Source organism: Pantoea ananatis PA13, assembly GCF_000233595.1.
Taxonomy (GTDB): domain Bacteria; phylum Pseudomonadota; class Gammaproteobacteria; order Enterobacterales; family Enterobacteriaceae; genus Pantoea; species Pantoea ananatis.
Window position 1 is genome coordinate 3,671,949 of record NC_017554.1, and the last position, 57,671, is coordinate 3,729,619.

A 57,671-nucleotide genomic window follows, 5' to 3' on the forward strand; every position below is an offset into this window, starting at 1 on the left:
ACTTCGGCGCGACAACGCTCGACGAGATGGTGGGCTTTGGCTTTCTGACCGACGCCGAACGCGCCGAACTGAATGAATGCCAGGCCTTTCTCTGGCGGATTCGGTTTGCGCTGCATCTGTTGCTGCCGCGTTATGACAACCGGCTACTGTTCGATCGCCAGCTTAGCGTTGCCCAGCGCCTTCAGTATCAGGGCGAAGGCAACGAGCCGGTTGAACGCATGATGAAGGATTTTTATCGCGTCACGCGTCGTATCGGCGAACTGAACCAGATGCTGCTGCAGTTGTTCGATGAAGCCATTCTGGCCCTCTCTACCAATGAAAAACCCTGCGCTATTGATGATGACTTTCAGCTACGGGGTAACCTGATCGATCTGCGCGATGAAACGCTGTTTGATCGGGAGCCTCAGGCGATAATGCGCATGTTTTACGTCATGGTACGCAATGACAATATCAAAGGGATCTATTCGACCACGCTGCGCCGCCTGCGCCACACACGTCGCCACCTTAAGCAGCCGCTCTGTCAGTTGCCTGAAGCACGCCGTCTGTTTATGTCGATCCTGCGTCATCCCGGTGCGGTCAGTCGTGCATTAGTCCCGATGCATCGCCATAGCGTACTCTGGGCCTATACGCCACTCTGGGGTCAGATCGTTGGGCAGATGCAGTTTGACCTGTTCCACGCCTATACCGTGGATGAGCACACCATTCGGGTTCTTCAGAAGCTGGAAAGTTTTGCCAACGAAGCGACGCGTCCACAACATCCTTTATGCGTTGAACTCTGGCCGCGCCTGCCTCAGCAAGAGTTACTGCTGATGGCGGCGCTGCTGCATGACATAGCGAAAGGACGTAACGGCGATCACTCTGTTCTTGGCGCGCAGGATGCGCTGGAGTTCGCCGAGATGCACGGCCTTAACTCGCGTGAAACGCAGCTTGTCGCATGGCTGGTACGGCATCATCTGTTAATGTCCGTGACCGCGCAGCGTCGTGATATTCAGGACCCCACGGTGATTCAGCAGTTCGCCGAGGTCATGCAGAACGAAAACCGACTGCGTTATCTGGTGTGCCTGACGGTGGCTGATATCTGCGCCACCAATGAGAGCCTGTGGAACAGCTGGAAGCAAAGTCTGCTGCGAGAGTTGTTCTTCGCCACCGAAAAACAGCTGCGTCGCGGCATGGAAAACAGTCCGGATCTGCGGGAACGCGTACGTCATCACCGCCTGCAGGCGCTGGCGCTGCTGCGTATGGACAACATCAATGAAGAGCGGTTACATCACATCTGGAATCGCTGTCGCGCCGACTATTTTCTGCGCCATACGCCCAACCAGATTGCCTGGCATGCCCGCCACTTACTGGGACACGATCTTAATCAACCGCTGGTGCTGGTCAGCCCGCAGGCAACGCGCGGCGGGACCGAAATTTTTATCTGGAGTCCCGATCGCCCGCACCTGTTCGCCGCCGTGGCAGGAGAGCTGGATCGTCGCAACCTCAGCGTGCATGATGCGCAAATTTTTACCAGCCGCGATGGCATGGCGATGGATACCTTTATTGTACTGGAGCCGGATGGCAGTCCCCTGTCGCCCGATCGTCATGCGATGATCATTCAGGCGCTGGAGCAGGCGATAACCCAGAGAGAGTGGGTGCCACCGCGCACCCGCCGTCAGGCCGCCAGGCTTAAGCACTTTAGCGTGGATACCGAAGTGAATTTCCTGCCAACTCACACCGATCGCCGCAGTTATCTGGAGCTGGTAGCCCTGGATCAGCCCGGTTTACTGGCGCGCGTGGGGGAAGTGTTTGCCGATCTCGGCGTCTCTCTGCATGGTGCGCGCATCAGCACCATTGGCGAGCGCGTGGAAGATTTGTTTATTTTAGCCAATAGCGAACGCAAGGCACTGGATGAGGAAATGCGTCAGACGTTGCAACAACGGTTGACAGAAGCCCTTAATCCAAACGATAAAGTGTGACCCGCTTCAATTTGTGAACATCAACTTTTTACCCGTGCCGGTCACTGGCTGGCACCACAAATGACAGATCAGGAAAAAATATGCAACAGTTACAGAGTGTTATTGAATCTGCCTTCGAACGTCGCGCTGACATCACCCCGACCAGTGTGGATACTGAAACCCGCGAGGCGATTAATCAGGTTATCGCCAAACTGGACAGTGGTGAACTGCGCGTTTCTGAAAAAATCGACGGCGAATGGGTAACGCATCAGTGGCTGAAAAAAGCCGTTCTGCTCTCTTTCCGCATTAATGACAATCAGGTGATGGAAGGGGCTGAAACCCGTTTTTACGACAAAGTGCCAATGAAGTTTGCCGACTGGGACGATGCGCGCTTCAAAGAAGCCGGCTTCCGCGTGGTGCCGCCCGCTGCCGTTCGCAAAGGGGCTTTTATTGCGCGCAACACGGTTCTGATGCCTTCCTACGTGAACATCGGCGCCTTTGTGGACGAAGGCACAATGGTTGATACCTGGGCAACCGTCGGTTCCTGTGCACAGATTGGTAAAAACGTACATTTATCCGGTGGTGTAGGAATCGGTGGCGTGCTCGAGCCGCTGCAGGCCAACCCCACCATCATTGAAGATAACTGCTTTATTGGCGCACGTTCTGAAATCGTTGAAGGCGTGATCGTTGAAGAAGGCTCCGTGATTTCAATGGGTGTTTATATCGGTCAGAGCACCAAAATTTATGACCGCGAAACCGGCGAAATCCACTACGGTCGCGTGCCTGCCGGCTCGGTCGTGGTATCCGGTAACCTGCCGTCTAAAGATGGCCGCTACAGCCTTTACTGCGCAGTCATTGTGAAAAAAGTTGATGCGAAAACGCTGGCGAAAACCGGCATCAATGAACTGCTGCGTACGATCGACTAATCTGTCGGACGGGCTGTACAGCAGCCCGTCATCTTTTGTTTACAGCTGTTACGGGTAATGTTGTTTTTCTACACGAACCAACAGGTGCGTTTACTTTTCATCCAGGTCATAATTCGCGCCAGTTAAATCCTGTTGCGCACTGATTCATGTTATTTATGTCTATAGTCATTAAGTCATGAACAATTCTGCGCGCCTATCATTTGGTGGAAAATAATTATGTATGACAATATTAAGAGCTTAGGCATTAGTAACCCTGACGATATCGATCGCTACAGCCTGCGTCAGGAAGCGAATAACGATATTTTGAAAATTTATTTCCGCAAAGATAAAGGTGAATTTTTCGCCAAAAGCGTGAAATTTAAATATCCTCGCCAGCGCAAGACCGTCGTTGCTGATAACGCGTCACAAGGCTATCGCGAAGTGCAGGAAATCAGCCCGAACCTGCGTTATGTGATCGATGAACTGGACCAGATCTGCCAGCGCGATCAGGTGGAAGTCGATCTGAAACGTAAAATCCTTGATGATCTGCGTCATCTTGAAGGCGTCGTTTCCCATAAAATCGCCGAAATTGAATCCGATCTGGAAAAACTGACCCGCAGCGGCCGTTAATTATTTCAGATTTACATCAGGCCAGCCGCATTAAGTGTGATTCACTTGACGCGTCTGGCCTTTTTTATTGGCAATCTGCGCGGCTATCGCCTGAGTAACACCACATCACGTAGCACCTCTGCTGAGCCGGTACGCCATTCAGGACGATCAATCCAGGATTGGTAACGTTCTGACTTAAGTGTGACGTCAGCCAACAGCAGTAAGGGGATTAACCGCTCGCTTTGGCGTTCGCGGGTTTTCCACGGCCAGCGGCGTGATGGATCGCTAAAGGGCGCCATATAATCCAGCGCCGCCAGTAGCGAGCCACCCTGCTTGTTTTGATAGTGCCAGAGATCGTCCAGCCCACGCTGAGAAGCTAACGCCGCGATAGCGGTTAGCGCCTGCAAATTAAAGACGCTGTAATGAAAGGAGCGGGTTCGCGCCAGCTCAAGTGGCTGAGTCCCCTCTTTCTGTATTTGCCCATCAATTTTTCGTTTGGCCAGCGCCGACATATCAGCGATCACCGTGTTTTTGCCCAGGTAAGCGGCAATACCGGCAACCTGTACGCTGTACCAGCTGCCATGATTATTTGGGGCATCCCGCTCCTGTTGCGCCAGCTGGCTGGTCTGCAGCCAGCTAAGATAGTCACTGAACCAGCGATGTAACGCCGCCTCGTCGCTGTCGCGCCAGCCGGGTGACTGGCGCAACAGCACCAGCGCATCAACAATGCGGGTCGCAAAATAGCGCCCATCCAGTACGCCATCATGACGGCCAGGCGTCCTGCCTGGAATCCCCTGGGCATAATTCAGGTTTGGATTCATACGGCTGGCAGGATCGATAAACCAGTGGCGGATCATCGATTGTGCTTTGCTGGCATAGCGTGCATCGCCAGAAAAGAACCAGGCCAGCGAGAGTGTCTGTACATCTGCGCTAAAGCGCGCCAGCCGCACGCCGTCGGTTTGGTTATTTTTCGTGTCGGGATTAATCTCACCATCCCGACGAATCCAGGGCAACCCCGTTTTCTGCTTTCCGTCCGGCCACCAGTAGGCGCTCAGGCTCAGATAGTCATGCCGCGATCCGCTGGGCGGCATCAGCCCCTTATCCATCACGCTGGGATCGGGCTGGCTGAGCGCCTTTTCTGCCTGATGTTGCAGCTGACGCCAGGCCTGTTCCGTCAGTGTGCTCGCCTGATGATTCTGCAAAGCCTGCCGGGTATTCATCAGGGCATCAGTAGAGAGAAAAATCAGGCTGTCAGGCCGTGCCTGGCAGGTAAACGTAACGATTAGCAGGCAAAGTATGGCGGGCAATATACGCATCGGGCGTCCTCATGGTTTCATAAGCAGCGTCATCAGCCCTGCTCATCCAGCTGTAACGCAATATACAGCAGTAATCGATCGTCAAAATGACCAAGGTTCAGTCCGGTTAACTCAGCGATCCGATTCAGTCGATACTCCAGCGTATTACGATGAATAAACAGCGCGCGTGATGTTGCGCCGGGCTGGACGTTATTGCTGAACCAGGCGCTTAAGGTCCGGCGCAGTAAACCGTTGCTGTCCATGCTTTTCAGTTTTTCCAGCGGACGTGCCAGCTCGTTCGCCTGCCAGCCACCGCGTAAACTGTCCAGTAATACCGGCAGCATCAGATCCTGATAAAAATAGCTGCGGACGTCTGGCATGCGCTGCTTTCCAACGGCCATGGTGGTGCGCGCAGTGCGGTAAGAGCGGGCGATGCTGCCCGGACCGGTAAAGAAGTTGCCCAGCGCAATACGCATGCGCAGATGACCGCTTTCGTTCATTCGCTGCATCAGTTGCTCAACCCGCTTGCGATGATCGTGACGGTCGTAACGTCCGTGTGTGTTTAATGCCGGTTTCAGTACGACCATTTCGGTTAGCGACACAATGGCTATCAGGTTATCCCGAACGGGGGTGGTGAGTAAGGTTTGCAGCTGCTGTAATTCAGACATGGCGCTGTCCACGCCTAACTGCCCGCTGTCGACTTCGATCACCGCCACCACGCGGGGCTGATTAAGATCGATCCCCAGGCGCTGTGCCCACTCTGTCAGCTGTGGCGTCAGCGCATCACTTCTTATCAGGTTGAGCACCAGCTCTTCACGCAGTCGGCTGTCCTGAGCCAGCATATGTAATAGTCGGGCCTGCTCCAGCATCATCTCTGCCGCCATACAGACTAATTCGCCATAGTGACGCAGTGCGCCCGGCTCGCCTGTCAGGCCAATGACGCCCACGATCGCCCCGTCAATACGTAGCGGAAGGTTGATGCCTGGCCGCACGCCGTGCAGATGTTTTGCCACAGCATCGTCGATATCCACGATGCGCCCCTGAGACAACACCAACAGCGCGCCCTCATGCAACTCCCCGATGCGCTCCCTGTCACCACTGCCAATGATTCGCCCACGCGCATCCATCACGTTGACATTGCCATCAATGATTTTCATGGTGCGCGCAACAATTTCCTGCGCCAGCCGCGCGTCGAGATGACAGGTAGCCATCCTTATCTCCTGAGTCATATGAGAGGAAGGACAGAATAGCCGTGTGACACGCGGAGAACATTATGCATTCGCCCATAGCCGCGCCGGCTTTGGCAGAAATGCGGCAGGCATCACATTTGTGATCTGTGCCATAAAAAAGGCGGACCGAAGTCCGCCTGATAAGCATCAAGCAGTGATTACTGCATCAGCAGGTAGAGCGATGTGTCGCCACGTTGCACATTCAGCGCCAGTACCGGTGGTTTGGTATCGAGGATCTTGCGTAGTTCCCCTAAGTTGGTTACTGGCTGCTGGTTGACGCCAAGAATCAGGTCGCCTTTTTTCAGACCCACTCTTGCCGCCGCACTGCCCGCTTTCACGCTATCGACCCGCACGCCTTTCTCTTTGCCTGCGTTATTACTCAGATCTGCACCTTCAATGCCGGTGTAAATCGTAGCGGACTGCACTTTGTCCTGGGTGCTCTGCTGCAGCTGCACGGAGACATCCAGCGGTTTGCCATCACGCAGCAGGCCAAGCTTCAGCGTCGTGCCTACCGGTAAAGAGCCGACTTCAGCGCGCAGCGAGGCAAAGCTGGTGAGCGGCTTGCCGTTCATAGAAACGATCACGTCACCCGCTTTAATACCGCCTTTCGCTGCTGCGGAATTGGGCACGACCTGACTAACAAAGGCGCCGCGCTGCGCATCGACCTTCATCGCTTTAGCCAGTTCAGAGTTGAGCTCTGTTCCCATGATACCCAGCTCACCGCGTTTCACCTGACCATACTCCACCATCTGTGCGGTCAGGTTTTTCACCATGTTGCTGGGGATGGCAAAACCAATACCAATGTTGCCGCCGTCTGGGGCCAGAATCGCGGTGTTAATACCAATCAGCTCACCGTTGAGGTTCACCAGCGCGCCACCCGAGTTACCGCGGTTAATCGCGGCATCGGTCTGGATAAAGTTTTCGTAGTTTTCAACGTTGAGGCCGCTGCGTCCCAACGCCGACACGATGCCCGAGGTTACGGTTTCGCCCAGACCATAGGGATTACCGATTGCTACGGTATAATCGCCAACGCGCAAATTATCGGAGTCAGCCATTTTAATGGCGGTCAGATTTTTCGCGCCTTCCAGCTGAATCAGCGCTATATCCGAGCTGGGATCTTTGCCGATGACTTTGGCGTCGTAGCTACGACCATCGCTCAGTTTGACCTGAATTTTCGTCGCATCGTTGACCACATGGTTGTTGGTTACCACATAGCCTTTTTCTGCGTTAATGATCACGCCAGAACCCAGCGCTCTGAATTTTTGCTGCTGCGTATCCGGGCCTGCAGGCGCACCGCCGCCGCTCCCGCCCGCGCCCTGGCACAGCGGCGAGCCCATGAACGGAGAACCGTCCTGACAGAAAGGCGAATTATCGCCAAAAAATTGCTGGAACTGCTGCGGCATACGCGGCGTTTTGACCGTTGTACTGCCTTCCACGCTGATGCTCACAACGGAAGGCATCACCTTCTCCAGCATGGGGGCAAGGCTTGGCAACGGCTGGCTTGGGGAAGATGAAACGGAAGAGGATGTCTCCGCAGCGAAAGCACTCACAGGGGTCAGTGCCATGCCAAGACTAAGCGCCAGAGCGCTTAACATTAACGAGGTTTTTTTCATTTTGGTATCTCACAATGATGGATATACTGACCATTGCTGTGGTCGAATGTTGAGATAAATGTTTTAGCGCGAAGTTCCTCGAAAAGTTTTAGGCAAAGGTAAAAATTTATTCGCGCTCTTTACAATTCTCTGCTTATTCCACCGCCATCAAACGACGGTACTCATCCCAGGCATAGAGATCGGTCATGCCGCTAATGTAATCCTGAATCAGACGAAAGCGATAATAACGTTCCCATAACAAACGCTCATATTTGTGTTCAACAACCAGCGTGCGCATTTTATACAGATAGGCTTTTCTGTGCTTTCCGGAAAGTTTATGGAAAAGACGTGTCTCAATCGGATGGTTGCGCAAAAAATCTTCATTTATCAGTGTAGTAAAGTCTTCATAATTCAACATCATTAACGGTTGGTATATTTCAAGCAACCCCTTTATGACGCGATAACCCTGCAGCTCCAGCTGTTCAACTTCGGAATGATTAAACACCTGCTGCCGTGCTACAGTTTTAAATATTTGTAATAAACGCCCCTCTTCGCCGCCATCTTCTAATAATGCATGGTTGAAGTTTCCGTCAAAAATAGCGGGCAGATTGTCGATAAAACGTTTAACGGCATAGGTGACCAGAACGTTCTGAACATTAACCCGGAGGGACATGAAAAATTGATCGCTTCGGCTGCGGCGTTTTTTACTTCCTGCTTCGCGCCAGGCCTCACCTACGGTACGGCTGAACGCATCATTGTTATTTATTGGCCCCCAGGCTTTGCTGAGGAATTCATACAAACTGTCGACATTGAAAATGGCTTTTTCGACGGCGTCATCCAGATCGGCAATACAATATGAAATGTCATCAGCCGCTTCCATGATATAGGTCAGCGGGAAGCGATGATGCTCCGTCAGATGCGTCGCGGCACGGAGATCGCTGATATATTCCCGCTCAGACAAATAAAAGCCCGGCTTTTTCATTAATACGCTAAATTCGGCCGGTTTCTCACCCTGCCACCATGCCGGCGCGGTATATTTAAGAATACAGGCCACCTGAGAGTAGCTCAGGTTGAGCTGCAGCAAGGTGTGCACCATACGGATCGCCTGGGCATTGCCTTCAAAATGGCATAAATCCTGACGAATCATAGCGTTCATTTGATCAAAGGACTGTCGCTGCTCTTCGCTTTCGACGCCAGCCACCAGCGGATCGACCAGTTCGGCAGCCAGATTATCTTCAAACCAGTCGTTAATGGCAGCTTCGCCAAAATGCCCGAACGGAGGATTCCCGACGTCATGCAACAGACACGCCATTTCGACCAGACTTTCAAAGGCCCCTTCCATGTCGTCCAGTCCATATTTTGCCAGCCCACCCTGCATTTTTAAGGTTTGCAGAATCTCTTTGCTGATATATCGACCGGTTTGCTGCACTTCAAGCGAATGCGTCAGGCGTGAACGGACGGCGGCATTGCGCTCAAGCGGAAAGACCTGGGTTTTTTGTTGCAGTCGGCGAATGGCCGCCGAATTAATGATGCGTCCACGATCGCTTTCAAAATGGCGGGTAATAAAATATTCACCTTGCGGATCTTTACGGTTGCTATAAGGGCGAGTGAAGCTGATCTTCTTCCTGAAATTGATCGCCGCCATACCTGTCCCCTTATTTTTTCGTGAAATGATCCCGTCAGTGCCATGATAGACTATGCCCGATTTTTACATTCATTACATTAGCGAGACGCAAAATGAAAGCAGGCATCATTGGCGCAATGGAGCAGGAAGTGACCCTGCTGCGTGACAAAATTGAAAATCGTCAGACTCTGTCTCTGGCGGGCTGTGAAATTTACACTGGCACACTCAATGGTGTTGACGTTGCCTTGCTGAAATCAGGCATTGGTAAAACCTCGGCAGCTCTTGGCACCACGCTGTTGCTGCAGCTGTGTAAACCCGATCTCGTTATTAATACCGGTTCCGCAGGCGGTTTAGCCCCGACGTTAGCCGTAGGTGACATCGTGGTGTCGGAAGAAGTGCGCTATCACGATGCCGATGTGACCGCGTTTGGCTATGAGCCGGGCCAGATGGCAGGTTGTCCGGCTGCCTTTACGGCTGACAGCACCCTGATTTCCGAGGCGGAAGCCTGCATTAAGCAGCTCAACCTGAACGCGGTTCGCGGCCTGGTGGTGAGCGGCGATGCGTTTATCAACGGGGCTGAGCCCCTGGCGCGCATCCGGGCGACTTTCCCACAGGCTATTGCGGTTGAAATGGAAGCGACCGCCATTGGCCATGTCTGTCATCAGTTCCAGGTGCCTTTTGTGGTCGTCAGAGCGATTTCCGACGTGGCCGATAAGGAATCACACCTGAGTTTTGACGAGTTTCTGAGCGTCGCGGCCAGCCAGTCGTCACTGATGGTTGAAAATTTGCTGGCCCGTCTGGCTCGTGGCTAAACGGCTGTTGTTGTGCTGGCTGCTGCTGTTGAGCAGCAGCCTGTATGCTGCCCCACCCCGCGTCATCACCCTTGCTCCCCATCTGACTGAGCTCGCCTTTGCCGCAGGTATTACCCCGATTGCGGTCAGCGCCTGGTCCAGCTATCCGCCTGAAGCAAAAAACATTGAACAGGTCGCTAACTGGCAGGGCATCAATCTTGAACGTATTTTGCAGCTTAAACCCGACGTAGTGTTGGCGTGGCGCGGCGGCAATCCGCAGCGTCAGGTAGACCAGCTGCAGCAGTTGGGTATTAAGGTTGAATGGGTCAATGCCGCAACGCTGGATGGCATGATTGATGCACTGGCAGGATTAGCAAAGTGGAGTCCAGCTCCGCAACGTGCCGCACAAGCCGCCGAGGAGCTGCGCCAGCAGGAAGCGGCTTTGCGGGAGCGCTACCACACACAACATCCCGTTCCCGTCTTTCTGCAGTTTGGCTTTTCGCCTATGTTTACCGCGGCTAAGGCGACGCTGCAAAACGATATCATCAGGCTGTGTGGCGGGCAGAATATCTTTGCCGACAGTGCGGTGAACTGGCCCCAGGTGAGCCGGGAACAGGTGCTGATGCGCCATCCGCAGGTCATCGTCACAACAGGTGATGCACAGCAGGCGAGTCACACGGCGCAGTTCTGGCGACCGCAGCTTAACGTCAGCGTGATTGCCATTAACGACGACTGGCTCAGCCGTCCGGGACCGCGCATCCTGTTAGCCGCCGACCAACTGTGTAAAGGCCTGCACCCGGTTAAATAATGCTGTCGGTTCTGCATGCGTTACACCGTCAACTAAAGAAATCACCCTGACTGCCGTTAATTTTAAGTATGAGACACGTGCCACGTATGCCCGATGTCCGTTTTAGCGCTTAGCGCATTCGACTACACCAGGAATTTAAATATGACCAAAGCACCGCTTCTGGCCATAGGGCTTCTGATCGCGCAGCAGGCCTACGCGGGATCGACGACCGGCTCGATTAACGTCAGACTCGTCATCTATTCACGTTGTGAAGTTAACCGTTCAATGGGGCAGTCTGTGCCGCAGGTTGAGTGCGGTCGTCAGATAAACGCACAGCCGCGCGTGACACAAACGGTGTTAAAGCGACAGGGAAGCAGCGGGACGAACGATCGTCTGGTGACGGTTGAATGGTAGCCGAGGCCGCCCGCTGAGGCGGCCCGATAATCAGATACTGAATGACGACCCGCAGCCGCAGGTGGTTTTGGCGTTAGGGTTGGTGACGATAAAGCGCGATCCTTCCAGCCCTTCCGTGTAATCCACAGAACCGCCCACCAGATACTGCAGGCTCATGGGATCAACCACCAGCGAGACGCCCTGCTTTTCAATGGTCATGTCGCCGTCGTTCATTTGATCGTCGAATGTAAAACCATACTGAAAGCCGCTGCAACCACCACCAGTGATATACACACGCAGCTTCAGTGCCGGGTTCTCTTCGTCAGCAATCAGATTCTTAACTTTTTTGGCTGCTGCGTCGGTAAACTGCAACGGCAGTGCTACTACTTCATCACTCATGAGTTACTCCGTAAACGTCCGGGTCAGAAAACGACCTCAATATTGCTATTATCTGCCAGCGACCCGGCGCAATCAAGCTTTCAGCTTCGCACTCTGTGCCGGATTCACTTTGATGATTATAGCGGCCTTTCGTCAGCAGCCCCTCTTCCGTAGAATAGCCCGATATTTTATGAACTGCTGGAGCCGAAAATGAGTAAGTCTGAAGAACTGTTCGCCGAAGCACAACGCCTGATCCCCGGCGGTGTGAACTCGCCGGTACGGGCGTTTACCGGTGTGGGTGGCGTTCCGCTGTTCATTGAGCATGCTGACGGTGCATATCTTTATGACGCCGACGGTAAAAAGTACATCGACTATGTTGGGTCATGGGGCCCCATGGTGCTGGGACATAACAATGATGGCATTCGTCAGGCCGTGATTGAGGCTGCCCAGCGCGGCCTGAGCTTCGGGGCACCAACCGAGATGGAAGTCACCATGGCGCAGCTGGTGTGTAAACTGGTTCCCAGCATGGAAATGGTGCGGATGGTGAACTCCGGCACCGAAGCCACCATGAGCGCGATTCGTCTGGCGCGCGGTTTTACCGGTCGCGACAAAATCATCAAGTTTGAAGGGTGCTACCACGGTCATGCCGACCATCTGCTGGTGAAAGCCGGTTCCGGTGCGCTGACGCTGGGGCAGCCTAACTCACCGGGCGTGCCCGCCGATTTTGCCAAGCATACGCTGACCTGTACATATAACGATCTGGATTCGGTGCGCGCTGCGTTTGAACAGTATCCGCAGGCTATCGCCGCTATTATTGTCGAGCCCGTGGCCGGAAACATGAACTGTATTCCGCCCCAACCCGAATTCTTACCCGGCCTGCGCGCGCTCTGTGATGAGTTTGGCGCACTGCTGATTATCGATGAAGTGATGACGGGTTTTCGCGTTGCCCTGGGCGGTGCGCAAGAGTACTACAACGTTAAACCGGATCTCACCTGCCTCGGCAAAATCATCGGTGGCGGTATGCCGGTGGGTGCTTTTGGCGGCCGTCGCGAAGTCATGGAGGTACTGGCACCGACCGGACCGGTTTATCAGGCGGGTACGCTGTCCGGTAACCCTGTCGCTATGGCTGCCGGCTATGCCTGCTTAACCCAGATTGCCCAGCCGGGCATGCATGACAAACTCAATCGTCTGACCTCACAGTTAGCGCAGGGACTGCTCGACGCGGCAAAACAGGAAAATATTCCGGTGGTGGTGAATCAGGTTGGCGGCATGTTTGGCCTGTTCTTTACCGATGCCGACAGCGTCACCTGCTATAAAGATGTGACGCAGTGCGATGTTGAACGCTTCAAGCGCTTTTTCCACCTGATGCTTGAAGAAGGCGTTTACTTTGCGCCGTCCGCCTTTGAAGCCGGCTTTATGTCGCTGGCGCACAGCGCAGAGGACATTCAGCATACTGTCGATGCCGCCCGTCGCTGCTTCGCTAAGCTGTAAAAAATGCAGACCGGCAAACGCCGGTCTTTTTTTTAACGAGCGCGCCGCAATAACCAAATAAAATAGGGTGCCCCTAAAAATGTGGCCATCAATCCCGCCGGAATTTGGTTTGGGAACGCCACCATTCGCCCACACCAGTCAGCTATCATCATTAAACCTGCGCCAAGCACACCCGACAGTAACAGCTGCGGCAACGCGCGACGGAACCCCAGCATGCGCGCCATGTGTGGTGCCATCAGCCCCACGAAGCTCAATGGCCCAATCGTCAGCGTGGCACTGGCCGTTAAGGCCGCGGCCAGCAGCAGCAGCGCCAGCCGCGAGGCGGTGAGCGCCATGCCGGCCGAGCGCGCCGTGGCGCTTCCCAAAGGCAGCAGCGTGAGCCAGCGGCTGGCCAGCGGCGCTAACGACACCAGCACGACTGCACAGCCTGCACTTTGCAGCGCCTGGGTGGCACTGACGTTATAGGTTGAGCCGGAGATCCAGGTCAGTAAACCCGACATCCGGGGATCGCCACTGGCCATCAACAACATCAGAATGGTGACAAAAGCGCTGTTTAACGCCATCCCGGCCAACAGCATGCGTTCGGGTGAAAACCCGCCACGGCTGGCAACCAGCATAATGATCGCCAGGGTTACCGCTGCGCCCAGCGCACCGGCAGGCAACAGAAACGCCAACGCATTACCGGGTACCAGGAATAACATCACGACCACACCACAGGCCGCCCCGGAACTGATGCCCAAGACTTCCGGGCTGGCCATCGGGTTACCGGTCAGTCGCTGAATCAGGCTACCGGCTACGCCCAGCATTAAGCCTACCGCCAGGGCCGCCAGCACACGCGGTGCGCGCCACGGAAGCAGCGCATTGAGCATGTCACCCTGGGTCCAGATCCAGCCTTGCGCGTCCCGTCCAAACGCCAGACAGAGCCAGGCCAGCATGCCTAACACCACCAGACCGGTCAGGCTCCAGCGCAGAAAATGATGACGTTCAACCGGCACGCTGTCGCCCTGATCCAGTGCGGGGGGAACGGACCCCGTCCGCAGGCGCGGGAGCAGCCAGAGCAGAATCGGCACGCCCAGTAACGCCGTCACCGTGCCGGTGGAAACCTCGCGCCAGTGCGTCGTAAGCCACAGGACGCAGGCATCCGCCAGCCACAGCAGCAATGCGCCAATCAGCGGAGCCAGCAGCATGCGGCTCAGCAAGCGGCGTCCACCGAGCAGCCTTGCCAGCAGCGGCGCAAACAGGCCGATAAAACCAATGATGCCGGCGACGCTCACCAGCTGTGCGCTCAGCAGTATTGCCAGCGCCAGAATCGCTAGCCGGGTGACGGACAGGGCCAGACCGAGGTTTTTTGCCACGCCATCGTCCAACCCCATGAGCGTCAGCGGCCGCAGAAGCGCCAGTGACAGTATCAGCGCCAGCACCAGGCGCGGCCAGAGCTGGGTAACGCTGTCCCAGCTCATCTGGTTCAGTGCGCCCGTGCTCCACAAAAACATATTTTGCAACTGGTCGTGATTGAAGATGGCGAAGATCTGATTAACCGCCCCGCTGTAGAGACTCAGGACCAGCCCTGCCAGAATCAGGGTAACGGGCGATAAGCGTTTACTCCAGGCCACGCTAAAGACCAGCGCCCCCACCAGCAACGCACCACCTGAGGCGGCAAGCTGCTGGGTGAGTGCTCCGCCCGGCAGGTGCCACAATGTGGCGACGGTGATCCCCAACTGTGCGCCGGATGAAACCCCTAGCGTTCCCGGTTCCGCCAGCGGGTTTCGCAGTACCTGTTGAAACAGCAAGCCCGCTAATCCCAGACCGGCACCCACCAACAGCGCCAGCGCCCAGCGCGGCAGCAAACTGTAGTGAAACACCATCTGCTGGACATTAGCGGTATCCGGTGACCACAAGGCCTGAGTCCACTGCCCCGGAGGCAGGGCCTGCTGAAGGTTTATCGCGGTGAGCGCCAGCGCGAGCAGAAACAGGACGCTCAGCACAGTGACAGGAAAATAACGATGCCGCATCAGACCTTCTCCAGCGCATGTTCCAGCACGCGTATAAAATGCAGGGCCGACAATGTTGCCCCGTAGTACCAGACCGCCGGTACGCGTTGAAAATGACCGCTTTGGACAAAAGGCATTGCCTGCCACAGCGGGCTGCGCGACAGCTGCTGCATAACGGCCGCATTGTCGTGGTCGAAGCAGATGGCTTCGACATCGTGAAACGCCGCCAGCCTTTCCAGGCCAATCACTGAACTTCCCCAGAAATTGGTTTCTCCCTGCCAGGCATTCTTCAGGCCAAGCCGTTCCATGACTTCAAGGAATAAGCTGTTCTTACCGAAGGTGATGGCATGGCGGCTGTCAAGCAGTGACATCAGCAAGATAGCGCGTCCGGCATAGGGAGCCAGACGCTGACGGGCTGCGGCGATTTCCGCATCCACGTATTGCAGATGCGCTTCAGCCTGAGCTTCCCGCCCCAGCCTGGCCCCGAGCGCGCGCAGCGAGACACGCGCGCGCGACAAGGGTTTACCGTCGCCGCCGTGCAGGTCAAACCCCATAATGGGCGCAATACGCTGGAGTTTCTCTTTAGGCGGTCCATAGCCGTTTGAACAGAGAATCAGGGAGGGATGCATCTGGGTCATCAGTTCAAGGTTAGGCTCGGTACGCAGCCCAACATCCACCACGCCGGCAGGCAAGGCTGGCTGCCCGACCCAGATATTATAATTATGCACATCGGCGACCCCAAAGGGCTTAACGCCTAACGCCAGCAGCAGTTCGGTGGGTAACCACTCCAGCGCGATGATGCGAGCGGGATCGGGCTGCGCCGCCTGGAGTGAAAAGGGGCTCATAAGTGGCGATAACGCCATCGCCATCATCAGGCGACGGCGGAATAAATCGGGCATTATCCTGTCCTTAACACACAAAGCTCACCGGCGCGCCGCCGCCAGGATGGGGAAAGATCCCCATTGGAATACCATAGATATCCTGCAAAACGTCCGCCTGCATGATGTGCTCCGGGCCGCCTTGCGCGATAAGCCCGCCGCCACGTAATGCCACCAGATGGTCGCAGTAACGGGCCGCCATGTTGATGTCATGCAATACGGTAATGACGGTTAAGCCATGCTCCCGGCTCAGCGTCTGAATCAGGGCCAGCACGTCCACCTGGTGGGCAATGTCCAGTGCGGAAGTGGGTTCATCCAGCAGCAGACAGCGGCTGTTTTGCGCCACCATCATCGCCAGCCAGGCCCGTTGCCGTTCCCCACCCGATAAGCTGTCTACCAGACGAGAGGCAAAAGGCGTTAATCCGACGAGCGAAATCGCCTGCTCAACGCGTGCCCGGTCCTCCTGACTGAAACGTCCCAGCGCCCCATGCCAGGGGTAACGCCCGATGGCCACCAGCTCACGCACCGTCATGCCTTCGGCAGCCGGTAACTGCTGCGGTAAATAGGCGACCTCACGGGCAAACACTTTGCTTTTTAAGCTCTCTACAGGCCGACCATTAAGGAGCACCCGGCCTTCGCTGGCCGCGTGATGCCGTCCCAACATTTTTAACAGCGTGGATTTGCCTGAACCGTTATGACCTATCAGTGCGGTCACTTTGCCTGGTGTAAAAGAGAGAGACAGCGGCTGGAGAAGCGTGCGACCGGGTACACGAAAGCTGGCATTCTCCAGTTGGAAGGTCGTTTGTTGATGCTGCGGAAGCTGCATGGTAATCCCTGTAAACGGGCGCCGGAGCGCCCTCATCTATCAGAACCGGAACGTGGCGGTACCTGTAATCTGCCGTTCTGCGCCCCAATAGCACGCATACTCACGGTAACAACTGGCAACGTAGTCGCGGTTAAACAGGTTGTTAACGTTAACGCCTACCGTTGAGCCAGGCAAACCAAAACGTCCTAAATCATATTTCAGTGCAGCATCGACAGTGGTATAACCCGCCACGCTAAAGTTCTGGTTGACATCAGGACCTGTGCTATACAGCCCCTGACTTTCGCCCACGTAACGGACGCCCGCTCCGACCGTGACGCCTGACAGCGCGGTTTCGTGGAAGGTATAGTCACTCCACAGTGACGCCATGTGTTTGGGCACCTGTACCGGGGTTTTGCCCTGGAGCTGGGTATCTTCCGTATACTCGGCATCGGTATAGGTATAAGAGGCCGTCAGGTTTACGTTGGCGTTTAGCGCCGCTTTGGCTTCCAGTTCCACACCGCGAGAACGGATTTCGCCGCTCTGGATGCTGGCAAACGGATGCAATGGGTTGGGATCTGCCGTCAGATTTTTGGTCTTAGTCAGTTCATATACCGCGGCTGTCATGACGATTGGCCGATCTTTCGGTACATATTTCACACCGGCTTCATACTGCTTAGCCCGAGAAGGATCGAACGCGTTCCCCTCATACGTCGAGCCCGCATTAGGAAGGAAGGCTTCGCTGTAGCTGAAGTAAGGTGCGATACCGTTATCGAATACGTAGTTCAGACCGCCGCGCCAGGTAAAGGCCTGATCGTTTTGACGATCGAGATTACCGTTATAGCGGTTGTATACTGACGTCATGGCGTAATCATATCGGCCACCTAACGTCAGAACCCAGCGATCCCACTCCATCTGATCCTGCGCATACAAACCTGTCTGGCGCTGTTTATTTAAGTGCTTGTAGGGTTCAGCATAGGGCGAAGTCGTATCATTGCCATATTGCGGGTTAAACGGATTTAACGCTGTTGCCGTACCGAACTGTGCGTCAATATCATTACGGGTACGCTGGAAATCAACGCCAAGCAATAAGGTATGAGCGAGTTCACCGGTGGCAAATTTAGCCTGTACCTGATTGTCCACAGCAAACTGGTTCAGCTTCTCTTTGGAAAGTGCTGAATTGCGCGTAATCAGCTGCGTGTCCGGATTATAACCAAAGCCGTAAATACTGCGGTAATCCGTGGTTAACTCGGCATAGCGCAGATTCTGACGCACCGTCCAGGTATCATCAAAACGGTGCTCGAAGCTGTAGCCCAGCATTTTGGTGTTGCGTGAGATGCGGTTGCTCTTCTCGCCCTCATCAAAGTTGGTCGGCAGTTTGTACTGGCTGCCATCAGGCCGGGTGATCGGCACAACGGTCCCTTCACGCGGCAGCCAGCCGTAGTAGCCGGTGTCCGGCTCGTTCTGGAAATAGGTCAGCAGATCTAAACGGGTATTTTCATCCGGACGCCAGCTGAATGAAGGGGCGATAGTGTAACGCTTTTGTTTATTATTCGCCTGTTGGGCATCCTGGCTGCTGGCCTGGCCTGTCAGGCGATAGCTGTATACGCCCGCATCGTCTATGGCACCGCCAAAGTCAAAACCGGTGGAGTAAAGATTATGGTTGCCCATCTGGAACTGGACTTCGCGCAGCGTTTCCTGAGTGGGACGCTTGCTGACTAAAGCGACAACACCGCCGGGATTGCTTTTACCGTACAGCACGGAAACCGGACCGCGCAGCAGTTCAGCCCGCTCCAGAAAATAGGGATCGATAGCGAATTCAGAGTAGTTGTCACCCTGCAGCTTCAGCCCATCAAGATACTGATTGGTGTTGGTTTCGCTAAAGCCGCGAATCGACAGCGCGTCAATGACCGAAGAGCTGCCGCGGTTGCCGGTGAGTACGCCAGGCGTATAGTTAAATGCCTGCTTGACGCTGCTGACGTTGCGCATCTCCATCTCTTCACGCGTGACCACGGAAACCGACTGCGGGTTCTTTTCAATCGGCGTATCCGTTTTGGTACCGGTAGCGCTGCGTTTCGCAGCAACGGTGGCCGCCGGTCCCCACGGATTTTCCTGCCCGACAGCGGCACCACCGTTGGCCGAAACCACCACCGTTTGTTCGGCGAAGGCCAGCGAACTTGCGCCGCCGGAAAGCAGCGCAATCATCAGTGCCAGAGGGCGACGGGTAAATAACCTTTGTGGGAAACCAAAAGTGGTAGTGCGCGCAGTCATGAAGGTGTCTCTCAAATGGGGATGAATAAGCGAATCGAAACGATAATGATTATTATAACGTTTCGATAATATGCGAGATCCAACATTTTCTGCAAGCGGAATTCCCTTCAGTGGCGCTGTTTGTCGCTCGATTCCTTCATCATCAGCAGGCACAAAAAAAGGCACCGGAGTGCCTTTTTTTAACCGCTTTTAGCCGGTTATTTACCAAACATATCTTTTATCCAGCCCGCAACGCCATCACTGTCTTTCTGTTCCTGTTGTTGCTGCTGTTGCAATTGTTGCTGCTGCATTTGCTGCTGCTGAACCTGCTGCTGCTGCTGTTGACACAGCGCGTTGGGATCCAGCGCCCAAACCGGTAGCGAACGCCAGGTGCTGCTGCCCGAGCCACAAACAAAGTTGCCTGCCGAATCTATATTCATCATCGTGACATCTTCAGGCGGCGTCAGCTGCAACGGCATGGGTGCCTGGTTATCAAGATAGCGACGATAGATCTGCATGGCGCCGCTGGCACCGTACAGTTTGGTGGGCTGGTTGTTATCACGCCCTACCCAGGTTATCGCTACTTCTTTACCGTCGATGCCCGCAAACCAGCTGTCGATCAGGTCGTTTGTGGTGCCTGTTTTACCTGCCAGATGCGCATTCGGGAAACGCGCGCCCAGGGCGCGCGCTGTACCGTGATCGGCAACCTGCTGCATCGTGTAGAGCGTTAAATAGGCCGCCTGCGCCGGTTCAACCCGCTGGGCCTGTGGGAAGCTCTGGTACAGTACGGTTCCGTCTTCCGCAATGACGGAGCGCACTGCAGACAGATCGGCACGATTCCCTCCGCTGGCAATCGACTGGAACGCCTGGGCAACTTCAACCGGCGTCAGGTTGAGTGCGCCCAGCAGCATAGCCGGCACCGGGTTGAGCTGATCTTTTGGCACGCCCAGTTTGGTCCAGGTATCCACCACTGCATTGAGCCCCAGCGTCATGCCCAGGTTCACCGTTGGCACGTTCATAGAGTTGGTTAACGCGTCCACCAGCATAACTTTGCCACTGAAGCGGCGGTCGTCATTCATGGGTTTCCAGACGCTGCCGTTGGGCTGTTTCAGCGCAATAGGTTCGTCGGCGATCCATGTATTCAGCCGGTACGTATTCGGCTGGCTCAGTGCGGTAAGATACGTCGCGGGTTTCGCCAGAGAACCAATTGAACGGCGAGCCTGTAACGCACGGTTATAGCCTGCAAACTGCGGATCGGCGCCGCCGACCATCGCGCGAACTTCACCCGTGAAGCGGTCAACGACCACCATTGCGGTTTCCAGATCTTTCAAACCGCGCTGCTTTTTCAGGGTGGGAATACCGTCGATCACCGCTTTTTCAGCGGCATCCTGTGAGACCGGATCTAACGTGGTGAAAATTTTCACACCCGACAGATCTTTGACCTTGTCGCCCAGCTTCGCCTGCAGCTCATTGCGTACCATTTGCATAAAGGCAGGCTGAGGCGTGATCACACCGCCTTTCGGTTGCACGCCTAACGGACGGGCTGACAGCATGTCATACAGTTCCTGGTCGATGACTTTCTGCTGCTGCAGTAAGCGCAGAACCAGATTGCGTCGTTCCAGCGCCAGCTTCGGGTTACGCCATGGATTATAGAGCGAAGCGCCTTTTACCATGCCAACCAGCATTGCCTGCTGATCGAGGCTCAGTTCATCTACCGGTCGGCCAAAGTAGTAAAGGCTGGCCAGGGGGAAACCACGAATCTGATCGTTACCTGCCTGGCCGAGGTACACCTCGTTAAGGTAAAGCTCCAGAATGCGATCTTTACTGTAACGGGCGTCCATGATCACGGCCATATAGGCTTCACGCGCTTTACGCCACAGTGAACGCTCGTTGGTCAGGAACAGGTTTTTTACCAGCTGCTGAGTCAGCGTGCTGCCGCCCTGCACCGCTTTACCTGCCGTAATATTCGCGACGAAGGCACGACCGATAGAATAGGGGCTGATACCGTCATGCTCGTAAAAATGGCGATCTTCGGTGGCAATCAGCGTATCAACCAGCAGATCCGGGAAACCCGCACGGGGCACAAACAGGCGTTGTTCACCGTTGGGTGACTGCAGCATGGTAATCAGACGTGGATCAAGACGGAAGAAACCAAAATCACGTCCGGTTTCAACGTTTTTAATCTCGCTGAGTTCATCTTTGCTAAAGGTCATACGGGCATGGATCTGCCCCTCTTTGCTGTCCGGAAAATCAAACGGACGGCGCAACAGTTCAATGGTGTTGCCCTTGACCGAGAACTCACCCGGGCGCGTAATACGTGAAACTTCACGGTATTGCGTGCCTTCAAGCAGCGCGATCATTTCACTTTTGTTGTAGGCCATGCCAGGTTCAAGGCTGACCATACGACCGTATACGGCGGCGGGCAGTTGCCAGACTTTCCCGTCTATACGGCTGCGAATTTCCGAGTCGAGGTATACGCCCCACGCGGCCATTACCACCACAAATACCAGGAACAGCTTAATTAACCATCCCAGCCAACGGCGTTTGCCGCGCGGCGGTTTTCCACCTTTACCTTTACGTGGCACCGGCGCTTCCTCCTCGTAGTCATCATCAAAATCGTCCTGAGCATCGTCATCGATGTCTCTGCGCCGCCCACGGCGGGCGCTACTGCGCGGTGGCAGCGGTTTTCCTTTGCGCCCAATAGGTTCGCGATCGTTCCCAGACATGCGTTTTATTCTCCAGGCATAGCTTACGGCTGCGCCGCTACTCTAACTGCTTTCTTCACTGTCGCATGGCAGAACCCTCTGAATTAACCTGAGGTTCCGCCCTGTGACGTATTCTTTTTTGTCCGCCTTGTCGGCAAGGCAGAGGCAGGATCGTCAGGCCAGAGATGTTTGGGATAACGCCCTTTCATCTCTTTTTGCACGTCCGCATAGGCACCCCGCCAGAAGGCCGCAAGATCGCGGGTGATCTGTAAAGGGCGCTGGGCGGGCGATAACAGCTCCAGTACCAGTGGAACCCGCCCTTCTGCCACGGTCGGATTGCTGGCTTCGCCAAACATTTCCTGGATGCGTACCGCCAGTGCAGGCGGTTTATCCGCATCATAGCGGATGGGCAGCCGACTTCCGGTGGGCACAGTGTAATGAGTTGGCAGCACAGTATCCAGCCGCTGACGTTGTGACCATGTGAGCAAATGTAAGAGCGCGCTGACAAGGTTCACGGACTGTAAACTCTTCAGGTCGCGCACTCCGCTCATCTCAGGCAGAAGCCAGTGTTCGAGCGACTCAAGCAGGCTGGCATCATCAACCTGAGGCCATGGCTCCTCGGGTAACCATTGGGCCGCACACTGAATGCGCAGGCGCAACTGCCCGGACGCCGGCGTCCAGCCCAACACCGAGAGTCCTTTTTTACTGATCCACCGTAGCATGGCCGCCTGCAGTACTTCTGCATCGGGCCGGGCAAGCGGTTGGGTTTTCAGGACCAGTTCGCCAATCTGCTCACGCCGCAACGTGCGCAGTGTGCCTTTCTCCTCATCCCATTCCACCTCGGTACGCTGTTCAACGAGCAGCGGACACTGTTGCGTCAGGGTATCAATATCGACGGGCATGGCCAGCAGGATGCGCGCGTCCGGCGCGCTGCTGCCCTGTAACAATGTGGGCGCGATTAACCATTCGTAACGCGTCAGTGCCTGTTGTTCGTCCAGCATCGCGCCCAGTCCGTTAGCGAGCTGATACCGGCCGCTGTTATCGCGACGTCGTGCCAGGCGATCGCTGAATCCAGCGGTCAGCAGCGCGGCAAACCGGTCTTCGTCCACCCGGCCACCGAGGACGCCGATGCGTTTTTGCCAGTGCTGTGCGCGGCGTTGCCACTGAGGCGATGGACGATAAAGCGCGTCACGTAAATCGACGCTGGCGCTGCGAGGAGGATCTTCCAGAATGGCCACCAGCAAGGCCGCGCTGGCAACGGCATCAGCGTCGCCGCCTGCCGCACATAACATCGCGCTAAGACGGGCGTCGCTGCCCAACTGCGCCATTCGTCGTCCCTGGGCATTAAGATGGCCCTGATCGTCCAGCGCCCCCAGCCGCAACAGCTGCTGCCGGGCCGCACGCAAATGCTTTTCCGGCGGCAGATCGATCCACTGTAGCTGATCGATACGGGTACATCCCCACTGCAGCAGCTCCAGCCACAGCGAGGTGAGATCGCTGTGCAAAATTTCCGCTTCGCTCTGCGCAGGCGCGCGTGAGGCCTGTTCCTGCGCTACCAGATGCAGGCAAATACCGGGCATGACACGTCCGGCTCGTCCGGCGCGCTGCGTCATGGAGGCCTGACTGACGCGCTGGGTCTGCAGCCGCGTCACACCGCTGCGGGCATCAAACAGCGCGCTTCGTTCCTGCGCGCTGTCCACCACCAGGCGAATGCCTTCAATTGTCAGGCTGGTTTCGGCGATGTTGGTCGCCAGCACCACTTTGCGGCGTCCGCTGGCGGCAGGCAGGATGGCCCGTTGCTGGGCCGCAAGGGGAAGTGCGCCATACAGCGGAGTCAGATCCACATCAGCGTCAACGCGCGCTTCCAGCTCTCGCTTTACCCGCTCGATTTCCGCAACGCCAGGCAGAAACAACAGCAGTGAGCCCGTTTCCTCTCGCAGCAACTGCGCGACTTCGCGCGCCACCGCCTCTTCAAACCGCAGAGTCTGGCTCAACGCCGTGTAGCGGCGTTCAACCGGGTAGCTCCGCCCTTCCGAGGTAATGAGAGGGGCATTCGGTAACAAGGCTGCCAGCCTGGCGTTATCGAGCGTCGCCGACATCAGCAGGATTTTCAAATCTTCACGCAACCCCTGCTGCACGTCCAGCAGCAGCGCCAGCGCCAGATCGGCCTGGAGGCTGCGCTCATGAAACTCATCCAGGATAACCAATGATACGCCGTCCAGCATGGGATCCTGCTGCAGCATTCGGGTCAGAATGCCTTCGGTCACCACTTCAAGCCGGGTCATCGGCCCTGCGCAGCTTTCGCCACGCATACGGTAGCCTACGGTCGCGCCGGGTTGTTCACCCAACTGTTCTGCCAGCCGTTGCGCCACATTACGTGCGGCAAGGCGACGCGGCTCCAGCATAATGATGCGTCCCGCTATCGCCTGATGCTGTAAAAGCTGAAGCGGCAACCAGGTGGATTTACCTGCGCCAGTGGGCGCGGCCAGCAGGATGTTTGAGGCGTCGTTAAGCGCGCTCAGAAGGTCAGGCAACACCGCGCTGACGGGTAGATCACTCACCGCAAACTCCACGAATGGCTGTGTTAAGATGGCGCGCATTGTAGCACTCATCCGTGAGGATTGCCGGAGACCGCCATGGCGTCACAACGCTTATTTTTTGCTATTACCCCGCCAGAGGCGCTGCAACAGCAACTGGTGCACTGGCGGGCACACACGTTTAATGAGGATGCTGGCCGCCCGATTGCAGCCGCCAACCTCCACCTGACGCTGGCTTTTCTGGGGGATGTCTCCCCTGAAACCTCAACCCAGTTGCAGACGCTGGCGTCGCGTATCCGCCAGCCCGCGTTTGACGTCGCATTAGACGATGCGGGCCACTGGCCTCGTCCCGGCGTGGTGTGGCTGGGTTGCCAGCGTCCGCCGCGCGGCTTGTTACAGTTAGCAAGCCTGCTGCGCGCCCAGGCCGCGCGCCACGGCTGCGGGCAACCGGCCCAGCCCTTTCATCCCCACGTGACGCTGCTGCGTGCGGCGACGCAGCCCGTCGCCCTGCCCCCTCGCGGCTTTCACTGGCAATTTTCAGCCAGCGAATTTTCCCTTTTCGCCTCCGAGTACGTGCAAGGCCGGACCCGCTACCGCACGCTGGCCAGTTGGCCCTTACTGCCTTAATCAGGAGCCTTATGCTTTTTTCCCCCGTTCTCAAATCTGCGCGACTGGTTACCCGCTATAAACGTTTTCTGGCCGATGTCGTGACGCCTGAAGGCGAGACGCTGACAATACATTGCGCCAATACCGGCGCAATGACCGGCTGTGCAACCCCGGGCGACACCGTTTGGTATTCAACCTCTGACAGCCTGACGCGCAAATATCCGCATAGCTGGGAGATGACCGAGACGCAGCAGGGCCACTGGATCTGCGTGAATACCCTGCGCGCCAACCAACTGGTACGTGAGGCGCTAAGCAAAAACCAGATTTTACCGCTGGCGGGCTACGAGGAATGTCAGGCCGAAGTCAAATATGGCACTGAAAAAAGCCGAATTGATTTCCTGCTCAAGGCACAGGATCGACCTGAGTGCTATATTGAGGTGAAATCCGTGACGCTTTTGCAGGAAGGTAAAGGCTATTTTCCGGATGCGGTGACGATTCGAGGACAGAAACACCTGCGCGAGCTGAGTCAGGCTGTGGCAGAGGGGCATCGGGCCGTTTTGTTGTTTGCCGTTCTGCACTCGGGGATTGAGGACGTTTCCCCGGCGCGTCACATTGATGCCGCTTACGCAGAGCAACTGGTACAGGCGCAGCTGAGTGGCGTGGAGATTTTGGCTTATCGGGCAGAACTGTCATCCGCCGGGATGTTATTAACGACGCCGGTTGACGTAACATTGTAATATCACTGGCATCCTTCTGTGATATGACTACCTTCTGTCAGGGGTCAACTACGCTGTTCCTCACAGGCTTGTCAAGATGCGATCAGGAATAATTGCCAACCTTGACTGCTTCTGTTATTTATAGCGGCCTGTTTTTTCCCCGTTGGGGGATCGATGTACCCAGGAGAGGGCCATAAACACGGTCAGCGTGAATGCGCTTACCGATGGCTATCGAAGGGTATAGTGCGTGTTATCCAGGAGAGAAACAACATGCAAGAAGGGCAAAACCGTAAAACATCGTCCCTGAGTATTCTCGCCATCGCTGGGGTGGAGCCTTATCAGGAGAAGCCGGGCGAAGAGTATATGAATGACGCGCAACTGGACCATTTTCGCAAGATTCTGGAAGCCTGGCGCAATCAATTGCGGGACGAAGTCGATCGCACCGTTACACATATGCAGGATGAAGCTGCTAACTTCCCTGACCCGGTTGACCGTGCCGCTCAGGAAGAAGAGTTCAGCCTGGAACTGCGTAACCGCGACCGCGAGCGTAAGTTAATTAAAAAGATCGAGAAAACGCTGAAGAAAGTCGAAGATGATGACTTTGGCTATTGCGATTCCTGTGGCGTAGAGATCGGTATCCGCCGTCTTGAAGCGCGTCCTACCGCCGATCTGTGTATCGACTGTAAGACACTGGCAGAAATTCGTGAGAAGCAAATGGCGGGTTAATGTTGCCGTCTGACTGCAGCCACACGGCGGAAGAAGTCCCACTTTTTCCGCCGTGTGATTCATAACGCCTATGTCATACTCATCCTGCGTTGGGCGCTTCGCGCCATCTCCCTCTGGCGAACTCCATTTCGGCTCCCTGATTGCTGCGTTAGGCAGTTACCTGAGCGCACGTTCACAGCACGGCCGCTGGCTGGTTCGTATTGAAGATATCGATCCGCCGCGCGAAGTCGCCGGTGCCGCAACGCGTATTCTGCAACAGCTGGAGCATTACGGCCTGTTCTGGGATGGCGAGGTGATGTGGCAATCCCAGAGACACAACGCTTATCGCGATGCACTGCACTGGTTAAGAGCGCACCGTCAAAGTTATTTCTGCACCTGTACCCGAAGCCGCATTCAGCAAGCCGGTGGCTTTTATGATGGTCACTGTCGGGATCGTCAACGCGGTCCCGAAGGTGCGGCCCTGCGCCTGCGCCAGCATGCGCCTGTTTATGGTTTTCAGGATCGACTCAGAGGCGAGATCATTGCCGATCGGCGGCTGGCTGAGGAAGATTTTATCATTCATCGTCGTGATGGGCTGTTTGCTTACAATCTGGCTGTCGTCGTGGACGATCATCATCAGGGCATCACGGAAATTGTGCGCGGTGCAGACTTAATTGAGCCTACGGTACGGCAGATTGCTCTTTACCAGCAATTTGGCTGGGCGCTACCGGACTATTTGCATTTGCCGCTGGCAACGACGGCCGATGGTCACAAACTTTCTAAGCAAAATCATGCGCCCGCGTTACCGGAAGGGGATACGCGGCCGAGCCTGGTGCAGGCTTTACGCTTTCTGGGGCAGCCTGTCGCCGAAGGCTGGATGGACAAAACGCAGGAGAAACTGCTGTCTGACGCCGTGAAGCAGTGGAATATCGCTTTGATACCTCACGATAACGCCCTGATAACGGATGCATAGACAACAGCATTCTCAAATGATTCACAACAGGCTATGATTAGCCGCTGATTTTACCTACACCCTAATTGTCACTGTCGAGGTGTCCCATTTTTACCCGAGTCGCTAATTTTTGCCGGAAAGTCCTGAAGCGTGATGACGAGGAAGCACCAGCAGAGGTTGAACCTGAGAGTCATATGACCATCATTCCTCGTGAAAGCCACACCATCTCACGTAAAGACATCAGCGAAAATGCCCTCAAGGTGCTGTATCGTCTGAATAAAGCCGGTTATGAAGCCTATCTTGTTGGCGGCGGCGTGCGCGATTTGCTGCTGGGACAGAAGCCTAAAGACTTCGACGTGACCACAAACGCCACGCCGGAGCAGATGCGTAAACTGTTCCGCAACTGCCGTCTGGTTGGCCGCCGCTTCCGTCTGGCGCACGTGATGTTTGGGCCGGAAGTGATCGAAGTGGCGACATTCCGCGGTCATCATCAGATTGAAGAGACCAGCGACGATCATAACAATTCTCAGCGTGCCCAGAGCGGTATGCTGCTGCGCGACAATATTTTCGGCAGCATCGAAGATGATGCTCAGCGTCGCGATCTGACGATCAACAGCCTCTATTACAGCGTGGCCGATTTTTCGGTGCGGGATTATGTCGGTGGTCTGAACGATCTGCAGCAAGGCATTATTCGCTTGATTGGCGATCCGGAAACCCGTTATCGCGAAGATCCTGTGCGCATGCTGCGCGTTGCGCGTTTCGCTGCCAAATTAAATATGCGTATTGCGCCTGAAACGGCTGAGCCGATTCCCCGTCTGGCGTCGTTACTTCGTGACGTGCCCGCCGCGCGTCTGTTTGAAGAGTCGCTAAAACTGCTGCAGGCCGGCTATGGTTACAGTACCTGGCTTAAGCTGTGTGAATACCAGTTATTTCAGCCGCTGTTCCCCACGCTGGCCCGTAACTTTACCGAGAACGGCGACAGCCACATGGAGCGCATGCTGGCCCAGGTGCTGAAGAACACGGATAACCGTATTCAAAATGATATGCGGGTTAATCCGGCCTTCCTGTTCGCCGCGATGTTCTGGTATCCACAGCTCGAAGCGGCTGAACGCATTGCGCAGGAAAGTGGCCTGACCTATTACGATGCCTTTGCCCTGGCCATGAACGATACGCTGGACGAAGCCTGCCGTGCGTTAGCCATTCCTAAGCGCATCACATCGTTGATTCGCGACATCTGGCAGTTGCAGCTACGCATGTCTCGTCGCCACGGTAAGCGGGCCTGGAAGCTGATGGAGCATCCTAAGTTCCGTGCTGCTTACGACCTGCTCTCGCTGCGAGCGGAGGTAGAAAACAATCCGGAACTGCTGCGCCTGAGTAAGTGGTGGGGAGAGTTCCAGGTTGCCGCGCCGCCACAGCAGAAAACGATGCTGAATACCCTGGGAGACGATCCGGCCCCGCGCAGCCGTACGCGCCGCCCTCGTCGCCGTTCAACGGCTCCGCGTCGTGATAACAACAACGCCTCATGACCCGGGTTTATCTGGCATTAGGCAGTAACCTTGCCGATCCGCTGCATCAGATTGATGCAGCGCTCTCAGCCCTGGACGCTCTCCCTGAGACTCAACGCGTAGCTACCTCCCCCTTTTACCGCACGCCGCCCTATGGCCCACCCGACCAGCCGGACTACCTTAATGCAGCGGTAGCGCTTGAAACCACGCTCACTGCCGAGGCGCTCCTGGATCAAACCCAGCGAATTGAACGGGAACATGGTCGCGTTCGCAAAGCCGAGCGCTGGGGCCCGCGCACGCTGGATATTGATATCATGCTGTTTGGTACAGCCAGCCTCAACAGCGATCGGCTGATCGTGCCGCATTACGACCTGCTTAATCGCGCATTTATGCTGGTACCGCTGCTGGCGATTGCGCCCAATCTGCACCTGCCTGATGGCCGCCCGCTTCAGCCGCTTCTGGCCAGACTTGACTGCTCCAGCATCCGTCCCTGGCACAGTTGATCATCTATTCACACGTCACAGATTCCGCTCAGCAACGCGATACAGTAAAATGCGTCCATCTGAATTTCTGAGTTGAGAGCGCCATGAAACCCACCACCATTTCTCATTTGCGTCAGTGGAAAGAAAGCGGCAAAAAATTCGCGACCCTGACCGCCTACGAGTTTAGTTTCGCCCGGCTGTTTGCCGATGAGGGCATTCAGGTGCTACTGGTAGGCGACTCGCTGGGAATGACCGTACAGGGCCATGATTCGACGTTGCCTGTAACGGTAAGCGATATCGCCTACCATACCGCAGCGGTGCGTCGGGGTGCGCCTCAGTCGCTCTTACTGGCTGACCTGCCCTTCATGAGTTATGCCACGCCAGAGCAAACCTTTAATAACGCAGCGCAGCTCATGCGAGCCGGAGCCAATATGGTGAAGCTGGAAGGCGGCGCATGGCTGGCAGACAGCGTACGCATGCTGACGGAGCGCGCCGTGCCGGTATGTGGCCATCTGGGATTAACGCCGCAGTCTGTGAATATTTTTGGCGGTTATAAAGTACAGGGGCGCGATGAAGCAGGCGCGGAGCAGCTTCTGGCTGATGCGCTGGCTATCGAAGCGGCGGGGGCTCAGCTGCTGGTGCTGGAATGTGTCCCTGTTGCGCTGGCGCAGCGCGTGACCCAGGCGCTGGCGATTCCGGTGATTGGTATCGGCGCAGGTAACGTTACCGACGGTCAGATACTGGTCATGCACGACGCCCTGGGGATCACCGGCGGGCACGTGCCCAAATTTGCGAAAAACTTTCTGGCTGAGACCGGCGACATCCGGGCGGCCATCCGCCGCTATATTGCTGAAGTTGAAGCAGGAAGCTATCCCGCTGTTGAACACAGTTTCCAGTAATTCAGGAGAATTGCCGTGCTGATCATCGACACTCTGCCTATGTTGCGACGTGACGTTCGTCGCTGGCGCGAGCAAGGTAAACGTATCGCGCTGGTGCCGACAATGGGCAACCTGCACGAAGGGCATTTAACGCTGGTCGACGAGGCGCGTGAACGGGGTGATATCGTTATCGTGTCCATTTTCGTCAACCCCATGCAGTTTGATCGTCCTGACGATTTGGCTCGCTATCCGCGTACGCTCCAGGAGGATTGCGAGAAGCTCAACCGTCACGGCGTCGATGTCGTGTTTGCGCCCTCACCTGCCGAGGTTTATCCCCAGGGGCTGGCCAATCAGACGTTCGTAGAGGTCCCGGTGTTGTCATCGCTGCTGGAAGGCGCGAGCCGTCCCGGCCATTTTCGCGGCGTCGCGACCATCGTCAGCAAGTTGTTTAATCTGGTTCAGCCCGATATAGCCTGCTTCGGCGAGAAAGATTTTCAGCAGTTAGCCATCATTCGTAAAATGGTGGCGGATATGGGGTTCGACATCGAGATTGTCGGTGTGCCCACCGTCCGTGCCAAAGATGGCCTGGCACTCAGCTCACGCAACGGCTATCTCACTGACGATGAACGCAAGCTGGCACCCGGTTTGAGTCAGGTAATGAATGAAATGGCCGCCCGACTGGCTAATGGCGAGCGGCAGATTGACGATATTATTGATGCCGCGAATCTGTCGCTGCAGGAAAAAGGATTGCGGCCGGATGGCCTGGCAATCTGCGATGCAGAAACGCTAGCCCCTCTGACGGTGGACAGTCAGCGTGCCGTGGTTTTAATGGCGGCCTGGCTGGGGAACGCACGGCTGATCGATAATCAACAGGTCGACCTCACGCAGTAAAGGCTGCAGGTCGTATTTTTGGCTGTATAACAAGGTTTCTGACTATGATTCGCACGGTTTTACAAGGCAAATTGCATCGCGTGAAGGTGACGCAGGCAGACCTCAACTATGAAGGCTCCTGCGCCATCGATCAGGATTTCCTTGATGCTTCTGGCATCCTGCAATACGAAGCCATCGATATTTACAACGTGACCAACGGTCAGCGTTTCTCTACCTATGCTATCGCCGCCGAACGAGGTTCAAAAATCATTTCGGTCAACGGCGCAGCGGCGCGCTGTGCCTGTGAAGGCGATATCCTGATTATCTGCTCCTATGTGCAGGTTGAAGATGCAGAAGCCCGTCAGTGGAAGCCCAACGTGGCCTACTTTGAAGGGGATAATCAGATGAAGCGCCTGGCGAAAGCCTTGCCGGTACAGTTGGCGTAAGCCCGGCCCACATAAAAAAAGCAGCGATATCGCTGCTTTTTTTGTCCGTCATGGCATCAGGTACGCAATCCGCGCCCGCGCTGAATCAGGAAGTAGACCGCGATATAGAACACCACGATAAAGGCAATCAGTACCGATAAGGTCAGCGCCAGCGGAACATCGTGGATGCCGAGGAAACCAAAGCGGAAGCCGCTTATCATGTACACCACCGGGTTCAGCTTTGAAATGGCTTGCCACACGGGCGGTAACAGCGTCAGCGAATAAAACACGCCGCCCAGGTAAGTTAATGGCGTCAGTACAAAGGTCGGTATCAGGCTGATATCGTCAAAGGTACGGGCAAACACCGCGTTAATCAGGCCGGCCAGCGAAAACAGCACGGCAGTGAGCAGCAGCGTGACGGCAACCATCATCCATGAATGAACATGGAAAGGGACAAAAAACAGCGACACCGCCGTAACCAGCACACCGACACAAACGCCGCGTGCCACACCGCCACCGACATAGCCCGCAATGATGATGTGCGTCGGCACCGGTGCCACCAGCAGCTCTTCGATATTGCGCTGAAACTTGGCGCTAAAAAACGAGGAAGCCACGTTGGCATAGGCGTTGGTGATCACCGACATCATAATCAGGCCAGGCACAATAAACTGCATGTAGCTGAACCCATTCATATCGCCGATACGCGCACCAATAAGGTTGCCGAAGATAATAAAATACAGCGTCATGGTGATAACGGGTGGCACCAGCGTCTGAATCCAGATACGGGCGAAGCGGTTCACCTCCCTGGCCCAGATGCTCTTTAACGCCACCCAGTACAAATGTGTCATGCTTTAGCTCCTGTTTTTCCTTGCGTCAGGCCGACGAACAGCTCTTCCAGACGATTCGCTTTGTTGCGCATACTCAGTACCTGCACGCCCTGAGCGCTGAGCTGGCTAAATACACTGTTCAGCCCCTGCTCACGTAGGACTTCGACCTCCAGCGTCGATGTATCGACCAGGCGATACTGGAAACCTTCCAGCGACGGCAGCGGACTGCGCGGGGCCAGATCCAGGATAAAGGTTTCCGATTTCAGCTTTGACAGCAGAGATTTCATTGAGGTGTTTTCCACCAGCTCGCCATTTTGAATAATGCCGATGTTGCGGCACAGCATTTCTGCCTCTTCAAGATAGTGAGTGGTCAGAATGATAGTGGTGCCCTGCGCGTTCAGATCTTTCAAAAACACCCACATCGAGCGGCGCAGTTCAATATCGACCCCGGCGGTAGGTTCATCCAGAATCAGCAGCTTGGGCGCATGCATCAGGGCGCGGGCAATCATCAAACGACGTTTCATGCCACCGGACAACATCCGCGCGCGCTCGTTGCGTTTTTCCCACAGGTCGAGTTGCTTCAGGTGCTTTTCCGCACGTTGCAGGGCTTCACGGCGCTCAACGCCATAGTAACCGGCCTGATTCACTACGATCTGCATGACCGTTTCAAACGGGTTAAAGTTAAACTCCTGTGGGACGAGGCCCAACTGGCGTTTGGCGTTCACTACGTCTTTTTCCAGATCGTAGCCAAAAACCCTGACGCTGCCCTCAGACTTATTCACCAGCGAACTGATAATGCCGATAGTGGTCGATTTACCCGCGCCGTTAGGCCCTAAAAGCGCATAAAAATCACCGGCTTCGACGTTCAGATCGATGCCCTTGAGCGCCTGTACGCCGCCGGGATAGGTCTTGGTCAGCCGGGAAAGTTCCAGTGCATAGGTCATTCTGAATACATACCCTGTTGTATGGCATTGTAATGCCGTTTGAATTTAGGAAGCCTTCGCCTATAGTACGCGCACGCAAATGCGCAGTAACAGGTTGCTTAACGCCATGACAGATATTGATACCCTGATCAGTAATAACCGCGAATGGTCCACATTACTGGTCAAAGAAGATCCCGGCTTTTTTGAGCGACTGGCTCAGGCGCAAAAACCGCGTTTCCTCTGGATTGGCTGTTCAGACAGCCGCGTGCCCGCCGAACGCCTTACCGGCCTTGAGCCCGGCGAACTGTTTGTTCATCGCAACGTCGCCAACCTGGTCATTCATACCGACCTCAACTGCCTTTCTGTGGTGCAGTACGCGGTAGAGGTGTTAGAAGTTGAACATATCATCGTGTGCGGCCACTATGGCTGCGGTGGTGTTCAGGCCGCTATGGATAACCCGGAGCTGGGTCTCATAGATAACTGGCTGCTGCACATTCGCGATCTCTGGTACAAGCATAGCGTGTTACTGGGGGAACTCCCGCCGGATAAACGCCTGGATAAACTTTGCGAAATCAACGTTGTTGAGCAGGTTTATAATCTTGGGCATTCCACGATTCTGCAATCCGCCTGGAAACGTGGACGCAAAGTGTCGCTCCATGGCTGGGTTTACGGTATCCAGGATGGCTGCCTGCGCAATCTTGATGTGACGGCAAGCAGCCGGGAGAACCTTGAACAACGCTATCGTCACGGCATGGCTAATCTGTTAGTTAAGGGCGATTTTCAGCGCCAGTAACGCTGTTGCGCGACAAGCCTACACGAAACGACGGGCTCAGGCCTTGGAAGAATGTGCGGTCAACGGCATTCAGTCTTCGAGCGGCACCACTTTGCCGATGTAAGGCAGGTGGCGATAATGTTGCGCATAATCAATACCAAAGCCCACCACAAACTCATCGGGAATAGAAAAGCCGACGTATTCAACGTTGACGTTGACTTCCCGACGTTCAGGCTTATCCAGCAGCGTACAAATCGCCAGGGATTTTGGCTCACGCAAGCGCAGGATTTCACGCACTTTCGAAAGCGTGTTACCGGAGTCGATAATGTCTTCGACAATTAAAACATCTTTGCCGCGAATATCTTCATCCAGGTCTTTCAGGATTTTCACATCCCGGGTCGTGGACATACCGCTGCCGTAACTGGATGCGGTCATAAAATCCACTTCGTGCGGGACATCAATGACGCGGCATAAATCAGCCATAAACATAAATGAGCCACGAAGTAGCCCCACCAGCACCATATCACTGCCGCTGTCGCGGTAATGGTCGGTGATTTCTTTGCCCAGTTCAGCGATGCGCGCGGCGATTGCCTGTTCAGGGATCATTACGTCAACAGTATGTTTCATTGCCTTTTGCCCGGTAGCTCACAAAGCCACGCAGTCTATCATAGTAGAAAGGCGTACTGATGCCGCGCGGAAAAAGCAAACGTTTACGTGTAGTAAAAATCTTCACCTGTCGTCTGGCAGTTGCACACTCAGCATTACCTTAGAACAACACAGCATTTAACAGCATTAATTGCTGCATGATAGGATTTTATCAACATATCGTTATGCAGTTAACGACCTTATTGGGAGATCTCAATGACTTCACCCTCAAGTAAGAAAACGCACGTTGGCGATCGTCAACTGCATCCTGAAACCCAGATGCTGAATTATGGCTACGATCCTCGCCTGTCGGAAGGTGCCGTGAAGCCGCCCGTGTTTCTTACCTCTACCTTTGTTTTTGACAGCGCAGAAGAAGGCCGCGATTTTTTCGACTATGTTTCAGGCCGTCGTCAGCCTCCGGAAGGCAAAAGCGGCGGACTGGTTTATTCCCGCTTTAATCATCCCAACAGCGAGATCGTAGAAGATCGCCTGGCCATTTACGAACAGGCGGAAAGCTGTGCCCTGTTTGCTTCCGGTATGGCGGCTATCTCGACAACGCTGTTAACCTTTGCACGACCGGGAGAAGTCATTCTGCATTCGCAGCCGCTGTATGGCGGCACGGAAACGTTGCTGAGTAAGACACTGCACAATCTGGACATTCAGGCGGTCGGCTTCAGCGACGGACACGATGAAGCAAAAGTGCGTGATGCGGCTCATCGTGCGATGGCGCAGGGGCGCGTCGCGATGATTCTGGTGGAAACCCCGGCGAATCCCACCAACAGCCTGGTGAATATTGCGCTGATGGGGCGCATCGCCGACGAGATCGATCGGCATCAGGGTTCGCGTCCGGTCATCGCCTGTGATAACACCTTGCTGGGCCCGATTTTTCAACAGCCGCTGACGCTGGGGGCGGACTTATCGCTGTATTCTCTGACGAAATATGTCGGCGGGCACTCTGACCTGATCGCTGGCGCGGTGATGGGTAAGAAAACGCTGATGACGCAAATTCGCGCCCTCCGCAGCGCTATCGGTACGCAACTGGATCCGCACTCAAGCTGGATGATTGGCCGTTCACTGGAAACGCTGTCGCTGCGCATGGAAAAAGCCTTTCGCAATGCCGAAGCCGTTGCCGCCTTTCTGCAGCCGCATCCTAAGGTAGCAGCGTTGCACTGGTTGCCCTATCTGGATGCAGAAAGCCCCGCGGGCAAAACGTATCGCGAGCAGTGCAGCGGCGCCGGCTCGACCTTCTCTTTTGATATCGTGGGCGGACAACCTGCCGCGTTTCGCTTTCTCAATGCGCTTGCGTTGTTTAAGCAGGCCGTTAGCCTGGGCGGCACCGAGTCACTTGCCAGCCATCCCGGCACAACCACGCATTCTGGCGTGCCGGATGCAGTCCGTGAGCGCATCGGTATTACCGACGCGACGATACGCTTATCGATCGGCATCGAACATGCCGGAGATCTGGTAGAAGACATCCGACTGGCCCTTGAACAAGCCTGATCAGGTCACGGTGAAGCCCAGCATCATCCCGGTATCTTCATGCTCCAGCAAATGGCAGTGGGCCATATAAGCATGATCGGCGGCGGCGGCGTGATTGAAACGCACCAGTACTTCACTGCGCCAGCCGTCGACATTCACCATGTCTTTCCATCCCTGACGATGGGCGGCGGGCGGTTTGCCGTTTTCTGAAAGAATACGGAACTGCGTACCGTGAATATGAAAAGGATGCAGCATGCTGTCGCCTTCGCCGGAAATGGTCCATTTTTCCACGGCGCCCTGTTTCACATTGAAGGCGGGACGCGTCATATCAAATGCCAGACCGTTAATTTTATTGCCGTTATGGAAATCATACGCGGCAGTGGACATTGCGCCATGGTCCATATTTTGGTGATCCATCGTCTCTGCGCCGCTGTCATGATTCATCTCGCTCGCGTCGTTGCCCATTGGCATAGCGTGCTGCCCTCCTTTGCCCATGGCTTTCTCACCGTAACGCGCCATTAACGCCTGCATACCTTGCTGATCCAACTGGGGATCCATACTGAGCTGCAGCCAGCGCGTTGTCAGGCCTTCTGTTTTTGGCACAGCTGGCAGCGTGGCGAGCTGGTCGGGTAAAGTTGCACTGGCCATGATCCGCAGCGGCAAGATATTCACCAGCGGCAGGGGGCGATCGAAAGGTGCCAGCGTCATGCCCATTTGCGTGACCGGCAGCGTGACGATATCAAAGGCGTTGCCGTCAGAGGTATCGACCATGATCTCAAAACGCTCACCAGGGAGCAGCGGAAGTGAATCCACTTTCACCGGCTCCGACAGCAGCCCACCGTCACTGGCGATAACATACAGGGGACGTTTGTCGCTGGCCGCGATATGCAGCGAACGGGCATTGCAGCCGTTAAGCAGGCGCAGACGTAGCCAGCCACGCGGCACGGCGTGCTGCGGATACTGCACGCCATTCGTCAGCATCATGTCGCCAAACCAACCCACCGCCGCGCGCATCACGTCAAGTTGATAATCGATATGCTCGCCAGACTGACTCAGCTGCTTATCCTGAAAGATAAGCGGTACATCGTCGGTGCCCCACTGGCTGGGCAGCCGGAGCGTACCTGACGGCTGATCCTCCAGCAAAATTAACCCCGCCAGGCCCTGAGCGACCTGATGGCCGGTTTTGCCGTGTAGATGCGGATGGTACCAGCAGGTTGCCGCAGGCTGATCCGGGGTAAAGGTCACCTGACGCATCGCACCCGGTGCAATGACGCCCTGTGGGCCGCCGTCTACCTCACCGGGAATGTCCAGCCCGTGCCAGTGAAGCGTCGTCGCTTCTTTAAGCCGGTTATGAATGTTGATGGTGGCTGTCGTACCGCGCTTCAGGCGAATGGCCGGGCCCAGCAGGCTGCCATTGTAGCCCCAGGTGGGTACGGCTTTCCCCTGCCACTGCGTCGTGCCCTCCATCGCCGTCAGGCTGTACAGGCCATTCGCATCCGCCTCCAGCAACGCGGGGATAAGAAGCGGCGGTCGGGTGGCGGCCATGAGCGAGCGGCTCCAGAGCGGCAGCGCACCCGCCGCGCCCAGTGCCGCGCTGAGTTTCAAAAAGTGGCGACGTTGCATAATCAGCATCCTTGTAACGAAATTACCTGAAGCCTAAACCCTGCCCTTATGGCAAGGTCAAGCATAGCCGGACAGAATGCCCCGAAAAGCGTAAATTGATCGAAAATCTTTACATAACTGTGCTAACGTCTTAAGACAATTATCTGATGAGAATAACTATGAAGAAAAGCATCAAGATCCTGCTGCTGGCGGGACTCTTCGGCTTCTCCTCCACCAGCTTTGCCCTGAGCGAATCCGAAGCAGAAGATCTTGCCGATCTCACTGCCGTATTCGTTTATTTAAAAAATGATTGTGGCTACCAGGATTTGCCCGATGCGCAGATTCGTAAGGCGTTGGTGTTTTTTGCTCAGCAGAACCGCTGGGACTTAAGCAATTACAACAACTACAACATGAAAGCCCTCGGCGAAGCCAGCTATCGTGATTTAAGCGGCATCGCCATTGCTAATGACCAAAAATGTAAGTCGTTGGCCCGGGATTCTCTCAGCCTGCTTGCTTATGTAAAGTAGCGCGCCAGCCCGCTCTCCCACCAGACATTTGCCCGTGCAAGGACTATCATAGTTAGCTATGATGTCCCGCCGATTTTCGGGGTGATGTCACGAAAGGAGAGCTTCATCATGGCCCAAAATGAGATGTGGTATGAAACACTTCATGCCGGCTTTGGCCAGTATTTTACCGTCGATAAACAGCTTTATCGGGATAAAACGGCCCACCAGGATTTAATCATCTTTGAAAACGCGGCCATGGGTCGCGTCATGGCGCTGGATGGCGTGGTGCAAACAACCGAACGTGATGAGTTTATCTATCACGAGATGATGACGCACGTGCCGTTGCTGGCTCACGGCTCGGCAAAAAGCGTGCTGATCATCGGCGGCGGCGACGGTGCCATGTTGCGCGAAGTGTCCCGCCACGCTGATATCCAAAAAATCACAATGGTCGAGATTGATGCTGGCGTGGTCACCTTTTGCCGTCAGTATTTGCCCAATCACAGTGCCGGCGCTTACGACGATCCGCGTCTCAATCTGGTTATCGATGACGGCGTGAATTTCGTCAATCACACCACTGAAAAGTTTGACGTTATTATCTCAGACTGTACCGATCCCATCGGTCCGGGCGAAAGCCTGTTTACCTCTGAATTCTATGCAGGCTGTAAAAAAGCCCTGAATGAGAACGGTATTTTCGTTGCACAAAACGGCGTCTGCTTCCTGCAGCAGGACGAGGCAGTGAACAGCCATCGTAAACTCAGCCACTACTTCCAGGATGTCAGCTTTTATCAGGCGGCTATCCCGACCTACTATGGCGGGATCATGACGTTTGCCTGGGCAAGCGACAATCCTGCTTTGCGCCAGCCCGACGCGGCCCTGTTACAGGCGCGTTTCGAAGCCTCTGGCTTGCGCTGCCGTTACTATACACCGGCGATTCATACTGGCAGCTTTGCCCTGCCACAATATCTGTTGAATGCACTGGAAGACCCGCGCTGACTGGGCATTTATAAGGGGGTGAATAAAATTGCAAAAGCTAAAACTACATGGCTTCAATAACCTGACCAAAAGCCTGAGTTTTTGTATCTACGATATTTGCTATGCAAATACTGAAGCTGAACGTGATGGGTATATTGCTTATATCGATGAGCAATATAATGCCAATCGCCTGACAGAAATTCTGACCGAAACCTGTTCCATCATTGGCGCAAATGTCCTGAATATTGCCCGTCAGGATTATGAGCCACAGGGTGCCAGCGTGACCATTCTGGTCAGTGAGGAACCCATCGATCCCAAAGATATTGATACGTCAGAACATCCGGGTCCGCTGCCCAACTCCGTCGTTGCGCACCTTGATAAGAGTCATATCTGTGTACATACCTATCCAGAGAGCCACCCAGAAGGCGGCCTTTGCACCTTCCGTGCCGACATCGAAGTATCGACCTGTGGCGTGATCTCCCCTCTTAAGGCGCTTAATTATCTGATTCATCAGTTGGAGTCAGACATCGTCACGGTGGATTATCGCGTGCGCGGCTTCACGCGTGACGTGAACGGCGTGAAACATTTTATCGACCATGAAATCAATTCTATTCAGAACTTTATGTCTGAAGACATGAAGGGCATGTACGACATGGTGGATGTTAACGTTTACCAGGAAAACATCTTTCACACCAAGATGTTATTAAAAGAGTTCGATTTAAAACACTATCTTTTCAATACCCGCCCTGAAGATCTGACGCCTCAGGAGCATAAACGTATTACCGACCTGCTGTGGAAGGAAATGCGTGAGATTTACTACGGCAGAAATATTCCGTCAGTGGGATTAAAAACGTACTAGTCACCCTACCGCTGCCCTGCCCCCTGCGTTGGGGGCCATTTTCTCCTTCGTCATCATCCATGCCTCTTCCGGTTTCAACCAGAACAGGACTTATTATGCGCTGCAAACCAGGATGGCCGCCGTCCGGTTAATTTGCCTCTTCTGGTGGCTTTATCGCCTGGTTGCCGCGAGCACTTTTCTTGTAATACGCGCAGAACCCCGCGTCTCACTTTCTCCTGCTCAGCGCTGTCATCGCTGCCCTCCTCCGGCCGTTCTTGTCTCTTTTCCGCTACAACACAGGTATTAATTCAAATATTCAGTACTAAACACTAAAAAACCAATCCAGATCCGCCCAAATCATTAATTTAGTTAACATGAATTTCTGTAATGAAAATGATGTGACCTAACAAACTGCATCGCTTTACGCCATGCTAACCAATGCTTTTTCCATGAGGAAGATCACATTGTATCGCAAGAAAACATAAGCTTAATTTTTGATTAAAAGTAAGCCATTTAAGGTTAGTCATCTAAAACCTCGTTAAAAACCTTAACTATCATAGGCATAAAATTAATCCCATTAAAAAAACCAATAAAACATAAAAATAACTTAATGATCACATCACCCTGTGATATACATTAAAAAAATTTACTTTTCGCGGGTAATCGTTGGTAAGGAGAGTGATATGAGTCACGCATACTCTGTTATAAACATAAACAAACTTAACGTTTATGTGGAATTAGTGAAATGCAGCGTGCCCACACGTAACAGGACCATCCTGATAAATGGCGCGCTGGCGACCTCGTCTTCCTTTCGGAACTGGAAGCGGTTTCTGGCGGATAAATCAGATGTGATTACGTTCGATCTGCCTTTTTCCGGCAAATCGAAACCCTACAATGAGCAGGACTGTAATATCGTTACGCTGGATGATGAAGTGGCGATCATTCGGGAAATTATTTCAATCTATAAGCCTAACATTATTGCCTCTGCTTCGTGGGGCGGCGCATCGACGCTGAAGCTGTTAAATAACGGCGAAGATGGCCTGGAACACGCCATTATTGCGTCTTACTCTTTCGAATTTAACGATCGAATGCGCACCTACGTTAAACAGGCAAATCTGTACTCAAAAGAGAAAAAATTTGTCGATCTTGCGCATTTGATGAACGAAGAAGTCGGCGCCTATTTGCCGAACAAAATGAAATTCTGCAATTTCAGACACCTCACCACGCTGGATGAAATTGAGTACCGCCAGGGGCGCTTCCACCTTGAGCAAATCGCTAATATTCGCAATCATGACTACAAAAGTATTATCGATAATTCGGCATGTCAGTTTCACTTTATCAATGGCGATCTGGATATTCATACGCCGCAGAAAAACATTGAAGAGATTTGCGGCGAGTCGGACAAAACCTGCTTTTATCAGATCAGAGATGCGGGACACTTTTTAGATCTGGAAGGAAAAGTTAGCCGGGAGCGTACGGCTGCCGCCTTTAACACCATTTTTAACCAGATTGGTGTCTGAAATGAAAGTGATCATTGGCGCACTCGGCTCAGCTGGCGATGTCTTTCCCTGTATTGAAATTGGATCGCTTCTGAAAGAAAAAAATCACGATGTTTATTTGCTCGCTAACGATTACTTCAGGTCAGAAGCCGTTTCTCGCGGACTTTCCTTTGTTGCGGTGGGCGATAAAGAAACGTACGTCAACGCGGTACAGGACCGTTCGCTGTGGGAAAAAAAGCACTCTCTGAAACGTATCTCACACTATATGGCGGAACAGCAGGAAGCCATGTTCAATGCCATGAGCGCCCTTGTGGATGATGACTGCATTATCATTCATTCTTTATGGTGCTTCGCTGCAAAAGCGGTAAGTGACAAATACCAGATTAAGAAATATGCAATCAGCCTGACCAATTCAAATTTAAAATTGCAGCCCGGGCGCGTGATTAACGCGCTGGAAAAAGGCCTGCGAGTGAATCTGAACTGGAAACTGGCCTTATTTCAACGCGCACTGGTGTCACCCGCACTTCAGGATACGCTGGACAAATTACGCCGCGACAATCACCTGCCCGCCTGTCGAAATATTTATGCTGACTGGGTGAGCGGTGGACAGCGTTCGATCGTGTTATATGAACCCTGGTTCTATCAGAAAAAAGCGCGTAACGGGTTTTACGCTGGTTTTATGCTTAATAAAAGCCGTGCATCAACGGATGACGAACAGATTACCGCCTTTATTGACTCCCGGACGGTGGTCTTTTTTACCAGTTGGGCACTGGCTGAGAAAAAGTCCGTTAGCCAGATATTGCAGGACTTAAAAGCTGAGGGGTTAAAATGCGTACTTGTTACGCCAACAGCAACCGCCTTGTCGGTGAACGATGACGTGATGACCGTACCTCAACTGAATATTGCCCTTGTCGAAACGTGCTTATTTGCCATTCATCATGGCGGTATTGGCACCACCGCGCAGTTACTCAAGAATGGCGTTCCCCAACTGATCTATCCCCGCGCGTTCGATCAGTTTGAAAACGCCCGCGCACTTGAGCGGCTGGCCTGTGGGCTGAAAGGAAAAGGGATAAAGGAAATCCGGAAAATGGCGTCGCTTTCACGCCATAAGAAACATAATTGCGATTACTACGCGGCGCAATTTGATAAAGCGGGCAATAAAGGTCACGAACTGGAAAACTTTCTGACCCGTTAAGCCATCCGGCACAGCCAGCCAGGCATGATTTACCCTGGCTGGCCGATGGGCATCAGATCTGAAACGCGGCCGTTAATACTCTCAGGCTCCTTGCCTGTTCCGTTAACGACTGGGATGCAGAAGCGGACTGTTCGACCAACGCCGCGTTGCTCTGCGTTACGCTGTCCATTTGGGTCACAGCCACGCTGACCTGCGAAACGCCCTGCATTTGTTCTACCGATGCCAGAGCCAGCCCATCCATATATTGTGCCAGCGAGGCGACCTCGCTCGCGGCTTTAAGAATACTGTGTGCCGTATTATCTGCCGCTTTTACGCCTTTCTCGACGCCACTGACGGCTTCTTCAATCAGGGTGCCGATTTCTCGTGACGACGAGGCGCTGCGTTGAGCCAGCGTCCGGACTTCGCTCGCCACCACGGCAAAACCGCGACCATGTTCACCTGCTCTTGCTGCTTCAACGGCGGCATTCAGCGCCAGAATGTTCGTCTGAAACGCGATGCTCTGAATGACCGCCGTAATCTCTTTGACCTTGGCCGCACTCACCGAAATGCTGTGCATGGTCTGACTCATTTCATTGACGGCTTTTTCACTGGCGCGGGTCAGCGATTCCGTCTCGCGAGCCGAAGAGGCGGTGGATTCTGCGACGGAAGTGTTGTTGCGCACGGTAGCGGTAATCTGCTCCATACTGGCTGCCGTCTGCTGCAACGCGGCAGCCTGCTCCTCCGTGCGGGAAGAGAGCTCTGTATTTCCCTGTGCGATTTCGCTGGCTGCCAGTTCAACCGACGCAGCGGAGTCTTTGATCTGAGAAACCAGTGTCCGCAGATGATTTTGCATATTGGCCAGCGCCGCAAGCAGCTTGCCGGTCTCATCCTTTCGATCCACGGTAATCACGGAGGTCAGGTCGCCCCGGGCGATGGTATCAGCCGTATTCACCGCCAGCGTCAGAGGACGGGAAATGCTACGGGAAATAAGCAGTCCCAGCACCAATGAGATGGCTGTCGAAAGCACCAGCCCGCCTGTTAACGTCATTCTGGTCTTTGTACGCTCAGTGATTAACTCGTCTGCACGGGCCTGCAGCAACGATTTTTCAGTGGCAATCATTGACTCAATGACAGAGCGCATCGCATCCATTTGAACTTTCCCTTCACCCGAGGCAAAGAGCTCAAAAAAGCGCTGCTGATCCAGCGAGCCCTGATTCAGGCGTTCGCGCGCATCGATCACCTTTTGGGCATAGGTTTCCAGCCAGGCCTTTTGTCTGTTTTCCAAATCAACTAAACGTTTCTGCTGTTCCGGATTATCCTGGGTCAGCTGATGCGTACTCTCTATATATCGACTGAATGCCTGTTTTCCTTCATTAAACGGGACCAGCATCTGCGGTTTGCCGTTGAGCGCAAAACCACGCACGCCCGTCTCCATATTAAGCAGGTTTTCGGTGGCCTTGTTTAATCCTTCAACAACCTGATAAGTATGAATATTAAGCTGGCTGGCTTGTGTTACCCGGCCAAACCCGGCATAAAACAGGCCACAAACGACAATCATGACCAGCGTAATCGCGCCAAATGCAATATAGAGTCGTGTTCTGATAGATGTGTTGCTGAGCATAATTTCTCCGCGAGTGGAAAAAAATAAATAAATTCCATTAATTAACTGAGACTAATGGCAAAAACATTAATAATCAGGCATGTAAATTTAATGAAAAGCCTGTTAACGCACCCAAAAATGAGTGACGCCAATATAAACGCATTAATGTCCAGTTGATTATTAACGCAGTTGCTGAAATTTCCACTGCGTTACCTTTTTAATTTTAAGCCACTTCAAAAAATCGCAGAGATGCTTATCTATCACTATGCAGCTTCAGCGGAGCGTGAATTAACCCACCGAAATAAAAAAGATTAAAATCAAAGACTTTTAAAAGAGATGAGAATGAAAATGCTTACAACATTGCGTTGAATGAATAAAGTGCAACGTTAATTTGACTTAGCGCCATCGCATTATTAACCAATTAAATGTTATCACTCATGTCAAAACCGCCTGTCATCTCCTCGTCCTTTTGGTGAAAGGTTATATTTTAATAAAACAGAACATCGCGCGCGGCGTTAAATATTGCCCTGTGCCCCGTGCTCTTAATACAAATCAGCCCTACCTTGTGCTCTCTGAAATCGATTTTAACCTGCACATCGACTGCAACGTCGCCGGTGTACAGGCCAGGGCTTAGGGTTGGAGATACAACTCTTCTATGTAGTGCAGGGCTTCGCATAGCGTACTGTCTGTGCCAAATCCCCCCGCCTTGGTAATAACCGGCAGGTCATCAATTTCACTGTTCACGAAGGTGCCGCAGGGGATACAGGGAGCGACTTCGCTCTGAATACGATAACCTTCAGCGCCCAATGCGTTAGCCACCGCAATAGCGATGTCCCCACCGGTGAGAAACAGGCCGCCGGTACGAGCACGATCGAGAATCGCCAACGTGATTTCTCCCAGCCGCTGACTCAGCTTTTCACCTAAGGCTTCACGACTCAGTTCGTAGTGCGCGATCAGAGCATCAATCTGATTACGATCGTCAACGCTACTGCTGGTCTGAAGAACACAGTGCCTGTTCTGCATCAGAATCTCGCACGCCTGGGCCACGATATGCTCGCACTCATCTTTAGGCCCCAGAAGGGTTTGTACCGCAATTCTGACAACGTCAACGCGTCCTGAGCGCTGCGCCTGCTCAACCTGACGTCGGGTCATTTCACTCATTGAGCCTGCCACCACCAGTACGGGCAGAGTTTGATGCATAGTCATGTAACTTTCAGCCGGAAGTGCATTCGCCAGCCCCGCCGCACCGACCAATAAAGGGGGATGGGTCATGGCCAGGGCGGCCTGGGCAATTAGCGTCAGATCGTTATCATTTTCGGCATCCATGACCACGATGCCCCCTCCCTGCCGGGCCAGACTTTCAAGCCGGGCACGTAGCTCACCGCCTCTTACCACGTCCAGCGACATTTCACTCACCGGCAGACGAGTCTGTAAGCCGATAAGCGTACTGATTCGCGACGAAATAATCGGGGTGCGAGGATCGCTGGCAAACTCTGTCTCCAGCAACGGACGCTGGTGCACCAGGCACTCACCCTGGCGCGTGATGCGGCCTGCCGAAGGTATGGCCGCGGCAACGATCGCCAGCGTGGCACCACTTGCCGCCATAGCCGCGGCAATCTCCGCCCCGGGGTTCCCCCGCAAGGTCGAGTCGATTTTTTTATAAATCAGTACGTTATTTTGCGTCGTGCCCAGCCAGGCAGAAAGCGCCTGAGTAACGGCAATGCTCGCCTGCTCTGCGCTAAGCGCCCGGCTATCCGTGTTGATGACGAGTACGTCAGTCCGCCGCGAGGGTTTCTGCTGTGGCGTCAGCATCACTTCGGTGCGTGCGCCCTTTTTAGCCAACTGGACACCGGTATCGTTTGCGCCCGTAAAATCGTCGGCGATGACAAGCATTTTCATCATAACTTCTCCGTGGATGACAGCGATCGCTGCTGATTACTCTTTGCCACCCATGAGGTCAGCATGGGCGTTAAAATTGCGGTAACAATGACCGACGTCGCGACCAGCGGCGTGGCCGACGCAACGACGTCCGCCAGGGCGGGATCGGCGTGAGCAATAGCAACAGGCGTGGCGACAGCATTGCCCGCCGTGCTGGATGCCGCCGCGCCGGCAATTCCGCTGCCACCTAACAAGCGATCGACTTTTATATTAAAGAAGCCGCCGACGAGCGTGGTTAAGCCCCCCAGAACAATGCCAGCCAGCCCGCCTTTGAGCAGCATGGCAAAATCAATGCTGGCGCCCAACGCAAAGGCAAAGAAGGGAATCAGTATCGGGCCGCCCTGAGACAAAAAATCGCGCATTTTTGGATCGAGATTACCGAGCAACATGCCCAGCAGCATGGGGACGATCACCACCACCACCGACATGACAGGAATATTTGCCATCCCTGCCGCGCCCAGGGCAATCATGGTGAGTACCGGACCATCGTTAAGGGAGATCACGGGGGTCGCGCCGACTTCATTGTCCTGGCCAAACTCCCCCGCGAGCGCAGCATAAAGGCCGCCATTCGTATTGCTCATGGCCGAAATGACGGCGACCGACGTCAGTCCCCACAGCCCCTCCGCGCCAAAAAAGGTATCCACAGCAAAGCCCACGGCCACAGCAACAAGAAACTTGCTTGCCGTGACGCCACCGCCTATCAACAAGGCTTTGGGTGCCGCTTTGATATATATCCCTGCGCCCATACAAAACAAAAATGCCCCAATCAGAGCAGGTGCACCTTCTTTAAAAAGCGCGGTGGTAAAGCCGCCCACCTGTAAGGCTTCGGGCGCGAGCGTATTCACGATGGCCCCTAAAACCAGCGGGACAACCATCATACCGCCCGGGATTTTTTCAACTGTTGCTTTAATATCCATATTATCACCATTATGATTAATTATAATCACCATGATGATATTAAATCATTAAGAGGAAAATTGCGGCATGAATCGCAGAATAGCGCGCGGTTAGTTGAGCATAATCAATCAATACGGAGGGGAACCACAGGGCCTGCAATACTCACCGGTATTATCTGTTTTGCATGAAGCGCCGCCAGGCAGCAATGACCGCCAGAAAATCTTCCATACCGCAGAAGCATAAGCTTTCTTCATCGTAATAATTCATGCCCTCTTCCATTTCATCGCCTTCAAAATTCAGCGTATTCGCGCGGACAATCACCTCTTCGTCATCCATCCACAGCGTGTATTCCCGCCCGATACGTTGCCACTGACGTTCACTTCCTTTTAATTTATGGGCTTCCGCTTCTACCTCATCCAGCACGCTGGCATCGTGCTCGACCTCATCATTAAACCAGTGGCCCAGTGCTTCATGTCCCATCGACATACGAACTTTCACTTTGCCCGTGATGTCACGTAGAAATTCATACTCCATGATCTTATCTCTCTATCAGTCACTCGCGCTGTTATACCGCTATTTTCATTACCATGCACCTGCTTAGCGCACACATCCGGCTTCCTTCATGACACTTTTCAGGCATAAAAAAAGAGGAACGCCAGAGCGTCCCTCTTAAATGGACCAACGATCAGCAATCAGACGGCGGTCTGGAAAATCACGCCATCCGCTTTTTCAGTGTACTGGCTCAACTGGTCAAAGTTGAGATAGCGATAGGTATCGCTAGCCGTTTTATCCACCTGCGCCATAAACTGCTGATACTCATCTGGCGTTGGCAGCTTACCTAACAGTGATGAGACCGCCGCCAGCTCCGCAGAAGCCAGGTAGACGTTAGCCCCTGTACCTAAACGGTTCGGGAAGTTACGGGTTGAGGTCGAAACGACCGTTGCGCCATCGGCGACACGTGCCTGGTTACCCATGCACAGTGAACAACCCGGGATCTCAATACGCGCACCGCTCTTACCGAACACGCTGTAGTAGCCTTCTTCCGTCAGCTGTGCCGCATCCATTTTGGTCGGTGGTGCGACCCACAAACGGGTTGGCAGCTGGCCTTTGTGGCTGTCCAGCAACTTACCTGCCGCGCGGAAGTGACCGATGTTGGTCATGCACGAACCGATAAAGACTTCATCAATCTTCTCGCCCTGCACATCTGACAGCAGACGCGCATCGTCGGGATCGTTTGGCGCGCACAGAATCGGCTCTTTGATCTCCGCCAGATCGATGTCAATCACCGCAGCATATTCTGCATCGGCGTCGGCTTCGAGCAGCTGTGGATCCGCCAGCCATTTCTCCATGCCTTCGATACGGCGCTCAAGCGTACGACGATCGCCGTAGCCTTCTGAGATCATCCATTTCAGCAGGACAATGTTAGATGTCAGATACTCTTTGATCGGCGCCTGATCCAGCTTGATGGTACAGCCTGCAGCAGAACGCTCAGCAGACGCATCGGTCAGTTCGAACGCCTGCTCCACTTTCAGATCGGGCAGACCTTCAATTTCAAGGATGCGACCGGAGAAGATGTTCTTCTTGCCTTTCTTCTCAACGGTTAACAGGCCCTGCTTAATCGCATACAGCGGAATGGCGTGAACCAGATCGCGCAGCGTAATGCCGGGCTGCATTTTACCTTTAAAACGTACCAGTACCGATTCCGGCATATCCAGTGGCATAACGCCGGTCGCTGCCGCAAAGGCAACCAGACCCGAACCTGCCGGGAAGGAAATACCGATTGGGAAGCGGGTGTGGGAATCGCCACCGGTGCCGACAGTATCCGGCAGCAGCATACGGTTCAGCCAGGAGTGAATTACCCCATCCCCAGGACGCAAGGAAACGCCGCCACGGTTCATGATGAAGTCTGGCAGCGTGTGGTGCGTGTTCACATCGACTGGCTTAGGATAAGCCGCCGTGTGACAGAACGACTGCATCACCAGATCGGCAGAGAAGCCCAGACATGCCAGGTCTTTCAGCTCGTCGCGGGTCATAGGACCGGTGGTATCCTGCGAGCCTACCGAGGTCATTTTCGGTTCGCAATAGGCACCCGGACGGACGCCGTCCACGCCACAGGCGCGGCCAACCATTTTCTGCGCCAGTGAGTAGCCACGTGAGCTTTCCGCCACGTCTTTCGCGATACGGAACACGGTGCTGACAGGCAGCCCCAGGGATTCACGCGCTTTGCTGGTCAGGCCACGACCGATGATCAGTGGAATACGGCCACCGGCACGCACTTCATCAATCAGCACGTCGGTTTTCAGTTCAAAACTGGCCAGCAGATCGCCGGTTTCGTGATTGCGCACTTCGCCTTTAAACGGATAGATATCAATGACATCACCCATATTCAGGTCGTTCACATCCACTTCGATCGGCAGCGCGCCGGCATCTTCCATGGTGTTGAAAAAGATAGGCGCAATCTTGCCGCCCAGAACAACACCACCGCCTTTTTTATTCGGCACGTTAGGGATGTCATCGCCCATAAACCACAGCACCGAGTTGGTGGCCGATTTACGGGATGAACCTGTGCCCACAACGTCGCCCACATAGGCCAGCGGGAAACCTTTAGCCTGCAGTGCTTCGATCTGCTTAATCGGACCGATGTTGCCTGACTCATCCGGCTCAATGCCTTCACGGGCATTTTTCAGCATCGCCAGGGCATGCAATGGGATATCCGGACGTGACCAGGCATCCGGTGCCGGAGACAGGTCGTCGGTGTTGGTTTCACCCGTGACTTTGAAAACCGTAACGGTAATTTTTTCAGCCAGCTCAGGACGAGACAGATACCATTCGGCATCCGCCCACGACTGCATCACCTGCTTCGCGTGTGGATTGCCTGCTTTGGCTTTTTCTTCAACGTCGTAAAAGCTGTCAAACATCAGCAACGTGTGGGAAAGCGCTTTTGCCGCAATCGGTGCGAGTTTCGCATCATCTAATGCTTCAATCAGAGGATGGATGTTGTAGCCGCCCTGCATGGTACCGAGCAGTTCAACAGCTTTTTCAGGAGATACCAGAGGAGAGGTTGTTTCGCCTTTGGCGACAGCAGCCAGGAAACCTGCTTTAACATACGCCGCTTCATCGACGCCGGGTGGTACGCGGTTGACCAACAAATCGGTCAAAAATTCTTCTTCACCCGCAGGTGGATTTTTTAGCAGTTCAACCAGCGCGGCCATTTGGGAAGCATCTAATGGCTTAGGTACGATCCCTTGGGCAGCACGCTCGGCAACGTGCTTACGGTATTCTTCTAGCACGACGTTCTCCTCGCTCTCATTGTATGGGTTTCCGGTGCACCCTGATGACAACGCATTCCATGAGTAGGGTAAGGTGCCCGGTTCCGCGTGGGGCAGCATAGCAGGATTTAACCGCCTTGTTAATCTGTTTACAAAAAAGCAACATTAGGGTTTTCTGTAGCAGAATGCGCTAACTAATCCGGTGTAAACGGAAAAAAAGCAGGGCGTAAAGCCCCGCCTGCTAACACAGTCATACCCGATTACGTTTAGCGGTCGATCATACCGTATTCTGCATTGGCGTAGCGCTCACCGCGAATGTTTTCCGGGGCAAACACAGTATCCAGCATGTCGATGTCGATCTTTTTCAGGGCAACTGACGCGGCGGCACAGTTTTCTTCCAGATGGTGGACTTTGCTTGCTCCCGGAATAGGCACGATATCCTCACCCTTCGCTAAAACCCACGCCAGTGCCAGTTGACCCGCAGAAATACCATAACCCCGCGCCATCTCCATCAGTTGATCCACTAACTTTTGGTTATGTTGCTGTGACTGCTGCTGGAAACGCGGCAAGCCACGGCGGAAATCATGCGGATCAAGGTCGGTCACCGCTGCCAGCTTACCGGTCAGAAAACCGCGGCCCAGAGGGCTGTATGGCACGAAACCGACGTTAAGTTCGCGGCAGGTAGCAAGAATGCCCTGCTCGGGATCGCGAGTCCAAAGTGAGTACTCGCTTTGTAAGGCCGAAATCGGATGTACGGCACAGGCACGGCGCAGCGTGGCGGCAGACACTTCCGACAGGCCGAGGTAGCGCACTTTTCCCTCATTAATTAAATCTGCCATCGTGCCCACCACGTCTTCGATCGGCACCGCGGGATCGAAACGATGTTGATAAAGCAGGTCAATATGATCGGTGCCGAGACGCGTCAAAGATCCTTCTACTGCCTCGCGAATATGCTGTGGCTGACTGTTCACACCGGTCATGTTCTCCCAGCCCTGACCGGCACCGCTAATGCTAAAACCAAATTTCGTCGCAACGGTCACGCTATCACGGCGGCCTTTAAGGGCTTTTGCAATCAGCGCTTCGTTTGTGAAGGGCCCGTAGATCTCAGCGGTATCCAGAAAATTAATGCCCAGTTCAAATGCGCGGGAGAGCGTATTTAATGCCTGTGACTCATCCGTGTTGCCATAGGCGAAGGTCATGCCCATGCAGCCCAGCCCGAGTGCCGATACCTGTAAACCCTGATTACCTAATTGACGTTGTTGCATGACATCTTCCTCATTATTGCGGTGTTATTGTTATAATCCTCATCAATCGCAACAACAATTGTGCTTAATTTTCTAATTCAGTGAGAAAAACTCATCAATGATGCTATCCCGGGCAACGCTTCAGGAACTGGAAATGTTTTGTGCGATTGCGCACCATCGTAGCTTTCGCAAAGCCGCGCAGGCGCGTAACGTCACGCCCTCGGCACTCAGCCATGCAATGCGCCATTTCGAGCAGCGGCTCGGCGTGAGGCTGCTTAACCGCACCACTCGCAACGTTTCCCTGACCGAAGCGGGCGCGCATTTTCTCCAGCGTATTCAACCCGCGCTGGTCGAACTCTCTCAGGCCGTGGATGAACTTAATGACTGGCGGGCGCGTCCACACGGCAAGCTGAAACTCAATATGCCGCGTTCTGCTGAAACACTGTTCTTTGAAAGCTTGATTCTGCCGTTTATCCAGCGCTATCCGGAAATCACGCTGGAAATTGACAGTAATGATGCGCTGGTCGATATTCTGGAAGCGGGTTTTGATGCAGGCATTCGCTATGGCGATGTGCTGGCACAGGATATGATTGCCCTGCCCTTTGGCCCGGCAATGCGCACTCTGGTTGTCGCAAGCCCGGCCTTAATCGAACGTCATGGCGCACCGCAAACGCCGGATGAACTGCTTGCATTTCCCTGCATCGAACGCCGCTTCCCCAGTGGCCGACGCTATCGCTGGGAATTCTGGCACGCGGGGCAAAGGCAGGAGGTCGCGGTCAGTGGCCCGCTGGTGCTGGATAACAACGAGCGGATTTTGCAGGCCGCCCTTTCAGGGGCAGGGATCGCCTTCTTACAGGAAGCCGTGGTCAGCGCCCATCTGCAGCGCGGCGCACTCGTTGAACTGCTCAGTGGCTTTACCCAACATGCAGATGGCTTCTGGCTGTATTATCCTGGCAGGCGTTATGTCTCTGCGCCGTTGCGGCATTTTATTGACTGGCTACGCCTTAATAATAACGAAGCAGGCAATCATAAAAATTGAATAACAACGCGATCTCGCGTTAAAAAAATTAAAAAGGCGCCAAAAAGTAAATATAAAACCTTTTTAATCAGGACGTATTAACCTCTGACGATCTTATTAATGGTTCACTAAATAATCCAATAAAATATAAAGAGACTCTGAAATAATACATGCGCAGACTGCGGTTGGGCTCATGAATCATTCTGCCTGACGTGAGAATCTGAGGTGGAAAGAGGCAGGAACCGCTCACAATAATTTTAACGCGTGCGAGCGGGGAAACCCTGATACCTCAACACTGCAAGCCCTAACCCCTCTCACGATAAAAATCAAGAGAGGTGCCACCATCAAGTCGAAATACGGTTCGCTTGTTATCAGCGGGTCAATGCTCTTAGGATTACGTTTATCAAATTGACGTTCATTATGTGAACTTCGCCTCAGAATAATGAGTACTGAACTTTCGGCTGTCTTGAATAACGAAACCAGACAGTAAAAAATGCGTTAATGGCGGGATTGACTACGCCATTTTTGCCCGTGTAAAGGTGTTAGCACAGGCGCCTTTTCTTTTATTCCTTTCATTATCCGATTGAATCTAAGCCATAAAAAAACGGCCCCATAAGGGGCCGCTATTTCAGTTCTGAAAATTATTTCTTTTTCGCTTTCGCGTTAGGCAGATCGGTGATGCTGCCTTCAAAGATTTCAGCGGCCAGGCCTACTGACTCATGCAGGGTCGGGTGCGCATGGATGGTCAATGCGATGTCTTCTGCATCACAGCCCATTTCAATGGCCAGACCAATTTCGCCCAGCAGCTCACCGCCGTTAGTACCGACGATGGCGCCACCGATAACGCGATGGGTTTCTTTGTCGAAAATCAGTTTGGTGATACCGTCTGCGCAGTCAGAAGCAATAGCACGGCCGGATGCTGCCCACGGGAATGTGGCAGTTTCATAGCTGATGCCTTTCTCTTTCGCTTCTTTCTCGGTCAGACCAACCCAGGCAACTTCTGGTTCAGTATAGGCAATGGACGGAATCACTTTCGGATCGAAGTAGTGCTTCAGACCTGAAATGACTTCTGCCGCAACGTGGCCTTCATGCACGCCTTTATGCGCCAGCATCGGCTGCCCGACGATATCGCCGATAGCGTAGATGTGCGGCACGTTGGTGCGCATTTGTTTGTCAACGCGGATAAAGCCACGGTCGTCAACCTCAACGCCGGCTTTATCTGCATCCATGCCCTTACCGTTTGGCACGCGACCAATTGCCACCAGAACCGCATCATAACGCTGGGCTTCGCCTGGCGCTTTTTTACCTTCCATTGAAACATAGATACCGTCGTCTTTTGCTTCAACGGCGGTCACCTTAGTTTCCAGCATCAGGTTGAATTTCTTGCTGATACGTTTGGTGAAGACTTTCACCACGTCTTTATCGGCAGCCGGGATAACCTGGTCGAACATTTCAACCACGTCGATCTCTGAACCCAGCGCATGGTAAACCGTCGCCATTTCCAGACCGATAATACCGCCGCCCATGACCAGCAGACGTTTAGGCACTTCTTTCAGTTCCAGCGCATCGGTTGAATCCCACACGCGAGGATCTTCATGAGGAATGAACGGCAGCTCGATTGGGCGTGAGCCCGCAGCGATAATGGCGTTGTCGAAGTTAATGGTGGTTGCACCACCTTCACCTTCAACCACCAGCGTATTCGCACCGGTAAATTTGCCCAGGCCGTTAACAACCTTGACTTTACGACCTTTTGCCATGCCTGACAGACCGCCAGTCAGCTGGTTAATCACCTTCTCTTTCCAGCTGCGGATTTTGTTGATATCCGTTTGCGGCTGACCAAACACAATGCCGTGTTCTTCCAGCGCTTTCGCTTCTTCAATCACTTTGGCAACGTGCAGTAGCGCTTTAGACGGGATACAGCCTACGTTAAGACAGACACCGCCGAGGGTGCTGTAGCGCTCAACCAGTACGGTTTCCAGACCTAAGTCAGCGCAACGAAAAGCTGCAGAGTAACCTGCAGGACCTGCCCCAAGTACCACGACCTGAGTTTTAATCTCTGTACTCATCATGACCTCTTATTGGATTTCCGGCGGGTCAGACGCTGAGCCTATCCCATTAGGCTAGTTAACTGGCCATATTGCGTATGTTGCTACCACCCTACCGTTGACGGGTTTGCGTGGCAGGTACGCAAGCTGACTGCGCCAATTATGCCTAATGGAATAGGCTCATGATGTCCTTATTCCACCGGGACATGTTCACCGCAAGAGTTTACAGAATTGTTAATAAACTGCCAACCGCGGTGCCCTGAATGTTACAAAAAGGCCGGCATTTGCCGGCCTTTTGCGCTTTTTACATAACCAGACGACGAATGTCTGACAGCATATTGCCAATAATGGTAATGAAACGTGCGCCATCTGCACCGTCGATAACGCGGTGATCGAAGGACAGAGAGATTGGCATCATCAGACGTGGTGCAAACTCTTTACCGTTCCACACTGGCTCCATCGCTGACTTTGACACACCAAGGATGGCCACTTCTGGCGCGTTAACAATCGGCGCAAAGTGGGTGGTGCCCAGGCCGCCAAGGCTGGAGATGGTGAAACAGCCGCCCTGCATGTCGCCTGCGGTTAGTTTGCCATCGCGCGCCTTTTTAGAGATCGCCATCAGTTCACGAGACAGTTCTGTGATGCCCTTCTTGTTCACGTCTTTAAAGACCGGAACCACCAGGCCATTTGGCGTATCCACCGCCACACCGATGTTGATGTACTTTTTCAACGTCAGCTTCTGCGCATCTTCAGACAGTGAGCTGTTAAAGCGTGGCATCTGCTCAAGCGCCGCCGCCACCGCTTTCATGATGAAGACCACTGGCGTGTATTTCACGTCCAGCTTACGCTTCTCCGCTTCGGCGTTCTGCTGCTTACGGAAAGCTTCAAGCTCGGTAATATCGGTTTTGTCGAAGTGCGTAACATGTGGGATCATGACCCAGTTACGGCTCAGGTTCGCACCCGAGATTTTCTGGATACGGCCCAGCTCCACTTCTTCAACTTCACCAAACTTACTGAAGTCAACCTTCGGCCATGGCAGCATGCCCGGCAGGCCGCCACCGCTGGCGGCGGCTGGCGCGGCTTCTGCGCGTTTCACGGCATCTTTAACGTAAGCCTGAACGTCTTCTTTCAGAATACGGCCTTTACGACCTGTGCCTTTAACTTTGGCCAGGTTAACGCCAAATTCACGCGCCAGACGACGAATGACCGGGGTAGCGTGAACGTAAGCGTCGTTCTCTGCGAACTCACCTTTGCTCTCTGTTTTAGCGGCGGCAGGTGCTGCTGCGGCTTTCGCTTCAGATTTGGCAGCAGGCGCCGGTGCGGCTTCCTGTTTCGCAGCCGCAGGGGCAGCCGGAGCAGCACCTTCAACTTCGAAGACCATAATCAGTGAGCCGGTGCTGACTTTATCGCCCGTCGCGACTTTCAGCTCTTTGACGATACCCGCAAACGGTGCTGGCACTTCCATAGAGGCTTTGTCGCCTTCAACAACGATCAGTGACTGCTCGGCTTCCACCTTGTCGCCAACCTTAACGAGGATCTCGGTGACTTCAACTTCGTCTCCCCCGATATCCGGAACGTTAACGTCTTTTGCGCCCGCAGCCGCGGCAGGTGCCGATGCCGCTTCTTCTTTCACTTCTGGCTTCGCATCAGAGGCCGGTGCTGCACCTTCTGCTTCAAAGACCATGATGGCTGAACCGGTGCTGACTTTGTCGCCGGTCGCAATGGTGATCTCTTTGACCACACCCGCGAACGGAGCCGGAACTTCCATTGACGCTTTGTCACCTTCGACGACAATCAGTGACTGCTCGGCTTCGACTTTATCGCCAACCTTAACCAGAATCTCAGTGACTTCAACTTCGTCACCGCCGATATCCGGCACAGCAACTTCTTTGCTGGCAGTGGCCGCAGCAGCGGCTGGCGCAGGCGCCGCGTCCGCTTTCTTCTCTTCGGCGGCGGCAGGGGCTGCTTCCGCAGCGCCTTCAGCATCAAACATCATGATCAGCGAACCGGTTTCCACTTTGTCACCGGTTGCGATTTTGATCTCTTTCACCACGCCAGCCTGCGGCGAGGGAACTTCCATAGAGGCTTTATCGCCTTCCACGGTGATCAGCGACTGCTCGGCTTCCACCTTGTCGCCAACCTTGACCAGAATTTCGGTGACTTCAACTTCGTCTGACCCGATATCTGGTACCTTGATTTCAATAGCCATTACTCTGTTACCTCTTAAGCCAGACGCGGGTTAACTTTATCGGCATCGATCTTGAACTTCACGATCGCATCCGCCACGACTTTCTTATCGATTTCGCCACGTTTAGCCAGTTCACCCAGCGCGGCAACCACAACGTAAGATGCATCCACTTCAAAGTGGTGACGCAGATTTTCACGACTGTCAGAGCGGCCAAAGCCATCCGTACCCAGCACGCGGTAATCGCTTGAAGGCACATAGCTGCGAACCTGCTCAGCGAACAGCTTCATGTAGTCGGTGGAGGCCACGGCTGGCGCTTCGTTCATCACCTGAGCGATGTAAGGCACGCGTGGGGCTTCCGTTGGATGCAGCATGTTCCAGCGCTCACAGTCCTGACCATCGCGGGCCAGCTCGGTGAACGAGGTGACGCTGTAAACATCTGAACCAATGCCGTAATCGGTCGCCAGAATCTGGGCAGCTTCACGCACGTGACGCAGGATAGAGCCTGAACCCAAGAGCTGAACTTTACCTTTGCTACCCTCAACGGTTTCCAGCTTGTAGATACCTTTACGGATACCTTCCTCGGCACCTTTCGGCATCGCTGGCATGTGGTAGTTTTCGTTCAGCGTGGTGATGTAGTAATAAATATTTTCCTGCGCTTCGCCGTACATACGAACCAGACCGTCATGCATGATGACTGCCACTTCGTAGGCATACGACGGATCGTAGGAGATACAGTTAGGGATCGTCAGTGACTGAATATGGCTGTGGCCATCTTCATGCTGCAAACCTTCGCCGTTCAGGGTGGTACGGCCTGATGTACCGCCGACCAGGAAGCCACGCGCCTGTTGGTCGCCCGCCAGCCACATCAGATCGCCAATACGCTGGAATCCGAACATCGAATA

General features: G+C 54.2%; 48 protein-coding genes (2 of these 48 cut by a window edge). 24 read left to right on the forward strand and 24 right to left on the reverse strand.

The genetic code is table 11. The features are described from left to right. From glnD to PAGR_RS17505, 3 genes are all read left to right on the forward strand, one after another. Window positions 1–1,958: the 3' portion of a bifunctional uridylyltransferase/uridylyl-removing protein GlnD gene (gene glnD / locus PAGR_RS17495; RefSeq protein ID WP_013024683.1), read on the forward strand. It extends 691 nt beyond the left edge of the window; 1,958 of the gene's 2,649 nt are visible here — the last part of the coding sequence; the start codon falls outside the window, past its left edge; the stop codon is at window positions 1,956–1,958. An 80-nt stretch (window positions 1,959–2,038) separates the two neighbouring features. Continuing rightward, complete coding sequence (dapD, locus tag PAGR_RS17500; protein ID WP_013024682.1) at window positions 2,039–2,863, forward strand: 2,3,4,5-tetrahydropyridine-2,6-dicarboxylate N-succinyltransferase; 825 nt, start codon at window positions 2,039–2,041, stop codon at window positions 2,861–2,863. A 216-nt stretch (window positions 2,864–3,079) separates the two neighbouring features. Continuing rightward, window positions 3,080–3,472, forward strand: a complete 393-nt coding sequence (locus tag PAGR_RS17505; protein ID WP_006117754.1) for a DUF3461 family protein — start codon at window positions 3,080–3,082, stop codon at window positions 3,470–3,472. Between the two features lie 83 nt (window positions 3,473–3,555). On the opposite strand, the gene PAGR_RS17510 is transcribed toward PAGR_RS17505, so the two are convergent. The 4 genes from PAGR_RS17510 to dgt form a co-directional block, all read right to left on the reverse strand. Then, entirely contained in the window at window positions 3,556–4,767 is a 1,212-nt protein-coding gene (locus PAGR_RS17510; protein ID WP_014592956.1) for an alginate lyase family protein, read from the reverse strand. A gap of 32 nt (window positions 4,768–4,799) precedes the next feature. Next, window positions 4,800–5,957, reverse strand: a complete 1,158-nt coding sequence (locus PAGR_RS17515) for a CdaR family transcriptional regulator (RefSeq protein WP_014606551.1) — start codon at window positions 5,955–5,957, stop codon at window positions 4,800–4,802. A gap of 176 nt (window positions 5,958–6,133) precedes the next feature. After that, window positions 6,134–7,588: a serine endoprotease DegP gene (degP, locus tag PAGR_RS17520; protein WP_013024679.1), complete on the reverse strand. Its 1,455-nt coding sequence runs from the start codon at window positions 7,586–7,588 to the stop codon at window positions 6,134–6,136. A gap of 133 nt (window positions 7,589–7,721) precedes the next feature. Next, complete coding sequence (dgt, locus tag PAGR_RS17525; protein WP_014606552.1) at window positions 7,722–9,212, reverse strand: dGTPase; 1,491 nt, start codon at window positions 9,210–9,212, stop codon at window positions 7,722–7,724. Window positions 9,213–9,304: 92 nt separating this feature from the next. On the opposite strand from dgt, the gene mtnN reads away from it, so the two are divergent. The 3 genes from mtnN to PAGR_RS17540 all read left to right on the forward strand — a co-directional run bounded on the left by mtnN (window position 9,305) and on the right by PAGR_RS17540 (window position 11,183). Then, window positions 9,305–10,003, forward strand: a complete 699-nt coding sequence (mtnN, locus tag PAGR_RS17530; protein WP_014606553.1) for a 5'-methylthioadenosine/S-adenosylhomocysteine nucleosidase — start codon at window positions 9,305–9,307, stop codon at window positions 10,001–10,003. After that, window positions 9,996–10,790, forward strand: coding sequence for a vitamin B12 ABC transporter substrate-binding protein BtuF (gene btuF / locus PAGR_RS17535; RefSeq protein ID WP_014606554.1), 795 nt, complete (start codon window positions 9,996–9,998; stop codon window positions 10,788–10,790). The genes mtnN and btuF overlap by 8 nt, the downstream gene beginning before the upstream one ends. A 141-nt stretch (window positions 10,791–10,931) precedes the next feature. Further along, window positions 10,932–11,183 (forward strand): hypothetical protein, encoded by a 252-nt coding sequence (locus PAGR_RS17540; RefSeq protein ID WP_014606555.1) that lies wholly within the window; start codon window positions 10,932–10,934, stop codon window positions 11,181–11,183. A 30-nt stretch (window positions 11,184–11,213) separates the two neighbouring features. Here the strand turns inward: PAGR_RS17540 and erpA are convergent, their stop codons facing one another. After that, window positions 11,214–11,561, reverse strand: coding sequence for an iron-sulfur cluster insertion protein ErpA (erpA, locus tag PAGR_RS17545; protein ID WP_013024674.1), 348 nt, complete (start codon window positions 11,559–11,561; stop codon window positions 11,214–11,216). 189 nt (window positions 11,562–11,750) lie between these two features. Between erpA and hemL the strand changes: the two genes are divergently transcribed. Then, complete coding sequence (gene hemL / locus PAGR_RS17550) at window positions 11,751–13,031, forward strand: glutamate-1-semialdehyde 2,1-aminomutase (RefSeq protein WP_014606556.1); 1,281 nt, start codon at window positions 11,751–11,753, stop codon at window positions 13,029–13,031. A gap of 32 nt (window positions 13,032–13,063) precedes the next feature. Here the strand turns inward: hemL and fhuB are convergent, their stop codons facing one another. The 6 genes from fhuB to hrpB form a co-directional block, all read right to left on the reverse strand. Continuing rightward, complete coding sequence (gene fhuB, locus PAGR_RS17555) at window positions 13,064–15,043, reverse strand: Fe(3+)-hydroxamate ABC transporter permease FhuB (RefSeq protein WP_014606557.1); 1,980 nt, start codon at window positions 15,041–15,043, stop codon at window positions 13,064–13,066. Continuing rightward, window positions 15,043–15,921 (reverse strand): Fe(3+)-hydroxamate ABC transporter substrate-binding protein FhuD, encoded by an 879-nt coding sequence (gene fhuD / locus PAGR_RS17560; protein WP_014592950.1) that lies wholly within the window; start codon window positions 15,919–15,921, stop codon window positions 15,043–15,045. Before fhuD ends, fhuB begins: the two co-directional genes overlap by 1 nt. A gap of 10 nt (window positions 15,922–15,931) precedes the next feature. Then, a complete protein-coding gene (gene fhuC, locus PAGR_RS17565; RefSeq protein WP_014606558.1) occupies window positions 15,932–16,726 on the reverse strand; it encodes a Fe3+-hydroxamate ABC transporter ATP-binding protein FhuC in 795 nt (264 codons plus the stop codon). A gap of 39 nt (window positions 16,727–16,765) precedes the next feature. After that, a complete protein-coding gene (gene fhuA / locus PAGR_RS17570; protein WP_026021066.1) occupies window positions 16,766–18,973 on the reverse strand; it encodes a ferrichrome porin FhuA in 2,208 nt (735 codons plus the stop codon). Window positions 18,974–19,170: 197 nt separating this feature from the next. After that, window positions 19,171–21,678 carry a bifunctional glycosyl transferase/transpeptidase gene (mrcB, locus tag PAGR_RS17575; RefSeq protein ID WP_014606559.1) on the reverse strand — a complete coding sequence of 836 codons (2,508 nt, stop codon included), beginning with the start codon at window positions 21,676–21,678 and terminating at the stop codon, window positions 19,171–19,173. An 83-nt stretch (window positions 21,679–21,761) separates the two neighbouring features. Beyond that, window positions 21,762–24,257: an ATP-dependent helicase HrpB gene (gene hrpB, locus PAGR_RS17580; RefSeq protein WP_014606560.1), complete on the reverse strand. Its 2,496-nt coding sequence runs from the start codon at window positions 24,255–24,257 to the stop codon at window positions 21,762–21,764. A 36-nt stretch (window positions 24,258–24,293) separates the two neighbouring features. Between hrpB and thpR the strand changes: the two genes are divergently transcribed. The 9 genes from thpR (at window position 24,294) to panD (ending at window position 31,354) form a co-directional block, all read left to right on the forward strand. Then, window positions 24,294–24,821 (forward strand): RNA 2',3'-cyclic phosphodiesterase, encoded by a 528-nt coding sequence (gene thpR, locus PAGR_RS17585; RefSeq protein WP_014592946.1) that lies wholly within the window; start codon window positions 24,294–24,296, stop codon window positions 24,819–24,821. Window positions 24,822–24,832: 11 nt separating this feature from the next. Further along, window positions 24,833–25,537 carry a DNA/RNA nuclease SfsA gene (gene sfsA / locus PAGR_RS17590; RefSeq protein WP_014592945.1) on the forward strand — a complete coding sequence of 235 codons (705 nt, stop codon included), beginning with the start codon at window positions 24,833–24,835 and terminating at the stop codon, window positions 25,535–25,537. A 249-nt stretch (window positions 25,538–25,786) separates the two neighbouring features. Beyond that, the gene (gene dksA / locus PAGR_RS17595; protein ID WP_006117731.1) at window positions 25,787–26,242 is read left to right on the forward strand and encodes an RNA polymerase-binding protein DksA; all 456 of its coding nucleotides are present in this window, start codon (window positions 25,787–25,789) and stop codon (window positions 26,240–26,242) included. Between the two features lie 70 nt (window positions 26,243–26,312). Further along, window positions 26,313–27,194 (forward strand): tRNA glutamyl-Q(34) synthetase GluQRS, encoded by an 882-nt coding sequence (gene gluQRS, locus PAGR_RS17600; protein ID WP_014606561.1) that lies wholly within the window; start codon window positions 26,313–26,315, stop codon window positions 27,192–27,194. Window positions 27,195–27,280: 86 nt separating this feature from the next. Then, window positions 27,281–28,699: a polynucleotide adenylyltransferase PcnB gene (gene pcnB, locus PAGR_RS17605; RefSeq protein WP_206099803.1), complete on the forward strand. Its 1,419-nt coding sequence runs from the start codon at window positions 27,281–27,283 to the stop codon at window positions 28,697–28,699. Next, window positions 28,696–29,181 carry a 2-amino-4-hydroxy-6-hydroxymethyldihydropteridine diphosphokinase gene (gene folK / locus PAGR_RS17610; RefSeq protein ID WP_013024661.1) on the forward strand — a complete coding sequence of 162 codons (486 nt, stop codon included), beginning with the start codon at window positions 28,696–28,698 and terminating at the stop codon, window positions 29,179–29,181. The genes pcnB and folK overlap by 4 nt, the downstream gene beginning before the upstream one ends. An 83-nt stretch (window positions 29,182–29,264) precedes the next feature. Continuing rightward, window positions 29,265–30,059: a 3-methyl-2-oxobutanoate hydroxymethyltransferase gene (panB, locus tag PAGR_RS17615; protein ID WP_014606562.1), complete on the forward strand. Its 795-nt coding sequence runs from the start codon at window positions 29,265–29,267 to the stop codon at window positions 30,057–30,059. A 15-nt stretch (window positions 30,060–30,074) separates the two neighbouring features. Further along, the gene (panC, locus tag PAGR_RS17620) at window positions 30,075–30,929 is read left to right on the forward strand and encodes a pantoate--beta-alanine ligase (protein ID WP_013024659.1); all 855 of its coding nucleotides are present in this window, start codon (window positions 30,075–30,077) and stop codon (window positions 30,927–30,929) included. A gap of 44 nt (window positions 30,930–30,973) precedes the next feature. Next, entirely contained in the window at window positions 30,974–31,354 is a 381-nt protein-coding gene (gene panD / locus PAGR_RS17625; protein ID WP_013024658.1) for an aspartate 1-decarboxylase, read from the forward strand. Window positions 31,355–31,410: 56 nt separating this feature from the next. On the opposite strand, the gene PAGR_RS17630 is transcribed toward panD, so the two are convergent. Together PAGR_RS17630 and PAGR_RS17635 are read right to left on the reverse strand one after the other, a co-directional pair. After that, on the reverse strand, window positions 31,411–32,181 hold the full coding sequence (locus tag PAGR_RS17630) for an ABC transporter permease (protein WP_013024657.1): 771 nt from the start codon (window positions 32,179–32,181) through the stop codon (window positions 31,411–31,413). After that, complete coding sequence (locus PAGR_RS17635) at window positions 32,178–33,104, reverse strand: ABC transporter ATP-binding protein (protein WP_013024656.1); 927 nt, start codon at window positions 33,102–33,104, stop codon at window positions 32,178–32,180. Before PAGR_RS17635 ends, PAGR_RS17630 begins: the two co-directional genes overlap by 4 nt. A 106-nt stretch (window positions 33,105–33,210) precedes the next feature. Between PAGR_RS17635 and can the strand changes: the two genes are divergently transcribed. After that, complete coding sequence (can, locus tag PAGR_RS17640; RefSeq protein WP_014606563.1) at window positions 33,211–33,876, forward strand: carbonate dehydratase; 666 nt, start codon at window positions 33,211–33,213, stop codon at window positions 33,874–33,876. Between the two features lie 69 nt (window positions 33,877–33,945). Here the strand turns inward: can and hpt are convergent, their stop codons facing one another. Further along, entirely contained in the window at window positions 33,946–34,482 is a 537-nt protein-coding gene (gene hpt, locus PAGR_RS17645; RefSeq protein ID WP_013024654.1) for a hypoxanthine phosphoribosyltransferase, read from the reverse strand. 234 nt (window positions 34,483–34,716) lie between these two features. Between hpt and PAGR_RS17650 the strand changes: the two genes are divergently transcribed. Then, window positions 34,717–36,000, forward strand: coding sequence for a cystathionine gamma-synthase family protein (locus tag PAGR_RS17650; protein WP_013024653.1), 1,284 nt, complete (start codon window positions 34,717–34,719; stop codon window positions 35,998–36,000). On the opposite strand, the gene cueO is transcribed toward PAGR_RS17650, so the two are convergent. Then, window positions 36,001–37,602 (reverse strand): multicopper oxidase CueO, encoded by a 1,602-nt coding sequence (gene cueO, locus PAGR_RS17655; RefSeq protein WP_014606564.1) that lies wholly within the window; start codon window positions 37,600–37,602, stop codon window positions 36,001–36,003. A gap of 158 nt (window positions 37,603–37,760) precedes the next feature. Between cueO and PAGR_RS17660 the strand changes: the two genes are divergently transcribed. From PAGR_RS17660 to PAGR_RS17680, 5 genes are all read left to right on the forward strand, one after another. After that, window positions 37,761–38,108, forward strand: a complete 348-nt coding sequence (locus PAGR_RS17660; RefSeq protein WP_014606565.1) for a YacC family pilotin-like protein — start codon at window positions 37,761–37,763, stop codon at window positions 38,106–38,108. Between the two features lie 108 nt (window positions 38,109–38,216). Continuing rightward, window positions 38,217–39,080: a polyamine aminopropyltransferase gene (gene speE / locus PAGR_RS17665; RefSeq protein ID WP_014606566.1), complete on the forward strand. Its 864-nt coding sequence runs from the start codon at window positions 38,217–38,219 to the stop codon at window positions 39,078–39,080. A gap of 28 nt (window positions 39,081–39,108) precedes the next feature. Beyond that, entirely contained in the window at window positions 39,109–39,918 is an 810-nt protein-coding gene (gene speD, locus PAGR_RS17670; RefSeq protein ID WP_013024649.1) for an adenosylmethionine decarboxylase, read from the forward strand. Between the two features lie 731 nt (window positions 39,919–40,649). After that, window positions 40,650–41,417 (forward strand): alpha/beta fold hydrolase, encoded by a 768-nt coding sequence (locus PAGR_RS17675; protein ID WP_227008665.1) that lies wholly within the window; start codon window positions 40,650–40,652, stop codon window positions 41,415–41,417. A 1-nt stretch (window position 41,418) separates the two neighbouring features. Next, entirely contained in the window at window positions 41,419–42,591 is a 1,173-nt protein-coding gene (locus PAGR_RS17680) for a nucleotide disphospho-sugar-binding domain-containing protein (RefSeq protein ID WP_014606567.1), read from the forward strand. A 52-nt stretch (window positions 42,592–42,643) separates the two neighbouring features. On the opposite strand, the gene PAGR_RS17685 is transcribed toward PAGR_RS17680, so the two are convergent. From PAGR_RS17685 to PAGR_RS17710, 6 genes are all read right to left on the reverse strand, one after another. Further along, window positions 42,644–44,191 (reverse strand): methyl-accepting chemotaxis protein, encoded by a 1,548-nt coding sequence (locus tag PAGR_RS17685; RefSeq protein WP_014606568.1) that lies wholly within the window; start codon window positions 44,189–44,191, stop codon window positions 42,644–42,646. A 609-nt stretch (window positions 44,192–44,800) separates the two neighbouring features. Next, window positions 44,801–46,069, reverse strand: coding sequence for a D-threonate kinase (gene dtnK, locus PAGR_RS17690; RefSeq protein WP_029568467.1), 1,269 nt, complete (start codon window positions 46,067–46,069; stop codon window positions 44,801–44,803). After that, a complete protein-coding gene (locus tag PAGR_RS17695; protein WP_015700944.1) occupies window positions 46,069–47,025 on the reverse strand; it encodes a 2-keto-3-deoxygluconate permease in 957 nt (318 codons plus the stop codon). The genes dtnK and PAGR_RS17695 overlap by 1 nt, the downstream gene beginning before the upstream one ends. 151 nt (window positions 47,026–47,176) lie before the next feature. After that, window positions 47,177–47,539 carry a protein YacL gene (yacL, locus tag PAGR_RS17700; RefSeq protein WP_014606571.1) on the reverse strand — a complete coding sequence of 121 codons (363 nt, stop codon included), beginning with the start codon at window positions 47,537–47,539 and terminating at the stop codon, window positions 47,177–47,179. A 158-nt stretch (window positions 47,540–47,697) separates the two neighbouring features. Then, window positions 47,698–50,295, reverse strand: a complete 2,598-nt coding sequence (acnB, locus tag PAGR_RS17705) for a bifunctional aconitate hydratase 2/2-methylisocitrate dehydratase (RefSeq protein ID WP_085980279.1) — start codon at window positions 50,293–50,295, stop codon at window positions 47,698–47,700. Between the two features lie 245 nt (window positions 50,296–50,540). Next, window positions 50,541–51,539, reverse strand: coding sequence for an aldo/keto reductase (locus PAGR_RS17710; RefSeq protein ID WP_014606573.1), 999 nt, complete (start codon window positions 51,537–51,539; stop codon window positions 50,541–50,543). Window positions 51,540–51,636: 97 nt separating this feature from the next. Here PAGR_RS17710 and PAGR_RS17715 point away from each other — a divergent pair, with 97 nt between their 5' ends. Continuing rightward, entirely contained in the window at window positions 51,637–52,557 is a 921-nt protein-coding gene (locus PAGR_RS17715) for a LysR family transcriptional regulator (protein ID WP_014606574.1), read from the forward strand. 620 nt (window positions 52,558–53,177) lie between these two features. Here PAGR_RS17715 and lpdA read toward each other — a convergent pair. The 3 genes from lpdA to aceE all read right to left on the reverse strand — a co-directional run. Continuing rightward, the gene (gene lpdA / locus PAGR_RS17720; protein ID WP_014606575.1) at window positions 53,178–54,602 is read right to left on the reverse strand and encodes a dihydrolipoyl dehydrogenase; all 1,425 of its coding nucleotides are present in this window, start codon (window positions 54,600–54,602) and stop codon (window positions 53,178–53,180) included. 283 nt (window positions 54,603–54,885) lie between these two features. Then, window positions 54,886–56,790, reverse strand: coding sequence for a pyruvate dehydrogenase complex dihydrolipoyllysine-residue acetyltransferase (gene aceF / locus PAGR_RS17725; RefSeq protein ID WP_014606576.1), 1,905 nt, complete (start codon window positions 56,788–56,790; stop codon window positions 54,886–54,888). Between the two features lie 14 nt (window positions 56,791–56,804). Continuing rightward, on the reverse strand, window positions 56,805–57,671 hold the 3' end of the coding sequence (gene aceE / locus PAGR_RS17730; protein WP_014592928.1) for a pyruvate dehydrogenase (acetyl-transferring), homodimeric type. Its footprint extends 1,800 nt past the window's final position; the window shows 867 of its 2,667 coding nt (coding positions 1,801–2,667); the start codon falls outside the window, past its right edge — the gene reads right to left on this strand; it ends in the stop codon at window positions 56,805–56,807.

Bases quoted from the DNA above. Each gene is read 5' to 3' on its own strand.
- speE (WP_014606566.1), top strand. From the start codon at position 38,217: ATGGCCCAAAATGAGATGTGGTATGAAACACTTCATGCCGGCTTTGGC.
- PAGR_RS17715 (WP_014606574.1), top strand. From the start codon at position 51,637: ATGATGCTATCCCGGGCAACGCTTCAGGAACTGGAAATGTTTTGTGCG.
- hpt (WP_013024654.1), bottom strand. From the start codon at position 34,482: ATGAAACATACTGTTGACGTAATGATCCCTGAACAGGCAATCGCCGCG.
- can (WP_014606563.1), top strand. From the start codon at position 33,211: ATGACAGATATTGATACCCTGATCAGTAATAACCGCGAATGGTCCACA.
- PAGR_RS17505 (WP_006117754.1), top strand. From the start codon at position 3,080: ATGTATGACAATATTAAGAGCTTAGGCATTAGTAACCCTGACGATATC.
- fhuC (WP_014606558.1), bottom strand. From the start codon at position 16,726: ATGCAGCTTCCGCAGCATCAACAAACGACCTTCCAACTGGAGAATGCC.
- PAGR_RS17710 (WP_014606573.1), bottom strand. From the start codon at position 51,539: ATGCAACAACGTCAATTAGGTAATCAGGGTTTACAGGTATCGGCACTC.
- PAGR_RS17680 (WP_014606567.1), top strand. From the start codon at position 41,419: ATGAAAGTGATCATTGGCGCACTCGGCTCAGCTGGCGATGTCTTTCCC.
- PAGR_RS17660 (WP_014606565.1), top strand. From the start codon at position 37,761: ATGAAGAAAAGCATCAAGATCCTGCTGCTGGCGGGACTCTTCGGCTTC.
- dtnK (WP_029568467.1), bottom strand. From the start codon at position 46,069: ATGAAAATGCTTGTCATCGCCGACGATTTTACGGGCGCAAACGATACC.
- aceF (WP_014606576.1), bottom strand. From the start codon at position 56,790: ATGGCTATTGAAATCAAGGTACCAGATATCGGGTCAGACGAAGTTGAA.
- PAGR_RS17685 (WP_014606568.1), bottom strand. From the start codon at position 44,191: ATGCTCAGCAACACATCTATCAGAACACGACTCTATATTGCATTTGGC.
- gluQRS (WP_014606561.1), top strand. From the start codon at position 26,313: ATGTCATACTCATCCTGCGTTGGGCGCTTCGCGCCATCTCCCTCTGGC.
- fhuB (WP_014606557.1), bottom strand. From the start codon at position 15,043: ATGCGGCATCGTTATTTTCCTGTCACTGTGCTGAGCGTCCTGTTTCTG.
- cueO (WP_014606564.1), bottom strand. From the start codon at position 37,602: ATGCAACGTCGCCACTTTTTGAAACTCAGCGCGGCACTGGGCGCGGCG.
- PAGR_RS17515 (WP_014606551.1), bottom strand. From the start codon at position 5,957: ATGGCTACCTGTCATCTCGACGCGCGGCTGGCGCAGGAAATTGTTGCG.
- hemL (WP_014606556.1), top strand. From the start codon at position 11,751: ATGAGTAAGTCTGAAGAACTGTTCGCCGAAGCACAACGCCTGATCCCC.
- yacL (WP_014606571.1), bottom strand. From the start codon at position 47,539: ATGGAGTATGAATTTCTACGTGACATCACGGGCAAAGTGAAAGTTCGT.
- hrpB (WP_014606560.1), bottom strand. From the start codon at position 24,257: ATGCGCGCCATCTTAACACAGCCATTCGTGGAGTTTGCGGTGAGTGAT.
- dapD (WP_013024682.1), top strand. From the start codon at position 2,039: ATGCAACAGTTACAGAGTGTTATTGAATCTGCCTTCGAACGTCGCGCT.
- erpA (WP_013024674.1), bottom strand. From the start codon at position 11,561: ATGAGTGATGAAGTAGTAGCACTGCCGTTGCAGTTTACCGACGCAGCA.
- dksA (WP_006117731.1), top strand. From the start codon at position 25,787: ATGCAAGAAGGGCAAAACCGTAAAACATCGTCCCTGAGTATTCTCGCC.
- PAGR_RS17510 (WP_014592956.1), bottom strand. From the start codon at position 4,767: ATGCGTATATTGCCCGCCATACTTTGCCTGCTAATCGTTACGTTTACC.
- thpR (WP_014592946.1), top strand. From the start codon at position 24,294: ATGGCGTCACAACGCTTATTTTTTGCTATTACCCCGCCAGAGGCGCTG.
- folK (WP_013024661.1), top strand. From the start codon at position 28,696: ATGACCCGGGTTTATCTGGCATTAGGCAGTAACCTTGCCGATCCGCTG.
- mtnN (WP_014606553.1), top strand. From the start codon at position 9,305: ATGAAAGCAGGCATCATTGGCGCAATGGAGCAGGAAGTGACCCTGCTG.
- dgt (WP_014606552.1), bottom strand. From the start codon at position 9,212: ATGGCGGCGATCAATTTCAGGAAGAAGATCAGCTTCACTCGCCCTTAT.
- PAGR_RS17540 (WP_014606555.1), top strand. From the start codon at position 10,932: ATGACCAAAGCACCGCTTCTGGCCATAGGGCTTCTGATCGCGCAGCAG.
- fhuA (WP_026021066.1), bottom strand. From the start codon at position 18,973: ATGACTGCGCGCACTACCACTTTTGGTTTCCCACAAAGGTTATTTACC.
- mrcB (WP_014606559.1), bottom strand. From the start codon at position 21,678: ATGTCTGGGAACGATCGCGAACCTATTGGGCGCAAAGGAAAACCGCTG.
- PAGR_RS17695 (WP_015700944.1), bottom strand. From the start codon at position 47,025: ATGGATATTAAAGCAACAGTTGAAAAAATCCCGGGCGGTATGATGGTT.
- panB (WP_014606562.1), top strand. From the start codon at position 29,265: ATGAAACCCACCACCATTTCTCATTTGCGTCAGTGGAAAGAAAGCGGC.
- sfsA (WP_014592945.1), top strand. From the start codon at position 24,833: ATGCTTTTTTCCCCCGTTCTCAAATCTGCGCGACTGGTTACCCGCTAT.
- panD (WP_013024658.1), top strand. From the start codon at position 30,974: ATGATTCGCACGGTTTTACAAGGCAAATTGCATCGCGTGAAGGTGACG.
- fhuD (WP_014592950.1), bottom strand. From the start codon at position 15,921: ATGCCCGATTTATTCCGCCGTCGCCTGATGATGGCGATGGCGTTATCG.
- PAGR_RS17635 (WP_013024656.1), bottom strand. From the start codon at position 33,104: ATGACCTATGCACTGGAACTTTCCCGGCTGACCAAGACCTATCCCGGC.
- lpdA (WP_014606575.1), bottom strand. From the start codon at position 54,602: ATGAGTACAGAGATTAAAACTCAGGTCGTGGTACTTGGGGCAGGTCCT.
- degP (WP_013024679.1), bottom strand. From the start codon at position 7,588: ATGAAAAAAACCTCGTTAATGTTAAGCGCTCTGGCGCTTAGTCTTGGC.
- PAGR_RS17630 (WP_013024657.1), bottom strand. From the start codon at position 32,181: ATGACACATTTGTACTGGGTGGCGTTAAAGAGCATCTGGGCCAGGGAG.
- PAGR_RS17650 (WP_013024653.1), top strand. From the start codon at position 34,717: ATGACTTCACCCTCAAGTAAGAAAACGCACGTTGGCGATCGTCAACTG.